Raw genomic sequence first — 57,242 nt, forward strand, 5'->3', positions numbered from 1 at the left:
GCTGGCCAACGACCCCAAGATGCTGCTGCTCGACGAGCCCTTCGGTGCGCTCGACAACCAGACCCGCGTGCTGATGCAGGAGCTGTTGCTCGGCATCTGGGAGTCGGCGCGCAAGACGGTGTTGTTCGTCACGCACGACATCGACGAGGCGATCTTCATGGCCAACCGCGTGGCGGTGTTCAGCGCGCGGCCGGGGCGCATCAAGACCGAGATCGCGGTCGATTTTCCGCATCCGCGCAGCTACACCATCAAGACCTCGCCGGAGTTCATGGACATCAAGGCGCGGCTGACGGAAGAGATTCGCGCGGAGTCGATGGCGGCTGCGGAGCATTGAGGATGGCGCCTTGCCTTCATTCCGTTGTGCTTGGCGTGCGCCGTTGTTCGGTGCGCGCCCACGCCGGCACGGCGGCCTTTGAGCGAAGCGGGGGACATTCGCGCAGGGGAGTACCCGGCGGCCTGTGCACGCGCCCCGAACAGCAGCGCTCAAAACAAGAGCTACAACAGCAAGCATGAAACGCGACCTCCCCACCCTCGCGCTCTACGCGCAAGTCAAGGATCACATCTCCCGCAAGATCCAGGACGGCACGTGGCCGCCCGGACACCGCCTGCCCTCGGAGCATGAACTGGTCGCGCAGTTCGGCATGGCGCGCATGACGGTGAACCGTGCGCTGCGCGAGCTGGTGGAACAGGGCCGCATCGTGCGCGTGGCCGGGGTCGGCAGCTTCGTCGCCGAAAACAAGCCGCAGTCCACGCTGCTGCAGATCGCCAATATCGCCAGCGAAATCCGCCAGCGCGGACACGACTATCGCTGCGACATGATCGAGGTCGAGCGCATCGCCGCCTCGCCCGACGTGGCCGCCTGGCTCGACATGCGCGCCGGCACCTCGGTGTTCCACAGCGTGTGCCTGCACCTCGAGAACGGCACGCCCGTGCAGCTCGAAGAGCGCTACGTCAATCCGCAGGTCGTGCCCGACTACCTCGAACAGGACTTCAGCGCCATGCCGCCCAGCGAGTACCTGGTGCGCAACGTGCCCTTCGACCAGATCGAACACGTGGTCGACGCCGTGCTGCCCAACCAGGAACAGGCCGACAGGCTCGCCATGGAACCCACAGCCCCCTGCCTCCTGCTCACGCGCCGCACCTGGTCACGCAACACACCCGTGACCTGGGTGCGCTGCCTGCACCCGGCCTCGCGCTACAGCCTGGGCAGCCGTTTCAAGGCAGACGGCAACCCTAGCTTCGGTTGATTTTTCCGTCCTCAGAGGCCTCAGTTTTCACTCGCAACTACTTGTATAGACAGGTTCACATGACAAGCAAACACACCGCTACTCCAGATGCCACCCTGATCCTCACGCCCGGCCAGGTCGATCTGGCGATGCTGCGACGCATCCAGGCCGGCGGCGTGCAGCTGTCGCTCGACCCGTCGGTGCGCGACGGCATGCTTCGCGCCGAAGCCGCCGTGCGCCACATCGTCGAGAACGACCAGGTCGTCTACGGCATCAACACCGGCTTCGGCAAGCTCGCGAGCACGCGCATCGGCAACGACCACCTGGCGGAACTGCAGCGCAACCTCGTGCTGTCGCACAGCGTGGGCACGGGCGAGCCATTGGCGGCACCGGTGGTGCGCATGGTGCTCGCGACCAAGGCGGTGAGCCTGGCGCGTGGCCATTCGGGCGTGCGCCCGGCGCTGGCCGATGCGCTGCTGGCGCTGTTCAACGCGGGCGTGATGCCGCGCATTCCGTGCAAGGGCTCGGTCGGCGCGTCAGGCGACCTCGCGCCGCTCGCGCACCTGGCCTGCGTGCTGATCGGCGAAGGCGAGGCCACGCTGGCCGACGGCACTGTGGTCAGCGGTGCGCAGGCGATGAAGCGCATCGGCCTCGCGCCCTTCGTGCTCGGCCCCAAGGAAGGCCTGGCGCTGCTCAACGGCACGCAGGTGTCGACCGCGCTCGCGCTGTTCGGCCTGTTCGGCGCGGAAGACGTGTTCGCGTCGTCGCTGATGTCGGGTGCGCTGTCGCTCGAGGCCATCCAGGGCTCGATCAAGCCCTTCGACGCACGCATTCATGCGGCGCGCGGCCAGCTGGGCCAGATCGCCGTCGCGGGCGCAGTGCGCACGCTGCTCGAAGGTAGCGAGATCGTTCCCTCGCATGCCGACTGTGGCCGCGTGCAGGACCCGTATTCGGTGCGCTGCATCCCGCAGGTGATGGGCGCCTGCCTCGACAACCTCGCGCACGCCGCGCGTGTGCTGGTGATCGAAGCGAATGCCGCGTCGGACAACCCGCTCGTGTTCTGCGACACCGGCGAAGTCATCTCGGGCGGCAACTTCCACGCCGAGCCCGTTGCCTTCGCGGCCGACATCATTGCGCTGGCCATCAGCGAAGTCGGCGCCATCGCCGAGCGCCGCATCGCGCTGCTGCTCGACACCGGCCTGTCGGGCCTGCCGCCGTTCCTGGTGCGCGACGGTGGCCTCAACTCCGGTTTCATGATCGCGCAAGTCACAGCCGCAGCATTGGCCTCGGAGAACAAGTCGCTCGCGCACCCCGCAAGCGTCGACAGCCTGCCGACCTCGGCCAACCAGGAAGACCACGTGTCGATGGCCACCTTCGCGGGCCGCCGCCTGGGCGACATGGTCAACAACACGGCGGTGGTCGTCGGCATCGAAGCGATGGCCGCCGCGCAAGGCATCGAACTCAAGCGCAAGCTCAAGAGTTCGCCGCTGGTGGAGGCCGAATTCGCCGCCATTCGCCAGAAGGTCGCCTTCCTCGAAACCGACCGCTACCTCGCGCCCGACATCGAAGCCATGCGCCAGTGGGCGCTGAAGGCCGAGCTGCCGGCCGCGCTGCTCGACATCCTGCCCAGTCACTCGTAAAACATCCCCCGACAAGGAGAACCACGCCATGAACGCACCCGACAAGATCGACCTGAACAAATCCACCGGTACCGACCCGCGCCATGACCCGACCCGCGTGATCCGCGCCCCGCGCGGCAGCGAGCTCAACTGCAAGAGCTGGCTCACCGAAGCCCCGTTCCGCATGCTGCAGAACAACCTCGACGCCGAGGTCGCCGAGCGCCCGCAAGACCTGGTGGTGTACGGCGGCATCGGCCGCGCCGCGCGCAACTGGGCCTGCTACGACCAGATCCTCGCGTCGCTGAAAGAGCTGAACGACGACGAGACCCTGCTCATCCAGTCGGGCAAGCCGGTCGGCGTGTTCAAGACGCACGAGAACGCACCGCGCGTGCTGCTCGCCAATTCGAACCTCGTGCCCAAGTGGGCCAACTGGGAGCACTTCAACGAGCTCGACCGCCAGGGCCTCTTCATGTACGGCCAGATGACGGCGGGCAGCTGGATCTACATCGGCAGCCAGGGCATCGTGCAGGGCACCTTCGAGACCTTCGTCGAAGCCGGCCGCCAGCACTACAACAACAGCCTCGCGGGCAAGTGGATCCTGACGGCGGGCCTCGGCGGCATGGGCGGCGCGCAGCCGCTGGCGGCCACGCTGGCCGGTGCGGTGTCGCTCAACATCGAATGCCAGCAGTCGAGCATCGACTTCCGCCTGCGCACCCGCTACGTCGACAAGCAGGCGCGCGACATCGACCATGCCTTCGAGCTGATCAAGCAGCACTGCGACGCGAAGGAAGCCGTGTCGATCGCGCTGCTGGGCAACGCGGCCGACATCCTGCCCGAGCTGGTCAAGCGCGCGAAGGCCGGCGGCCTCAAGCCTGATCTGGTGACTGACCAGACTTCGGCGCATGACCTGATCAACGGCTACCTGCCCTCGGGCTGGAGCGTGCCGCAATGGCAGGCAGCGATGAAGGACGTTTCGCAGCACGACGCGCTCAAGAAGGCGGCCGCGAAATCATGCGCCGTGCACGTGCAGGCCATGCTCGACTTCCAGGCCATGGGCATCCCCACGGTCGATTACGGCAACAACATCCGCCAGGTGGCGTTCGACGAGGGCGTGAAGAACGCCTTCGACTTCCCGGGCTTCGTGCCGGCCTACATCCGCCCGCTGTTCTGCGAAGGCAAGGGCCCGTTCCGCTGGGTGGCGCTCTCGGGCGACCCGGAAGACATCTACAAGACCGACGCCAAGATCAAGGAGCTGTTCCCCGAGAACAAGCACACCCACCGCTGGCTCGACATGGCGCGCGAGCGCATCGCCTTCCAGGGCCTGCCGGCGCGTATCTGCTGGCTGGGCCTGGGCGAGCGCCACATCGCGGGCCTGGCCTTCAACGAGATGGTGAAGAACGGCGAGCTGAAGGCGCCGATCGTCATCGGTCGCGACCACTTGGACACCGGCTCGGTCGCCAGCCCGAACCGCGAGACCGAAGCCATGAAGGACGGCACCGATGCCGTGAGCGACTGGCCGCTGCTCAACGCGCTGCTCAACACCGCGGGCGGCGCCACCTGGGTCAGCCTGCACCATGGCGGCGGCGTGGGCATGGGCTACTCGCAGCACTCGGGCGTGGTGATCGTGTGCGACGGCACCGACGCGGCCGCCAAGCGCATCGAGCGCGTGCTGTTCAACGACCCGGCCACCGGCGTGATGCGCCATGCCGACGCGGGTTACGACATCGCGGTCGCCACCGCGAAGAAGCAGGGGCTCAAGCTGCCGATGGTGAAGTGATGGCGGGCGTCGTTCTCCCCGACGCCCAGGAACTGCAGCGCCGCGTGCAGGCGCGCGTGGACGACGCGCTCGTCGCGCAGTTTCAGCGCGACGGCGCGGTGTGCATCCGTCAGTTGCTCACGGCCGACGAGCTGGCGCTGCTGCGCGATGGCATCGAGGCCAACCTCGCGGCACCCAGTCCGCGCGCCAAGATCGCGAGCCGGCCCGACGACCCGGGCCGCTTCTTCGAGGACTTCTGCAACTGGCAGGACATCGACGCCTTCCGCCGCTTCATCTTCGAGGCGCCGCTCGCGCAACTGGCGCAGCGGCTCATGGGCTCGAACACCGTGCGGCTCTATCACGACCACCTGCTGGTCAAGGAGCCTGGTACCCGGCAGCGCACGCCGTGGCACCAGGACCAGCCCTACTACAACATCGAGGGCGAGCAGAACGTCAGCATGTGGATACCGGTTGATCCGGTGTCGCGTGCGGCCACGCTCGAGTTCGTGGCCGGCTCCCACAAGGGGCCGTGGCTGATGCCGCGCACCTTCATGGACAACCACGCCAAGTGGTTCCCCGAAGGCAGCCTCGAAGACCTGCCCGACATCGAGGGCGCGCGCGAGCGCTTTCCCATCGTGGGCTGGAACATCGAGCCCGGCGACTTCGTCTGCTTCCACATGCTCACGCTGCATGCGGCCGCTGGCGTCGAGGGGCCGAACCGGCGCCGCGTGTTCTCGGTGCGTTTTTTGGGCGACGACATCCGCCATGCGCCGCGCAGCTGGAAGACCTCGCCCGATTTCCCCGGCCTCGCCGAGCGGCTGCCGGCCGGTGCGCCGATGGACGATCCGCTCTTTCCTCTGCTGGTGGATTGAGAAGGTAAGACGAAGGTAGAAAGAAAAAACGCGGCCATTCCCACTCCGTGGGAATCCACGCTTGGAAGTGAGAACGGCGAGCAAGATACTGCACGCCGCATCCACTTTCGACCTCCAGCGATTGCTTCCGATGACGCCCCCGATCGACGCCCCCGCCCACAACGACCGCGCCCTGTTCGTGCTGTCGGTGCTGGCGCAAAGCAAGGCGGCGATGACAGCGGCCGAGCTGGTGCAGGCCACCGGCCTGTCGCAGAGCACGCTGTACCGGCAGATCGCCACGCTGCGCCGCTGGGGCTTCGTGATGGAGTCCGATGGCCGCTACTCGCCGGGCCCGGTGAGCGTGCAGCTCGCCACCGGCTTCGACGGCAACTCCGACCTCGTGATGGCCGCGCGTGCCGACATGCGGGCGCTGGCCCAGCAGACGCACGAGAGCGTGGCGCTGGTCACGGCCGTGAACGAGCGCGTCGTGTGCCTGGAGATGATCGACAGCGAGCAGTCGCTGCGCTGCTCCTTCGACCGCGGCCGCAGCGTGCCCGCGCGTGACGGCGCCAGCGCCAAGTGCCTGCTGGCCCACATGCCGCTCGACCAGCGCGACGCCCTGCTCGACGGGCTCGGCGAAAGCCCCGAACGCCGCGCCGAACGCGCCGCCGAGCTCGACGCCATCCGCGAGGCCGGCCATGCCGTGACGCACGGCGAGGTCGATGCCGGCGTCTGGGGCGCGAGCGCGCCGGTGCTCGCCCCGGGACGGCACCTGCGCGGCGCGATCACGCTCATGGCGCCGCTCACGCGCGTCGAGGGCATGGAAGCTGCATTGCTCCACATGACCGTCGTCACGGCGGCGCGCATCTCGCGGGCGCTGCAGTAGCCGCGTCTCTCCTTTTCTTCCTCCTTCATCCTCACCACGAAAGCTCCTGCCATGAACACCCGCCGCTCTCTCGTCGCCGCCGCACTCTCCGGCCTTGCCATCCTCGGTTTCGCGGGTGCCGCGCATGCGCAGGGCGAGCCGCTGCGCGTGGCCACCGACGCCACCTTCCCGCCAATGGAATTCGTGGAGAACGGCAAACGCACCGGCTTCGACGTGGAGCTGGTCGAGGCCATCGGCCAGACACTGGGCCGCAAGATCGAGTGGATCGACATCGACTTCAAGGGCCTCGTGCCGGGCCTGATCTCGAAGCGCTTCGACATGGCCGTCTCGGCCATCTACATCACCGACGAGCGCAAGAAGGTCGTCGATTTCACCGCGCCGTACTACGCGGGCGGCCTCGTCGTGATGGTGAAGGACGGCAACACGGCGATCAAGGCGCCGGCCGACATCAACGGCAAGAAGGTCAGCGTGCAGGTGGGCACCAAGTCGGTGGCCTACACCAGGGAGAAATTCCCGCAGGTGCAGCTGATGGAGGTCGAGAAGAACCAGGAGATGTTCAACCTCGTCGACATCGGCCGCGCCGACGCCGCCGTGACCGGCAAGCCCGCCGCCTACCAGTACGTGCGCACGCGCGGCGGCCTCAAGGTGCTGCCCGAGCAGATCACCACCGAGGAATACGGCATGGCCATCCGCAAGGACACGCCCGAGCTCACCAAGGCCGTGAACGGCGCGATCGAAAAGCTCAAGGCCGACGGCACCTACGCAAAGATCGTGAGCAAGTGGTTCAGCGCGAGCGCCAAGTAAGCGAGCCATGGATTTCGATTTCTCGCCCGTCTGGCAGGGCTGGACCGACCTGCTGCGCGGCGCGCTCGTCACGGTGGAGATCACCGCGTGCGCGCTGGCGCTGGGCTGCGTGCTGGGCCTGCTGGTCGGCATCGGCCGGCTGAACCCGAAGCGGCGCTGGCTCTACGGCGCGTGCACCGCCTACGTGGCGGCCATCCGCGGCACGCCGCTGTTGGTGCAGCTGTTCATTTTGTTCTTCGGGCTGCCGCACTTCGGCATCCTGCTGCCGGCCTTCCTGTGCGGCGTGCTGGGGCTCGGTGTGTATTCGGGTGCATACGTATCGGAGATCGTGCGCGGCGCGATCCAGTCGATCGACAAGGGCCAGACCATGGCGGCGCAGTCGCTGGGTATGACGCCCGGCACGGCGATGCGCGAGATCGTGCTGCCGCAGGCGGTCGTGCGCATGATCCCGCCGCTGGGCAACGAGTTCATCGCGCTCATCAAGAACTCGGCGCTGGTGTCGCTGCTGACGATTCACGACGTGATGCACGAGGGGCAGAAGATCATCAGCGTGTCGTACCGCTCGCTCGAGGTGTACCTGGCCATCGCCGTCGTGTACTTCGTGCTCACGGGCACGATGACGCTGGTGCTGCGGCATTTCGAGCAGAAACTGCGGCAGGGCGGGTTGATGCGATGAGCGCGGGTTCCGTATTTGCATTTCTTCCTCCCCCTCTGGAGGTGGGCATGAGCGGCGTACAGCATTTCTCCCGCAGCACACTCCCGGTCACCCCCTGGAAAAACGGCGGCGGCACCACGCAGGAGATCGCCAGCTGGCCGCAGGGCGCGGCGTTCGACGGCTTCGGCTGGCGCGTGAGCATCGCGACCATCGCCGCGGCCGGACCGTTCTCGGTGTTCGAGGGCATCGACCGCAGCATCATGCTGCTGGAGGGCGATGGCGTTCGCCTGTTCACGCACGACGGGCGCATCAGCCACTGGCTCGACGCACCGCATCGGCCCTTCGCCTTCAGCGGCGACGACGCGATCGACTGCGCGCTGCTCGGCGGCGCATCGAACGACTTCAACGTGATGACGCGGCGCGGGCAGTGGCGTGCCGATGTGCAGGTGCTGGACCGCGCGTCGGCCGTCGATGCGGCGCCGCACGGCGTGCTGCTCGCCTTGCGCGGCGCCTGGCGCCTGAACGAAGAGGCCTGCCGCGAAGGCGAGGGCCTGTGCTGGACCGACGCGGCCCATGCATGGCGCGCGACACCCGAGAGCGACGGCGCGCGGCTGGTGGCGGTTCGAATCCTGCCGGCGTAACCCGCAGAAAGAAAGATGACGATGATGAAACCTGTCAGCGAATATCCCTCGGCCGACGGCCTCTGGACCGGCCTGCGCCTTGCGCCCGATGCCGCATCCGGCGTGGCGCTGGAAGACGGCGTCGAGGCCGCCATCGTGGTCATTCAGGGCGCGATCCGCTGGGCCGGCGCACGCGACGCGCTGCCGGCCGAATTTGCGGCACTGCCCACCCACGACGGCGGCGGAGCGCTCGTCACGCCCGGCCTCGTCGATTGCCACACGCACCTCGTCTACGGCGGCCAGCGCGCCAACGAATTCGCGATGCGGCTCGCAGGCGCCACGTACGAAGAAGTGGCCAAGGCCGGCGGCGGCATCGTGTCGTCGGTGCGCGCCACGCGCGAGGCCGACGAGGACACGCTCTTCGCACAGGCCGCGCCGCGGCTCGAACAGCTGCTGGCCGATGGCGTCTGCGCCATCGAGATCAAGTCGGGCTACGGCCTGTCGCTGGAACACGAGCGCAAGCAGCTGCGCGTGGCACGGCGGCTGGGCGAAGCCTATGGCGTGACGGTGCGCACTACCTTCCTCGGCGCGCATGCGTTGCCGCCCGAATACGCGAACCGCAGCGGCGACTACATCGACCTCGTCTGCCGCGAGATGCTGCCGGCGCTCGCGGCCGAGGGGCTGGTCGATGCGGTCGACGTGTTCTGCGAGCGCATCGCCTTTTCGCTCGCGGAAACCGAGCAGGTCTTCCAGGCCGCGCAGGCGTTGGGCCTGCCGGTGAAGCTGCATGCCGAGCAGCTGTCGGACATGGGCGGCGCGGCATTGGCCGCGCGCTACGGTGCGCTGTCGTGCGACCACATCGAACACCTGTCGGCCGACGGCATCGAGGCGATGCGCCGGTCGGGCACCGTGGCCGTGCTGCTGCCCGGCGCCTACTACACCCTGCGCGACACGCACCTGCCGCCGATCGACGCACTGCGCGCCGCCGGCGTGCCGATGGCCGTGTCCACCGACCACAACCCCGGCACCTCGCCGGCATTGAGCCTGCTGCTGATGGCGAACATGGCCTGCACGCTGTTTCGGCTGACGGTGCCCGAGGCACTGGCCGGCATCACGCGGCATGCGGCGCGTGCGCTGGGCCTGCAGGCCACGCACGGCGCGATCGCCGAAGGCATGCCCGCCAACTTCGTGTTGTGGAACGTGCGCGAGGCGGCCGAGCTGGCGTACTGGTTCGGCCAGCAACCCGTGCGCACCGTGGTGCGCCAAGGCCGCATCGCGGCAGGAGTCCAGGCATGACACAAACGCTTTTCGCAGCCGACGCGCTGCTGCCCGAAGGCTGGGCGAAGAACGTCCTGCTGGCATGGAACGACGCCGGCCGGCTCACGCAGGTGCAGGCCGGCGCGCAACGCCCCGCCGACGCGCAAACTGTCAAAGGCCCGCTGATCCCCGGCATGCCCAACCTGCATTCGCACGCCTTCCAGCGCGCCTTCGCGGGCCTGACCGAGCACCGCGCCGAGCAGCACGACAGCTTCTGGAGCTGGCGCACGCTGATGTACCGCTTTGCCGCACGCCTCGGCCCGCAGCACATGGAAGCCATCGCGACCTGGCTCTATGCCGAGATGCTCGAAGCCGGCTACACGAGCGTGTGCGAGTTCCAGTATGTGCATCACGACACCGACGGCCGCCCCTATGCCGACGACGCGACCCTGAGCCTTGCGCTGCTGCGTGCTGCGCGCAAGGCCGGCATCGGCTTCACGCTGCTGCCGGTGCTCTACCAGACCGGCGGCTTCGGCGACGTGCCGCCCACGGAAGGGCAGCGCCGCTTCATCAGGTCGACCGACTCGATGCTGCGCCTGCTCGACGCATTGAAGCCGGCGTGCGACGAACAGGGGGCTCGGCTCGGCATGGCGCCGCACTCGCTGCGCGCCGTGCCGCCCGAGGCGCTGCGCGATGCGATCGCGGGGCTCGAAGCCATCGACCGCACCGCCCCCATCCACATTCACATCGCCGAGCAGACGAAGGAAGTGGACGACTGCGTGGAATGGAGCGGGTTGCGCCCGGTCGAGTGGCTGCTCGACCATGCACCGGTCGATGCGCGCTGGTGCCTTGTCCATGCAACGCACATGAACGCCGCCGAGTACGAGTACGCCGCCAAGAGCGGCGCGGTCGCGGGCCTCTGCCCGACGACCGAGGCCAATCTGGGCGACGGCATCTTCGACTTTCCCCAGTGGCGCAGCCATGGCGGCGCGTGGGGCGTGGGCTCCGACAGCCACGCCAGCGTCAACGCGGCCGAAGAACTGCTGATGCTCGAATACGGCCAGCGCCTGTCGCGGCGGCAGCGCAACGTCGGCGCGAGCGCGGTGCAGCCGCATGTCGCGACCGCGTTCACGCTCGAGGCGGTGCAGGGCGGGGCGCAAGCCTCGGGCCGTGCCGTCGGCGGGCTGGCCGTGGGGCAGCAGGCCGACTTCGTCGTGCTCGATGCCGCGCACCTCGCGCTGCAGGGCTTGTCGGCGCCCGACATGCTCTCGGCCCACGTTTTCGCGAGCCACCGCACCTCCGCCATCGACAGCGTCTGGGCCGCGGGCCGCGCGCGTGTGGCGGCCGGACGCCACACGCTGCATGACGACGCCGCGGCCGCCTTCGTGGCCGCGCGCACTCAACTTCTCAAGGACTGAATTCCCATGGCCTTCACGACCACCGAACCCGCCTTCCGCTTCCGCCAGGGCACACGCCCGCTGCTGATCTCGATGCCGCACGTCGGCACCCACGTGCCGACCGCGCTCGCCGCCCGCTTCACCGACGAAGCGCGCCACGTGCCCGACACCGACTGGCACCTCGAACGGCTCTACGACTTCGCCGATGAACTGGGCGCCTCGGTGCTCGCGGCCACGCACTCGCGCTACGTGGTCGACCTGAACCGTCCGCCGGACGGCGCGAGCCTGTACCCGGGCCAGAGCGTCACCGGCCTGTGCCCCGTCGACACCTTCGACGACACGCCGGTCTACGCCAACCCTGCCGACGTGCCGGACGACGACGAAGTCGCCGCGCGCCGCGATGCGATCTGGGTGCCGTACCACCGGCAGCTGCGGGCCGAGCTCGACCGCCTGAAGGCCGCGCACGGCACCATCGCGCTGTGGGACGCGCACTCGATCCGCTCGGTGCTGCCGCGCTTCTTCGAGGGCAAGCTGCCCGACCTGAACCTCGGCACCGCCAACGGCGCGAGCTGTGACCCGGCGCTGGCCGAAACGCTGCTCGGCATCGCGAAATCGGCCACGGGCTACACCGGCGTGCTCAACGGCCGCTTCACGGGCGGCCACATCACGCGCCAGTACGGGAATCCGGCCGGCGGCGTGCACGCGGTGCAGCTGGAGATGACGCAGTCGAGCTACATGCAGGAGCAGTTGCCGTTCGACTACCTGCCCGAGGTGGCGGCGGGCGTGCAACCGCATGTGCGCAGGATGCTGGAGGCGGTGCTCGGTTTCGTCGAAGGCCGCCGCGGGTGAACGCACCGGACTTTCTCGCTGCGCCCGGCCAGGCACTCGATTTCCTTCACCCGCTCCATCCCGGCAAGGTATTCGACCTGTGAACACAACCACCATCCACGCCCTCGCACGCCCCGAAGTGCCGCCGCTGCCGCCCTACAACGCGGGCCTGTCCTCGGACGCCGTGCGCGCGCGCTACGGCGCCACCGAGATCGCGCGGCTCGCGAGCAACGAGAACCCGTACGGTGCCAGCCCCGCTGTGGCGCGCGCCCTGGTCGATCTGGCCGCGCGTGCTGGCACCTACCCCGACGCCAACTGCACCGCGCTGCGCGCCGCGATCGCCGGGCGCACGGGTGCGCAGCCCGCGCAGGTGGTGATCGGCAACGGCTCCGAGGACATCCTCCAGATGCTGTGCCAGGCGCTGCTCTCGCCAGGCGACCGCGTGCTCACGCAGCGCCCCGCCTTCGGGCTGCACGAGATCTACCCGCGCATGATGGGCGCGCAGGTCGAGCTGCTGGCGCTCACGCCGGCGCTCGGCTTCGACCTCGATGCCTGGTGCGCGGCGCTCGCGCGCGGACCCAAGATGGTGATGCTGGCCAATCCCTCGAACCCGGTCGGCTGCATGTTCGATGCCGGCGACTTCGCGCGCCTGCTCGCGGCGGTGCCGGCGGGCACGCTGCTGGTGGTGGACGAGGCGTACCACGAGTACGCGCGGCTGGCGCCCGGCTATCCCGACGTCCTTTCGATGCTGCGCGCGTGGGAGGGGGCCGACGCAGCCGCAGGCCGTCCGTGGATCGTGCTGCGCACCTTCTCGAAGGCCTGGGCGCTCGCGGGCCTGCGGGTGGGCTACGGCATCGCTTCCGACGAGGCGCTGGTGCAGCTGCTCGACCGGGTGCGCACGCCCTTCAACGTCAACCTCGCGGCACAGGCCGCGGCGCTGGCGGCCTGGGGCGACGAGCCTCATATGGCGCGGGCGGTGGAGCGCACCGTGCGGCAGCGCGAGGTGCTGGCGGCGCAGCTTCGCACGCTCGCGCAGTCGGTCCTTCCGGGCCTGCGCATCGCGCCCTCGGCGGCCAACTTCCTGTTCGTCGACCTCGCACGGCCGAACGGGCCGGTCAACGAGGCGCTGCTGGCGCGCGGGATCATCGTCAAGCCCTGGAAGGAGCCGGGCTTCGAGACCTTCATCCGGGTGTCGGTGGGCACCGACGAGGAGAACGCGCGCTTCGTGCAGGCGCTGACCGAGATTGCGGGCGGGTCGGACTAGCGCCCCTGCGGCCGGGCCCGCCAAGACCCGCCCGGGAGCCGGGCCAGGCCGGGGTTTTTACAATCGCGGGAATGACGAAGCCCCTCACCTACACCCGCGGCCAGGCACTGCCCGGCATCCTCGCGCAACGCATCGCGATCCTCGACGGCGCGATGGGCACGATGATCCAGCGCTTCAAGCTCACCGAGGCGCAGTACCGCGGGGAGCGCTTCAAGGACTTCGAGCGCGACGTGAAGGGCAACAACGAGCTGCTCTCGCTCACGCGCCCCGACGTGATCCGCGACATCCACGAGGGCTACCTCGCGGCCGGCGCCGACCTGATCGAGACCAACACCTTCGGTGCGACCACCATCGCACAGGAGGACTACAAGATGGCCCATCTCGCGCGCGAGATGAACCTCGAATCCGCCAGGCTGGCGCGCGCGGCCTGCGACAAGTTCAGCACGCCGGACAAGCCGCGCTTCGTGGCCGGCGCCCTCGGCCCGACCCCCAAGACGGCGAGCATCAGCCCCGACGTGAACGACCCGGGCGCGCGCAACGTCGATTTCGAAGCACTGCGCGCGGCCTACTACGAGCAGACCGAAGCGCTGGTCGAGGGCGGCGCCGACGTGATCCTGGTCGAGACCATCTTCGACACGCTCAACGCAAAGGCCGCGTTGTTCGCGGTCGACGAGTATTTCGACAACAGCGGCCAGCGCCTGCCGCTGATCATCAGCGGCACGGTGACCGATGCCTCCGGCCGCATCCTCAGCGGACAGACCGTCACCGCCTTCTGGCACAGCGTGCGCCACGCGCAGCCGCTGGCCATCGGCCTGAACTGCGCGCTGGGCGCGGCGCTGATGCGGCCCTACATCCAGGAACTGTCGAAGGTGGCGGGCGACACCTTCATCAGCTGCTATCCGAACGCGGGCCTGCCCAATCCGATGAGCGAAACCGGCTTCGACGAGACGCCCGACGTCACCTCGCGCCTGCTGCACGAGTTCGCGGCCGAAGGGCTGGTGAACATCGTGGGCGGCTGCTGCGGCACCACGCCGGACCACATCGCGGCCATCGGCAAGGCGGTTGCGCCGGTCGCGGGCCGCGCACTGGGCAGCCACAACGCGGGTTTCTACCGCGAGGCTGCCTGATCGCGCCTCCGGCCGATTGACAGGCGCTCCTGCCCCGGCCTAGGCTGGCTGGCACAAGAACAGGAGCCCGCCATGAACACACTCGCCCCACGCTGGATCGGCATCGGCGCGCTTGCCCTGATCCTGCCGCTTGCGGCCGCGGCGCAGCAGGCCTTCACCCGCGGCACGGTCAACCTGCGCGCCGGCCCCTCGGGCGACTATCCGCTGGTGGCGCGGCTCGGGCCCGGCCAGCCGCTCGACGTGATCGGCTGCACCAGCGGCTATGGCTGGTGCGACGTGGTGCTGCCCGACGGCGGGCGCGGCTGGGTGTGGTCGCGCAGCCTCGACTACGCCTACCAGGAGCGGCGCGTGCCGCTGGCGACCTACGGCGCGGTGATCGGCGTGCCGATCATCAGCTTCGCGATCGGCAGCTACTGGGCCAGCTACTACCGCGACCGGCCGTGGTACGGCGAGCGGCGCTGGTGGGGCGGCCGCCCACCGCCGCCCGTGGCGGGCTGGCGTCCGCCGCCGCCAGCCAGGCCGGCGTGGCAGCCGCGTCCCTGGCAGCCTGGCCCCGGGTTCCGGCCATCGGGCCCTGGATTCCGTCCGCCGCCGGACCCCGGCATCAGGCCGCCGCGGCCGCAGCCGAGCTTCCGTCCGGGGCCGGCGCCTGGCATGCCGCATTCGCATCCCGGTGGTGGCGGCGGACGACCGCACGGGGGTGGCGGTCATGGCGGGGGTGGCCATGGCGACGGGCACGGGGGTGGCCATGGCGGCGGCCGCGGCCACGACCGCTGAAGAGGCCGGCAGCTAGTTTCCGCCGGTCTTGGGGCTGCACTCGCCGGGGGCTACCCGGTCTTTCCCTATCAGTGCCACGAAGCGCTGGGCTCCCAGCCCAAGTGGGCGCTTACGTGACCACACGACGTCCACCCACAGGTCCAGCCCGTTGCTGAGGTTCTCGAACGGAATCTCGACCAGCGCCCCGGCCGCCACGTGCGGCCGCGCGAAATTGCGCGGCAGCCAGCCCCAGCCCAGCCCGGCGGTGATCAGGCTCAGCGCGGCCAGCGCGTTGTCGGTGCGCCAGACGTGGCGCGCGAACACGAAGCGCGGATCGCTGTTGGCGAGGTCGCGGCCGGCCACGACGATCTGCCGGGTGTTCGTCAGATGCTCCTCGCGCAGCCGGCCGCCCGGCGCCGCGAGCAGCACGGGGTGGTCGGGCGCCATCACAGCCACCATCAGGTCGCTGCCGACTTCCTGGAAGCCTTCGCGGCCGTCGAGGCTCGGGCGCTCGAACACCAGCGCCAGCTGCGCGCGACCGCTGTGCAGCAGCGCCAATGCATCCGCTTGCGGGGCCGCCAGCACCTCCACCTGCAGCAGCGGGTGTTCGCGTGCCAGTTCGGCCAGCGGGCCGCTCCAGGGCGCGGCCAGCAGTTCGGGCGCGATGGCCAGCGTGAGCCGGTCTTCCAGCCCCTGGGTCAGCGCCAGCGCCTGTACCTGGAGCTGCCCGAGTTGTGCCGCCAGCAGCCGCGCCTGAGGCTCCAGCGAACGTGCCGCGGCCGTGGGCTGGGGCTCGCGGCCGCTGCGGTCGAACAGCGGCAGGGCGAGTTCGGCCTCGAGGTTGGCGATGGCCATGCTGACCGCCGATGGCACCTTGCGCAGCGCCCGCGCCGCGGCAGAGAAAGAACCGTGGTCGATCACGGCCAGGAAGACTTCGATGTTGTCGCTGGAGAAGGCCATGGCGCCCGATCTTTCAATAAAACTGAAACAAGTTAACTTTTTATATCAGCGCGTGACACATAAAGTCCAGACATCGCAGCCACGAACCAGGAGAAAAGCGTCATGCAGGGCATTCAGCGTCGCATCGTCTACATCACCCTTTACGAAGGCATCGCCATCGTCGCCGCCAGCGCCGGGCTGGCCTTGATGACGGACGCCGGCCTGGGCCATTCCGGCGTGCTGGCGGTGGCCGCCTCGGTCATCGCGGTGATCTGGAACCTGGTCTTCAACGCGCTCTTCGAGCGCTGGGAGTCGCGCCAGGCCGTGCGCGGGCGCAGCGTGCGCCGCCGCGTCGCCCATGCCATCGGCTTCGAGGGCGGGCTGATAGCCTTCCTGGTGCCGATGTTCGCCTGGGGCCTGGGCGTGTCGCTCTGGCAGGCGCTGGTGATGGACCTGGGGCTGGTGGTGTTTTTCCTGGTCTACACCTTCGTCTTCAACTGGGCTTTCGATCGCGTGTTCGGCCTGCCGGCTTCGGCCATGGGCGAGGCGCAACCCGCCTGAGCCGGCGGGCGGGAGCGGAAACGGGGGCTTTTACCTTGGCCGGTTGAATCGACCTAAAATGCACCACTTCCCAAGGAGCGTTGCAGCGGCGGGCCTCGCAGGCCGGCCGTCAGGCTTGGGGCGACAACGACGCTCGCCTGTCCGACTCTTCCGCAGGTGAGGCCATGTCCCAGATTCCCGCTCCAGCTACCCCCGATTCCGCCCCCGTTGTTCCCCCGCCCATGAAGCTGTCCGGCCTCGAACCGGTCGCCATCGGAGCGGGCACGCTGTTCGTCAACATCGGCGAGCGCACCAACGTCACCGGCTCCAAGGCCTTCGCGCGGATGATCCTGAACGGCCAGTTCGAAGAAGCCCTGGCCGTGGCGCGCCAACAGGTCGAGAACGGCGCGCAGGTGATCGACATCAACATGGACGAGGCCATGCTCGACAGCAAGGCGGCGATGGTGCGCTTCCTCAACCTCATCGCCAGCGAGCCCGACATCGCGCGCGTGCCGGTGATGGTCGACAGCTCGAAGTGGGAGGTCATCGAGGCCGGCCTGCGCTGCATCCAGGGCAAGGGCATCGTCAACTCCATCTCCATGAAGGAGGGGGTCGACAAGTTCAAGCACGAGGCCAAGCTCGTGAAGCGCTACGGCGCCGCCGCCGTGGTCATGGCCTTCGACGAGAAGGGCCAGGCCGACACCTACGCGCGGAAGATCGAGATCTGCGAGCGCGCCTACCGCATCCTGGTGGACGAGGTGGGCTTCCCGCCCGAGGACATCATCTTCGACCCCAACATTTTCGCGATTGCCACCGGCATCGAGGAGCACGACAACTACGCGGTCGACTTCATCAACGCCGTGCGCTGGATCAAGCAGAACCTGCCGGGCGCCAAGGTCTCGGGCGGCGTGAGCAACGTGAGCTTCAGCTTCCGCGGCAACGACCCGGTGCGCGAGGCGATCCACACCGTGTTCCTGTACCACGCCATCCAGGCGGGCATGGACATGGGCATCGTCAACGCCGGCATGGTGGGCGTGTACGACGACCTCGAACCCGAGCTGCGCGAGCGCGTCGAGGACGTGGTGCTGAACCGCCGTCCCGACGCCGGCGAGCGCCTCGTCGAGGTGGCCGAGACCGCCAAGAGCGGCGCGAAAGACGACAGCAAGAAGCTCGAATGGCGCGGCACGCCGGAGAACCCGGTGCCGGTCAACCAGCGCCTGTCGCACGCCATGGTGCACGGCATCACCGACTTCATCGTCGAAGACACCGAGGAGGCCTATCAGGCCATTCTGGCCAAGGGCGGCCGCCCGCTGCACGTGATCGAAGGGCCGCTGATGGACGGCATGAACATCGTGGGCGACCTGTTCGGCCAGGGCAAGATGTTCCTGCCGCAGGTGGTGAAGTCCGCCCGCGTCATGAAGTCGGCCGTGGCCCACCTCATTCCCTACATCGAGGAAGAAAAGCGCCAGGACGAGGCCGCGGGCCGCGACGTGCGCACCAAGGGCAAGATCATCATCGCCACCGTGAAGGGCGACGTGCACGACATCGGCAAGAACATCGTGACCGTCGTGCTCCAGTGCAACAACTTCGAAGTGGTGAACATGGGCGTGATGGTCCCGTGCCACGAAATTCTTGCGAAGGCGAAAGTCGAGGGTGCGGACATCGTGGGCCTGTCGGGCCTGATCACGCCGAGCCTCGAAGAGATGCAGTACGTGGCCGGCGAGATGCAGAAGGACGACCACTTCCGCATCAAGAAGATTCCGCTTCTGATCGGCGGCGCCACCACCAGCCGCGTGCACACGGCCGTGAAGATCGCGCCGCACTACGAAGGCCCCGTGGTCTACGTGCCCGACGCCTCGCGCAGCGTGAGCGTGGCGCAGTCGCTCCTGAGCGATCAGGCCACCGCCTACATCGACGAGATCAACGCCGACTACGACAAGGTGCGCCAGCAGCACGCCAACAAGAAGCAGGTGCCCATGTGGCCCCTCGCGAAGGCGCGCGCCAACAAGACGCCCGTCGATTTCGCGAACTACCTGCCGCCGGTGCCCAAGTTCATCGGCCGGCGCGTGTTCAAGAACTTCGACCTCACCGAGCTGGCCAAGTACATCGACTGGGGCCCGTTCTTCCAGACCTGGGACCTGGCCGGCCCGTTCCCCGCCATCCTGAAGGACGAGATCGTCGGCACCGAGGCCGTGCGCGTGTACGCCGACGGCCAGCGCATGCTCAAGCGCCTGATCGAAGGCCGCTGGCTCAGCGCCAGCGGCGTGGTCGGTTTCTGGCCCGCCAACACGGTGAACGACGACGACATCGAGCTCTACACCGACGAGACGCGCAGCGAAGTCGCGCTCACCTGGTACGGCATGCGCCAGCAGACCGAGAAGCAGGTGATCGACGGCGTGATGCGCCCGAGCCGCTGCCTCGCCGACTTCGTGGCGCCGAAGGACAGCGGCGTGAAGGACTACGTCGGCATGTTCGCCGTCACGGCCGGCCTGGGCGTCGAGAAAAAAGAGAAGTACTTCGTCGATGATCTCGACGACTACTCCGCCATCATGCTCAAGGCTTTGGCCGACCGATTGGCCGAGGCCTTCGCCGAGTCGCTGCACCACCGGGTGCGCACCGACCTCTGGGGCTACGCGAGCGACGAGAGCCTGAGCAACGACGACATGATCGCGGAGAAATACCGCGGCATCCGCCCCGCGCCCGGCTACCCGGCCTGCCCGGACCACAGCGTGAAGGGCCCGATGTTCGACCTTCTGGGTTGCGCGGACATTGGCATGACCCTGACGGAAAGCCTCGCTATGATGCCCGCCGCCAGCGTGAGTGGTTTCTACCTGAGTCACCCCGATTCGACGTACTTCAACGTCGGCAAGATCGGTCACGACCAGCTGCAGGACCAGGCCGCGCGGCGCAAGGAGAGCGAGTCCTATCTCGAGCGTCTGCTGGCGCCCAATCTTTGAACCTGCCGGCCGGCGCGGCCGCCCGGCGCCGGGAGTTGTTATTCAGAAGCTGATGTTTGCAGCCGCGCATTACGCGGCCTTGTCGATTTTCGTGATCGGCTGCTGGGGCTTCGGCCGCGCGCTGCTGGGCCGCCTGGCCCCGCCGCCGCGCCGCGATGCGGGGCTCGAAGCGGCCATGGCCGTCGCACTCGGGGTCGGCCTGTACATCTGTGCCTTCCAGGCGCTGGCCATCTTCGGTGCTTTCAAGGCCGGCGCGACCGTGGCGCTCGTGGTGGCAGGCGTGGTGGCCGCCGCGCTCCAGCTTCCGTCGTGGCTGCGCGAGCGGCGCGCCTTGCGCGCAAACGAACCCGCCGCGCCGTGGACCTACGTCGAGCGCATCGCGCTGATTGCGCTGGCCCTGGTCGCGCTGCCCGCGCTGGTGGCGCCGCTCGTGCCGCCGATTGCCTTCGACGAACTGATGTACCACCTGCCGTACGCGCGCCAGGTCGCACAGCAGGGCTCGCTGGGCATCCACGACTGGCTGCGCTATCCCTGGTTCCCGTACAACTACAACCTGCTCTACGCCGCCGCGCTGCAGCTCGGCGACGACGTGCTGCCGCACTTCCTCAATGCGCTGGCGGGTGCGTTGTCGGTGGTGATGGTCTATCGCCTGGGCATCCTGCACGCCAACCGGCTCACCGCCTGCATCGGCGCGGCCATCTGGCTGGGGCTCGGCGATTACTCCAACGCGCTGATCGACATGGGCGTGGCGCTGTTCGTGCTGTCGGCCTGCGTGGCGCTGTGGTGGTGGCGCGAATCGGAGCCCGGCAAGCCCGCGCACGGCGGCATGCGCTGGCTCGGCGTGGCCGCGTTCTGCCTCGGCGTGGCCGCTGGCTCGAAGTACCAGGCGTTGATCTTCCTGCCGCTGGTGGCGGTGTTCGTCGTCCGGCACGAGCGCCGGCCCCGGGCCTGGGCGCTGGTATTCGCCTGCTTCCTGGTTCCGTGCGTGTACTGGTATGCGCGCAACGCCATCATGACGGGCGACCCGTTCAACCCCATCGGCGCGCGCGTGTTCGGCTTCACCGAGTGGACGCCGGCCGACTACGTGCAGCAGGTGGCCGACGTGCGCGTGCACGCCGAGCTGCCCAACGCGCTGATCTGGTCCGTGTTCTTCGCGCCGTTCAGCGTGTGGTGGAAGCGTTCGGCGGCGGTGCGTGCAGCCGGCTGGTTCTGCCTGTATTCGGTGGCCGTCTGGGTCGTGACCTCGCGCTATCCGCGCTACCTGACAGCCTCGTTCCCGCTGCTGGCCGCGATCGCGGCGATCGGCTGGCAGGTGCTGTTCGGCTGGATCGTCTCGGGCGTTCGCCGCATGTTCGGCGCCAGGAACACGGCGCAGGACGCGCCGCCTGCTGCCGTCACGCGGCGCACGCCGGCCCGCGTGGGCGACTGGGTGGCCGTGCTGCTGCTGGCCGTGCTGGCCGCCGTCTCGGTGCGCCAGACCGCCGCCAAGGTCGCGATGGTTTCGATCACGCCCGAGGCTCGCGAGGCCGTGCTGCGCCGGCACGTGCCGGGCTACGCCGTGATGGACTACCTGCGCCGCAACGCCACCGGCCGCGTCTACCAGATCGCGCTGAACGAGGCGATCTACTACGGCCCCAACCCCATCTGGGGCGACACGCTCGGGCCGTGGCGCTACACCGACTTCGGACGCCTGTCTGGCGGCGATCTCGCGCGCAAGCTCGGCGACATGGGCTTCACCGCGGTGGTCCTGCCGGACTCCGTGGTGCCCGTGTTCAGCGCGCGCATCGATTTCGACAAGTACTTCGCCGTGGAGTACGAGAAAGACGGCAGCCGGGTCTACCGTATCCTTCCCGCCGCACCATGACCGACACCGATTCCCTCGCCGTTCCAGGCAACACCGGCCTGCGCATTGCCGCGGTCATCCCCTGCTACAACGAGGCGCTGGCCATCGCCCAGGTGGTCGCGGGCTTTCGCGCCGCGCTGCCCGAGGCCGAGATCCACGTCTTCGACAACAACTCCAGCGACGACACGGCCGCCGTGGCGCGCGCGGCCGGCGCCGTCGTCACGCACGTGGCCCTGCGCGGCAAGGGCAACGTGGTGCGGCGCATGTTCGCCGACGTCGAGGCCGACGTGTACGTGATGGTCGACGGCGATGCCACCTACGACGCCGGCGCCGCGCGCCGGCTCATCGACCGGCTGGTGAACGACAACCTCGACATGGTGGTCGGCAGCCGCGTGGACGACGGCCAGGACGCGCACACCTACCGCACCGGCCACCGCCTCGGCAACCGCATGCTCACGGGCGCCGTGGCGCAGCTGTTCGGAGGTGGCCTCAGCGACATGCTCTCGGGCTACCGCGTGTTCTCGCGGCGCTATGCCAAGTCGTTCCCGGCGCTGTCGCGGGGCTTCGAGACCGAGACCGAGCTCACCGTGCACGCGCTCGAACTGCGCATGCCCTATGCAGAGGAAGGCACCGCCTACAGCACGCGCCCCGAAGGCTCCGTCAGCAAGCTCTCGACCTACCGCGACGGCTGGCGCATCCTGAAGACCATCTGCAAGCTGTTCGTGAGCGAGCGGCCGCTGCAGTTCTTCTCGATCATCGGGGGGCTGCTCGTGCTGATGTCGGTCGCGCTGGTCCTGCCGCTCGTCATGACCTACATGCACACCGGCCTGGTGCCCCGGCTCCCCACGGCGGTGCTGGCCACGGGCGCGATGCTGGCGGCCATGCTGTCCTTCGTGTGCGGCGTCGTCATGCAGGCCATCACGCTGGGGCGGCGGGAGGCCAAGCGGCTGCGCTATCTCGCGATTCCGGGCGTGCGCGAGCAGGCGACCCGCGCTTCACGCGCCTCGCGATGAAGATCGCACGCGAGTTCCTCTCGTTCGCCGCCGTCGGCGTGATCGGGCTCGTGGTCGACGTGGTCGTGCTGTACCTGCTGGCGCCGCTGCTGGGCTGGTATGCGGCGCGCGTGGTGTCGTTCCTCGCGGCGGCGACCACCACCTGGGCCTTCAACCGCCGCTACACCTTCGCGGCCAGCGCAGCGGCCGGCCGTTCCCTCTGGCGCGAATACCTGGGCTATCTGGCGACCATGGCCGCCGGCGCAGTGCTGAACTATGGCGCCTACGTGCTGACGCTGCACTGGGTCGAAGGGCGCTGGGCCGCGGCCCTGGGCGTGGCGCTGGGCAGCCTCGCCGGCATGAGCGCCAACTTCCTGTCGGCGCGCTACCTGGTCTTTCGCTCGCACCGCGGCGGCTGAAGCCGCCGGCACGGCGCGCTCAGTGCGCGCCGGAAACGACGACCGGAATTTCGGTCGCGGGCGGCGTGTTGCGGCTGCGGCCGCAGCGCACGATGCCGTCGATCATCACCATGCCCACGCCCGGAATGTCGCCGAGCTGCACGCTTTCGAGCAGGCCCGGTGCGGGCGAATGCTGCGCACGGTCCATGAACACGAAGTCGGCATCGCGGCCCACTTCGATCAGCCCGCAGTTGAGCTTGCGGATCTTCGCCGTGTTGCCGGTCGCGAAGCAGAACACCAGCTCGGCCGGGATGTTCGCGATGGACGACAGCATCGCCACCATGCGCAGGATGCCCAGCGGCTGCACGCCCGAGCCGGCCGGCCCGTCGGTGCCGAGGATCACGCGGTGCGGGCACTTCAGCTCCAGCGCCGCCCTGGCCGCCGCGATGGCCACCTTCTCGTTGCCGTTGTGCACGATCTCGATCGCGCGCGAGCTCTTCTCGCACAGCTCGCACACATGCGCCTCGGGCAGCGAGGTGTGGCCGCCGTTGATGTGGCCGATGATGTCGGCGTCGGCTTCGAGCACCACGTCCTTGTCGATCAGGCCCGAGCCCGGGATCGACGGGCCGCCCGTGTGGATCGTGCTCTGGATGCCGTACTTGCGCGCCCAGGCCACCATTTCCTTGGCCTCGTAGCCGGCCTTGACCGAGCCCAGCCCCACTTCGCCCAGCAGGCCCACGCCGGCCTCGGCGAGTTCCTTGAAGTCGCTCTCGACCATGCCCTTCTCGATGACGGGCGCACCGGCGAGCACCTTCACGCCGCCGGGGCGGAAGTTGTCGAAGGCGCGTTGCGCGGTGATGGCCAGCGCCTTCAGTCCGACGATGTCCTTGGGGCGGCCGGGCAGGTGCACTTCGCCGGCGGAAATCATCGTCGTCACGCCGCCGTGCATGGTCGAGTCGATCCAGCCGATCTGGCCCTGGCGCGGCGTCCAGTCGCCGAACACCGGATGCACGTGGCTGTCGATCAGGCCGGGTGCCACGCAGGTCTTGCGTGCGTCGATCACGGTCTGCGCGCCTTCGAGGTCGCAGTCTTTCTCTTTGCCGACCGCCGCGATCAGGCCGTCGTTCACCACGATGGTGTCGGCGTCGAGGATGGGCTTGTCGATGTCGCCCGAGAGCAGCAGCCCTATGTTCTTGATGACGACCTTGCCCGACTTGCCGCCGGCTGCGATTTCTGCCATTTCGATGTGTCCTCGTGGGGTGATGTGTTGTCTTGCGGCTCGTCCGCGCGCACCGTGCGCAGCAGCGTCTCGATCACGAAGTCTTCCCAGTGCGCGACGGCCTCCGGCGACTCCATCGGCTCGCCGAGGAAGGCGGTGAGCGTGTGCCGGTTGGAGGTGTAGAAATAGCCGGTGGACGCTATCAGCAGGTAGATGTCGCGCGCCACCAGGTCCTTGCGGAACAGGCCCTGCGCCGCGCCACTGGCGAGGATCTCCGCAATGATCGCCACCGCCCGCGACGAATACTCGCGCGCGCGCAGCGACTTCGAGATGTGCCGCCCCTTGTGCAGGTTCTCGGTGTTCAGCAGCGTGACGAACTCGGGGTTCTTGCGGTAGTAGCCCAGCACGAAGCGGATCACTTCGGTGAACGCCTCCACCGGCCGCGAGGCGTCGAGCGCAATGGCGGCCTCGGCGTCGTCCATGCGCTGGTAGATGCCCTCGAGCACCGCGATGAACAGGCCTTCCTTGCTGCCGAAGTAGTAGTAGATCATCCGGTCATACGACTTCGCGGCCTTGGAGATCTTCTCCACGCTGCCGCCGTCGTAGCCGTATCGGGCGAACACCTTGGTCGCCGATTTCAGGATGCTGTCGCGCGTGGCCTGCGCCGCGGCCTCGCGCACGCCGGTGCGGCGCTGGGGCTTGGCGGCGGTGCGGTTGTCGGCCATTGCGCGCGGCGCCCTGCTTATTTTTCGGCGAACGCGCGCTCTACGACGAAGTCGCCGGGCGTCGAGGTGTTGCCTTCCTTGAAGCCGCGCTTTTCGAGGATGTGCTTCAGGTCGACCAGCAGGCCGGGGCTGCCGCACAGCATGACGCGGTCTTCCTCGACGTTGAGCGGGGGCAGGCCGAGGTCGTCGGTGAGCTTGTTGCTCTCGATGAGGTCGGTGATGCGACCCTGATTGCGGAACTCCTCGCGCGTGACCGTCGGGTAGTAGAGCAGCTGCTTGGCAACCATCTCGCCCAGGAACTCGTGCTTGGGCAGGTGGTCGATCACGAGGTCGTGGTAGGCCAGCTCGTCGACCTGGCGCACGCCGTGCACCAGGATGACCTGCTCGAACTTCTCGTAGGTGTCCGGGTCGCGGATGATGCTCATGAACGGTGCCAGGCCGGTGCCGGTGCCGAACAGGTACAGGCGCTTGGCGGGCAGCGTGTAGTCGATCAGCAGCGTGCCGGTGGGCTTGCGGCCCACGATGACGGTGTCGCCCACCTGGATGTGCTGCAGCTTCGAGGTGAGCGGGCCTTCTTCCACCTTGATGCTCAGGAACTCGAGATGCTCCTCGTAGTTCGGGCTCACGATGCTGTAGGCGCGCAGCAGGGGCTTGTTGTTGACCTTCAGGCCGATCATCGTGAAATGACCGTTCGAGAAGCGCAGCGCCGGGTCGCGCGTGGTGGTGAAGGTGAACAGGCGGTCGGTCCAGTGGTGGACGCTCAGGACGCGTTCTTCGCTGAATGCACTCATACGGAACTCAAGAGTTGGTTGGAACAGTGGAAGGTGGCTGGGCCGGGATGCACGCCCTTGGGGCATGCGGCCGCCGGCCGGCTGCGAACCCTCCATTGTCGTTGGTCGGAAAAACCCCGACGGACAGCGCGAGAAAACACCATTGCAAGCATCGGGCCCGTTTGCTACATTGACTGCGAATGTAGTGAACGCAACATGAAAGTGTAGGGAATGCTACACAAACGGAAGTCGGTGCACAAGCGGGCTGACGGCACGTTTGTTGCAAACCCCGGCAGCCAGGATTTGCCCCCGCACATCACCGAAACGCCCACGAGATCGCCCCGATGACAGAACACACCAAGACAGATGGCCTCCCCGGCATGGACATGCCCGTGGTGGCCGAAGCCGGCAGCGGCGCCTTCGGCAAGGCGCCGCCGCGCAACGAGCGCATGAGCACTGCCAAGGTCGAGTGCAACGCCTGCCCGGTGCTGTGCCAGATCTCCGACGGCCGCACCGGCGCCTGCGACCGCTACGCCAACCGCGACGGCGTGCTGGTGCGCGTCGATCCGGTGGTGCTGCTGCGCCGAACGATCGAGAGCGAGGCGCCGGCGCTGGTGCCTTTCGATCGCCCGGGCGCCGAGCCCGCCACGGCGCAGGCCCCCGACTGGAACGGCGACCTGCTGCACGCCGACGAAGTCTTCGTCACCGGCGTGGGCTCGTCCACCACCTACCCCGACTACAAGCCGGCCCCCTTCATCGTGGCCTCGAAAGCCCGGGGCGTCGACATGGTCACCGTCGTCACCGAAGGCATCTTCAGCTACTGCAGCTTCAAGGTGAAGATCGATACCGACCGTTTCCTCGGCTCCGAGCAGGCCAACGTGCGCTACCGCGGCGAGGTCGTGGGCCACGTCACCACGGCCGAGTACGGCTCGCAGATGCTCTCGCTGGGCGGCGTGCACCACCTCACCGGCGGCAGCAAGAAAGAAGGCCGCATGACGGCCGAGCTGATGCAGCTGCTGGGCAACAAGAAGGCCGTGGAGTGCACCATCGACGGCGGCTCCACCCTCGTCATCCAGGCCGGCAGGGCGCCCATCGTCAACGGCGTGGAAGAGCAGCGCATGCGCGTGGGCTGCGGCTCGGCGGCGGTCGGCATCTTCGCGCGCCAGTTCGCGGGCGTGGCCGACGAGGTGGTGGTGGTCGACGACCACATCACCGGCGTGCTCACCGAGCACCAGGCCGGCCGCTGCCTCGACATGGCGCCCTCGGGCATCCAGATGCTGGGGCGCAAGTCGACGCCGGGGCGCTACTTCCAGGTGGCCAACCCGGGCAACGGCTGGGGCGGCACCGACATCGCCGATCCGCTGGCGATCATCGAGGGCTGGGAAGAGGGCGTGGCGCGGCCCGGCCTGCGCCTGCTGATGACCTCGACCACCGGCGAGCACGCGCAGTGGTACGTGCTCGACGATGCGCTCAAGCCCGTCGAACAGCCGATGCCGCCCGAAGTGAAGCGCATCGTCGATCGCATCGGCGAGAACTGCGAGCCTTCGCTGTGCACCGTGCTGTTCCTCGGCGGCGCCGGTGGCAGCCTGCGCGCGGGCGTCACCGAAAACCCGGTGCTGCTCACGCGGGCCATCAAGCGCGCGCTGGTCAACGTCACCTGCGGCGGCGCGCCGGCCTACGTGTGGCCTGGCGGCGGCATCACCGTGATGGCCGATGTCATGCGCATGCCCGACAACAGCTTCGGCACCGTGCCCACGCCGGCCATCGTCGCACCCATCGAGTTCAGCATGCGGCGCGACGACTATGCCGCGCTCGGCGGCCACATGGAGCACATCTTTTCGCTCGAGCTGGCGCTTGCGCGCGGTGCGTGGCAGGAAGACGGCGCACCGCTCGCGCGCCAATGGCTCGCGGTGGACGACGCCAACCCGTGGCCGCTCGGCCACGCACCCATGCTCGGCTGATCCATGCTCGCGTCGATGTTCGGCTTGCGTGTTGCTCCTTCCCCCTTTTGGGGAAGGCTGGGATGGGGGCAGGCAGAGCGCCCAATGGATACGCCGCGTGCCCCCACCCCAGCCCTCCCCCGGAAGGGGAGGGAGAAAGACGGGAGCGCGCAGCCATGAGCGCCCAACGCAGCGCCCTCGACAGCGGCCGCTGGCATTTCAACCACGGCCCGATCGACATCGTGGCCGAGGCGCACGGCGATCCCTACGCCGTGGCAGCCGCGCACGACGCTGCGTGGGCGCGCTTCGTCCATGTGCTCGACGAGCTCGTGCGCGAGCTGCCGCTGCTGCGCCTGCCCGTGAGCGACGACATGCGTCCGCGAGGCGTGGTCGCCAGGCGCATGTGGGACGCCTGCGCCGCGTTCTCGCCGATGTTCATCACGCCCATGGCGGCAGTCGCGGGCTCGGTCGCGCAGGAGCTGATCGCGTTCTACGACCGCCCCGGCATCGAGCGCGCGTGGATCAACAACGGCGGCGACATCGCACTGCACCTCGTGCCCGGCCAGTCGGCGCGCGTGGGTGTGTTCGCCGACCTCGCGCGCTTCGACTGGCGCGACCACGGCGGCGCCCTCACCACAGACGGCCAGTTCGAACTGCACGCGGACCAGCCCGTGCGCGGCGTCGCCACCAGCGGCTGGCGCGGGCGCAGCTTTTCGCTGGGCATCGCCGACAGCGTGACGGTCCTGGCCGCCACCGCAGCGCAGGCCGACGCCGCCGCGACAGTGATCGCCAACGCCGTCGATGTCGACGACGACGCCATCGCGCGCCGCCCCGCGAACGAATGCAAGGACGACAGCGACCTCGGCGACATGCTCGTCACCGTCGACGTGCCGACGCTCGCACCGTCGCAGGTCAAAAGCGCACTCGATACGGGCGCGATCTGCGCCAAGGTCCTGCAAAAAGGGGGGCTCGCCTGGGCCGTTCTACTCGTTTGCCAGGGGCAGTTTCGACTTGTCGAGCCCTTATGCTCGAAGTCGCTGCAGACAGTGCTGCCGAAAGCAGTTGGTTCAGTATTTGCTTAACGAAAAGCAAGGTCCTTTTTCATGATCGATATACGCCGCGTCTTCACCCATGTCGAGCACATCCACCACGAGTTCGGACCGCGTGCCGACACCCCGTTGGTGCGCGGTGCCATCGGCGCGGTGCTGACCAATCCTTTCGCCGGCCGCTACGAGCCCGACATCCTTCCGATGATGGCGCTGCTCGACCCCGTGGGCGTCGACATGGCGCACAGGCTGCACGCCGCCATGGACGTGCCGCTTGAGCAGATCGCCACCTACGGCAAGGGCGCCATCGTCGGCGCCGATGGCGAGCTGGAGCACGGCGCACTGTGGCATGTGCCCGGCGGCTACGCGATGCGCGAACTGCTCGGCTGGAAGGGCAGCCGCGCGGCCTACACCGCGGGCAAGGCCGAAGAGAAAACCGGCCAGCCAGGCAATGCGCTGTCCATCGTGCCCTCGACCAAGAAGGTCGGGCCGCCCGGTGCCGCACTCGACGTGCCGCTGACCAACATCAACGCGAGCTACGTGCGCGGCCAGTTCGATGCCATCGAAGTGCGCGTGCCCGGCGCGCCTGCGGCCGACGAGATCGTCTTCATCCTCGCGATGAGCACCGGCTACCGCGTGCACGCCCGCGTCGGCGGCCTGCTCGCCAAAGACATCAGCAAATGGGACGGCCTGCGCTGACCTGAACAAGAGACACGAAGGAACACAAGACATGACCGCCAACATCCGCAAGCTCGTCGTTCAGGTCGACGAAACCCGCAAGGAGATGGGCCAGGACGTCACGCCGCCCACGCGCCGCGCCGTCGCCATCGCCGTGATCGAGAACCCCTACGCGGGGCGCTACAGCGAGAACCTCGACGAACTCATCGCCATCGGCGAAGAACTCGGCGCGCTGCTGGGCCAGAAGGCCGTGAAGGCGCTCGGCATCGAGCCCGGCCAGGCGCAGAGCTACGGCAAGGCCGCCATCGTCGGCGAGCGCGGCGAGCTCGAACACGCCGCTGCCATCCTGCATCCCAAGCTCGGCGCGCCGCTGCGCGCGGCGGTCGAGAAGGGCGCGGCGCTCGTGCCTTCGGCCAAGAAGCTGGGCACCCTGGGCACTGCCATCGACGTGCCGCTCGGCCATAAGGACGCGGCCTTCGTTCGCAGTCACTTCGACGCCATCGAAGCCCGCGTGAGCGATGCGCCGCGCGCCAACGAGATCGTGGTGGCGGTCGCAGTCACCGACAGCGGCCGTCCACTGCCGCGCATTGGCGGCCTGCAGGTCAGCGAAATCAAGGGCGAAGACGGTCTGCGCTAACGCCGTCCCGCCCGCCCCCGCATCCACTCACGCCGTTTTCTTCTCTTTCGATCCCAAGGAGTTTTCCTCATGAACCCATTGCGTCACGTCTTCAGCGCCGCGGCCCTCGCCGCGCTGACCACTGCTCTCGTTCCCGCGCATGCGCAGGGCGTGATCAAGATCGGCGAGGTCAACAGCTACAAGGCCCAGCCCGCCTTCCTCGAGCCCTACAAGAAGGGGATGGAGCTGGCCGTCGAAGAAATCAACGCCAAGGGCGGCGTCAACGGCCGCAAGGTCGAACTCATCACGCGCGACGACAACGCCAACCCCGGCGACGCCGTGCGCGTGGCCGAGGAGCTGGTGGCGCGCGAGAAGATCGACGTGCTCACCGGCACCTTCCTGTCGAACACCGGCCTGGCCGTGGCCGACTTCGCCAAGCAGAAGAAGATCTTCTTCCTGGCCGGCGAACCGCTGACCGACAAGATGACCTGGCAGGGCGGCAACGAATACACCTACCGCCTGCGCCCCGGCACCTACATGCAGGCCGCGATGCTCGTGCCCGAGGCCGTCAAGCTCAAGAAGAAGCGCTGGGCCGTCGTGTACCCCAACTACGAATACGGCCAGTCGGCCGTGGCCGCGTTCAAGACGCTGCTGAAGGCCGCGCAGCCCGACGTCGAGTTCGTCGCCGAGCAGGCGCCGCCGCTCGGCAAGGTCGATGCGGGCGCGGTCGCGCAGGCGCTGGCCGATGCCAAGCCCGACGCGATCTTCAACGTGCTGTTCGGCGCCGACCTGTCGAAGTTCGTGCGCGAAGGCAACACGCGCGGCCTGTTCAAGGACCGCGCGGTCGTCAGCGTGCTGACCGGCGAGCCCGAATACCTCGACCCCCTCAAGGACGAAACGCCCAACGGCTGGATCGTGACCGGCTACCCCTGGTACGGCATCCAGACGCCCGAGCACAAGGCCTTCTTCCTCGCCTACCACGGCAAGTACAAGGACTATCCGCGCCTGGGTTCGGTGGTCGGCTACAGCATGATCAAGTCGGTCGCGGCCGGCATCGAGAAGGCCAAGAGCACCGAGACGCCGAAGCTCGTCGCCGCGTTCAAGGGCCTGCAGGTCGACACGCCGTTCGGCAAGATCAGCTACCGCGCCGAGGACCACCAGTCCACCATGGGCGCCTTCGTCGGCAAGACGAAGAACGAGAACGGCAAGGGCGTGATGGTCGACTACACGTATTTCGACGGCGCCAAGTTCCAGCCGAGCGCCGCCGACGTCAAGAAGTCCCGCGCTGCCGACTGACCTTTTTCTTCCCGGAATGCTTGCACCCATGAGCCTCTCGTCCCTGCTGCTTCAGTTCCTCACCGGGCTGTCGTCGGCTTCGTCGCTGTTCCTTGTGGGGGCCGGCCTTTCGCTGATCTTCGGCGTCACGCGCATCGTCAACTTTGCGCATGGCTCCTTCTTCATGGTCGGCATCTACCTCGCCTACACGCTGGTCGAGAAGCTCGGCGGCGGCATGGCCTTCTGGCCGGCCGTGGTGCTGTCCGCCGTCGCGGTCGGCATCCTCGGCGCGCTGATCGAGATGGTGCTGCTGCGCCGCATCTACAAGTCGCCCGAGCTGTTCCAGCTGCTGGCGACCTTCGCACTCGTGCTGGTCATCAAGGACGCGGTGCTCTATGTCTGGGGCCCCGACGAACTGCTCGGTCCGCGCGCACCGGGCCTGTCGGGCTCGGTCGAGATCCTGGGCCGGCAATTCCCCACGTATGACCTGTTCCTGATCGTCGTCGGCCCGGTCGTGCTCGGGCTCATGTGGCTGCTGCTCACGCGCACCCGCTGGGGCACGCTGGTGCGCGCCGCCACGCAGGACCGCGAGATGGTCAGCGCGCTGGGCGTGAACCAGGCCTGGCTGTTCACCGCGGTGTTCGGGCTCGGCGCGATGCTCGCGGGCCTGGGCGGCGCGCTGCAGCTGCCGCGCGAGCCGGCCACGCTCGCGCTGGACCTCAACACCATCGGCGCGGCCTTCGTGGTCGTGGTGGTGGGCGGCATGGGCTCCATTCCGGGCGCCTATGCGGCGGCGCTGCTGATCTCGGAGATCAAGGCGGTCTGCATCTGGATCGGCGTGGTGGAAATCTTCGGCTACAGCGTGTCGTTCTCCAAGCTCACGCTGGTGGTCGACTTCGTCGTGATGGCCGTGGTGCTGGTGTGGCGCCCGTGGGGCCTGTTCGGCCGGCCGCAGGCGCCGAGCCGCTACGTGGGCATGGCCGAGGAGCCGCTGCGCCGCGCGAGCAAGGGCTACCTGTGGCTGGTCGCCGCGCTGGGCGTGGTGTTGATGGCGATGCCGCTGCTCACGGCCGACTCTCCCTACACCACGGTGCTGCTGATCGACCTGCTGATCGCCGCGCTGTTCGCCGCGAGCCTGCACTTCATCATGGGCCCGGCCGGCATGCACTCGTTCGGGCATGCCGCCTACTTCGGGCTCGGGGCCTACGGTGCCGCGCTGCTGGTGCGCGCGAGCGGCCTGCCGATGGAAGCGGCGCTGGTCGTGGCGCCGCTGGTCGCGGCCATCGGCGCTTTCGTCTACGGCTGGTTCGCGGTGCGGCTGTCGGGTGTGTACCTCGCGATGCTCACGCTGGCCTTCGCGCAGATCACCTGGGCCATCGTCTACCAGTGGGACTCGTTCACCGGCGGCAGCAACGGCCTCACGGGCGTGTGGCCCTCGGAGTGGCTGTCGGACAAGCGCACCTACTACTGGCTCACGCTGGTGCTCGCGGCCGCAGGCATCCTGATGCTGCGCCGCGTGCTGTTCTCTCCCTTCGGCTACGCGCTGCGCGCGGGCCGCGACTCGCTGCTGCGCGCCGATGCCATCGGCATCGACGTCAAGCGCATGCAGTGGACGGCCTTCGTCATCGCCGGTGCAGCGGCTGGCCTCGCGGGTTCGCTGTATGCCTTCTCCAAGGGCAGCATCTCGCCCGAAAGCCTCAGCGTCGACAAGTCGGTCGACGGGCTGGTGATGGTGCTGCTGGGTGGCATCCAGACGCTGGCGGGGCCGGTGGTGGGCGCCGTCACCTTCAGCTGGCTGCACGACACCGTGGCGCGCAACACCGACTACTGGCGCGCGACGCTGGGCGCGATCATCCTGCTCCTCGTGCTGCTGTTCCCGCAGGGCATCGCGGGTTTCGCAAAGCAGCTGACCGACCGCGTGCTGCGCCGGGCCAAGCCCGATTCACCGACAGCGGCCGAGGTGAAGGAGGCCAAGGCATGACCACCTCCAGTGCACCCCTTCTCAAGGTCGAGAACCTCGGCAAGTCCTTCGGCGGCGTGAAGGCCGTCGATGGCATCAGCTTCGAGCTGCACGCCGGCGAACTGCTCGCGCTGATCGGCCCGAACGGCGCTGGCAAGTCCACCACCTTCAACATGGTGAACGGTCAGCTCAAGGCCGACCAGGGTTCGATCCTGTTCGACGGGCACGAGCTCGTGGGCCGCAAGCCGCGCGACATCTGGCGCCGCGGCGTGGGCCGCACCTTCCAGATCGCCGAGACCTTCGCCTCGCTCACCGTGGCCGAAAACGTGCAGATGGCGCTGCTGTCGCACGACGGCAAGCTGTTCTCGATGTGGCGCCGCGCGGCCGACCACAAGCGCGACGAAGCGCTGGCACTGCTCGACCAGGTCGGCATGAAATCGCAGGCCGACCGGCCCTGCAGCGTGCTGGCCTACGGCGACGTGAAGCGCGTCGAGCTCGCCATCGCGATGGCCAACTCGCCCAAGCTGCTGCTGATGGACGAGCCCACCGCCGGCATGGCGCCCAAAGAGCGCAACTCGCTGATGGCGCTGACCAAGGACCTCGTCATCCAGCGCGGCATGGCCGTGCTGTTCACCGAGCACAGCATGGACGTGGTGTTTGCGTATGCCGACCGCATGATCGTGCTGGCGCGCGGGCGCCTCATCGCGCAGGGCAAACCGCTCGAAATCCGAGATCACCCGAAGGTGCAGGAGGTGTACTTCGGCAGCGGCAAGACATTCGAGAAGATTGCAGAGAAAGCCGCAGCCCTTGGAGTCGCAGCATGAGCACGCAAGAACCTCTTCTGCAGGCCAAGGCCCTGTGCGCCTGGTACGGCGCCGCGCAGATCCTCTATGACGTCGACCTCGACGTGCGCCGCGGCGAAGTGGTTGCGCTCATGGGCCGCAACGGCGCGGGCAAGTCGACCACGCTCAAGGCGCTGATCGGCATGCTCGCCAAGCGCCGAGGCGCCGTGCGTTTCCTGGGCCACGACATCTCGAAGAGCGAGCCGCACCACGCCGCGCGACTGGGCCTGGGCTTCGTGCCCGAAGACCGCCGCGTATTCACCGACCTCACGGTGATGGAGAACCTCGAGGTCGGCAAGCAGCCCGCGCGCCGCTGGGCCGACGGCGCCGACGCGCCGCTGTGGACGCCCGAGCGGCTGTTCAAGCTGTTTCCCAACCTCGGCGAGATGCCCAGCCGACCGGGTGGGCGCATGAGCGGCGGCGAGCAGCAGATGCTCACGGTCGCGCGCACGCTCATGGGCAACCCCTACCTGGTGCTGCTCGACGAGCCGTCCGAAGGCGTGGCCCCGGTGATCGTCGAGCAGATGGCCAACATGATTCTCGAATTGAAGGCGCAGGGCGTGAGCATCCTGCTGTCGGAGCAGAACATGCACTTCGCCGAGCTGGTGTCCGACCGCGCCTATGTGCTCGAGAAGGGGCAGATCCGCTATCACGCGACGATGGCCGAGCTCGCGGCCAACGACGAAGTGCGCCGTGCTTATCTGAGCGTCTGAGTCTTTCGTTCTTCATCAACCCACCGGAGTCCACGCCATGCATCGCAGAACCCTCGTGAAATCCGCCGCCGCCCTCGGGATGGCCGGCGGCCTCGGCAGTTTCGGCTTCAACGCTTTCGCGGCCGGCAAGATCAAGCCGGGCGCCAAGGCCGCGTTGATCGTGGTCGACGTGCAGAACTGCTTTCTCGACGGCGGCACGCTCGCGGTCAAGGGTGGCAACGAGGTGATTCCGGTCATCAACGCACTCGCACCGGCGTTCGAGAACATCGTCGTCACGCAGGACTGGCACACGGCGGGCCATGCGTCGTTCGCAAGCACCTACAGCGGCAAGAAGCCCTTCGAGACCACCAAGCTCAGCTACGGCACGCAGGTGCTGTGGCCCGACCATTGCGTGCAGGGCACGGACGACGCGGCGCTCGGCAAGGACCTGAAGGTGCCGACCGCGCAACTCGTCATCCGCAAGGGCTTCCACAAGGACATGGACAGCTACTCGGCCTTCGAGGAGGCCGACCACAAGACGGCCACCGGCCTGGCCGGCTACCTGAAGGCGCGCGGCATCAAGACCGTGTTCGTCACCGGGCTGGCCACCGACTTCTGCGTGGCATGGACCGCGATGGACGCGCGCAAGGCCGGCTTCGAGGCCTATGTAATCGAGGACGCCACGCGCGGCATCGACCTCAACGGCTCGCTCGCCGCGGCCTGGAAACAGATGGCGGCCAAGGGCGTCAAGCGCATCCAGTCCGCCGATGTACAGGCCACCTGAACGAACGAATCGTTCCCTGACGACGACAACCTGAGAAAAAGACGCATGAAGCTTTCGATATCAAGGCGCGCCATGGTGGCGGGCGGCGCAATGCTGGCGCTCGGCCCCGGATTTCTTCGATCGGCACGCGCTGAAAACGGGGTGTCCGACACCACCATCCGCATCGGCCAGTCGGCCGTGCTCAGCGGGCCGGCGAAAGACTTCGGCATCGACTACCGCGCGGGCATCAAGCTGTACTTCGACCGCGTCAACAAGTCGGGTGGCGTCAATGGCCGCAAGATCGAACTCGTCACTTACGACGATGCCTACGACCCGGCGAAGACGGCCGCCAACACCGCGAAGCTGATCGATGAGGACAAGGTCTTCGCGCTCACCGGCTACGTGGCCACCGGCAACCTCGCGGCCGCGATGCCGCTCGCTGAGAAGGCCGGCGTGCCGATGTTCGCGCCGCTGGTGGGCACCAGCTCGTTCCGCGCCAAGGTCAACCGCTACCTGTTCCACGTGCGCGCGGGCTACGACCTGGAGCTGCGCAAGATCATCAGCCACCTCTCGACCATCGGCATTTCGTCGATTGCCGTGGTGTACCAGGACAGCCCCTTCGGCAAGTCGAACCTCGCCACCTGCGAGGAATTGGCGGCCGACTACAAGGTGCAGGTCGTGAAAACGCTGCCGCTCGCGATCACGGCGGAAGACGCGAAGCAGGTCGCCACCAGCCTCGCCGAAGCCAAGCCCGGCGCGGTCGTGATGATCATGGCCGGCCGCATGGTCGAGGTGTTCATGCGCGACTACCGCGCGAACGGCGTGGGCTCGCCGCTGTACACGCTGTCGGTCGGCATCACCGACGCGGCCGGCTCGGCCAAGCGGCTCGACGGCAAGCTCGCGGGGCTGGTCACGGCCAGCATCGTGCCGCCGCCGACGGCGCAGCGCGTGCCCATCGTGGCCGACTACCAGCGCGACCGCGCCGAGTTCGGCGAGAAGATCGACAGCTACACCGCGCTGGAGGGCTACATCGTCGCGCGCGTGATGGCCGAGGGCCTGCGCCGGGCGGGCAAGACGCTCACGCGCGACAGCTTCATCGCCGGGCTGGAGAGCATCGGCAGCACGCGCTTCGGCGACTTTCCCATCGAGTACAGCGCGAAGAACCACAACGGCTCGACCTTCGTGGACCTGGAGATGTACACCCGTGACGGACAGTTGCGGCGCTGAGCCGCTGCACCTGCTGGTCAACGGCCGGGCGCAATCGATCGAGGGCGTGCCGCGCGAGGCGACGCTGCTGCACCTGCTGCGCAACGACCTGGGGCTGAACGGCCCCAAGTACGGCTGCGGACTGGGGCAGTGCGGCGCGTGCACGGTGCATGTCGACGGCGTGGCGGCGCGCTCGTGTGTGATTCCCGCGCATGGCGTGGCGGGGCGTGCGATCACCACGCTCGAAGGGCTGGGCGCGCGCGGCGATTGGCATCCGGTGCAGGCCGCGTTCGAAGATGCGCAGGCCGCGCAGTGCGGCTACTGCCTCAACGGCATGGTGATGCAGGCGGCCGCCTTGCTCGCGCGCGATCCGGATGCGAGCGAGGCGCGCATCCGCAGCGAGCTGTCGGGCAATTTGTGCCGCTGCGGCACGCACATCGAAATACTCGATGCGGTGCAGCGCGCGGCTTTCCGCATGCGCGCGAAGGTGGCTCCATGAGCCGGTGGCCTTTTTCCCTCTTCCGGTGGGAGAGGGGGCAACAGCCATGACACGCCGCGCCGATCTGCCACGCACGCGCGCCGAATTCCTCGCTTCCAACGGCGTTCTGCTGGTGGTGCGCGAGACCCCGCCCGCGCCGCCGACCGCCAATGGCCAGCCAGCCTTCATCGCCGGCAACCCCATCGAGGGCGACGAGATCCTGCTCGCCGTATGGGACGACGGCAGCGCCTGCGCGCTCAACGGCCACGTCGACCTTGGCACTGGCATCCAGACCGCGCTCGGACAGATCGTGGCCGAGGAGCTCGACCTCGGCATGCCCTGCGTGCGCGTGATGCTCGGCGACACCGCGCGCGCGCCCAACCAGGGCGCGACCATCGCGAGCGCGTCGATCCAGATCCATGCGCAGCCGCTGCGCCTCGCCGCCGCGCAGGCGCGCGCGTGGCTGGTCGCACGCGCGGCCGAGCGGTTCGGCGTGGACGTCGATGCGCTGCAGGTGCGCAACGGCGTGGTGCGCGTTACCGAGGCGCCGGATCGCCACGTCGGCTACGCCGAGCTCGTGGCCGGCCAGCGCACCGTGCTGCGGCTCGATTCCCAGGCGCAGCCCAAGGACCCGGCGGACTACCGCGTCGTCGGCACGCGTCAGGCGCGCGTCGACATTCCGGCCAAGCTCGCGGGCGACCTCGTGTTCGTGCACGACATGCGCGTGCCCGGCATGCTGCATGGCCGCGTGGTGCGCCCGCCGTATGCGGGCGCGGACCATGGCGAGTTCATCGGCAACACGCTCGAGTCGGTGGACGAATCGTCCATCGCGCACATTCCCGGCATCCGCGCGGTGGTCGTCATCCGCGATTTCATCGGCATCGTGGCCGAGCGCGAGGAGCACGCCGAGCAGGCGCTGCGCGAACTGCGCGTCGCGTGGAAACCGTGGCCCGGCATGCCCGACCTCGGCGACCTTGCACGGGCGCTGCGCGACAACCCCTCGACGCAGCGCCTGCTGGTCGATGAAGGCGATGTGGATGGCGCCATCGCCGCGGCCGCGCAGCCGATGCACCGCACGTATGTGTGGCCGTACCAGATGCACGCGTCCATCGGGCCCTCGTGCGCGCTGGCCGAGTGGCAGCCGATCGATGGCGGCGGCATCGTCCTTCGCTGCTGGGCCGGCTCGCAGAACCCGCATGTGCTGCGCGCCGATCTGGCGAAGCTCATGGGCGTGGAAGACGTGCAGGTCGACGTCATCCGCATGGAAGCGGCAGGCTGCTACGGCCGAAACGGCGCCGACGGCGCGCCGGTGCGCGTGCAGCTCACGCGCGAGCAGGAGCACGCCTGGGAGCCCAAGGGCGCCGCGCAGCTCATGGAGATCGACGGCGGCCTGATGGCCGATGGCCGCGTGGCCGCCTACGACTTCGAAACCTCGTACCCGTCCAACGGCGCGCCCACGCTCGCGCTGCTGCTCACGCGCACCATCGAGCCGGTGGCGCAGGCCTACGAGATGGGCGACCGCACTGCGCGCCCGCCATACAGCTACGACAACCTGCGCGTGAAGGTCAACGACATGGCGCCGATCGTGCGCGCCTCGTGGCTGCGCGGCGTGTCGGCGCTGCCGAGTTCGTTCGCGCACGAGTCGTACATCGACGAGCTCGCCACGGCGGCGGGTGTCGATCCGGTGCAATTCCGGCTGCGGCACCTGGACGATCCGCGCGCGTTCGAGCTCGTGCAGGCGACCGCGCAGAAGGCCGGCTGGCGCATGCGCACCGGACCGCAGGAAAACGCCGACGGCGGGCTCGGGGAGGGCGGCGACATCCTCTTCGGGCAGGGCTTCGCGTATGCGCGCTACATCCACAGCAAGTGGCCGGGCTTCGGCGCGGCGTGGGCCGCGTGGGTGGCCGATGTGGAGGTCAACCGCAAGACCGGCGAGGTGCACGTGCGCCGCGTCGTGGTGGGGCACGACGCGGGTTTGCTGGTCAACCCAGCGGGTGTCGAACACCAAGTGCACGGCAACGTGATCCAGACCACGAGCCGGGCGCTGAAGGAGCAAGTGCAGTTCGCGCCGCAGGGCGGGTCTGGCGGCGCACAACTGCCTGGGGTGTTGCCTTCCGGTGTGGTCGCGAGCCGTGAGTGGGGCAGCTACCCGATCATCAATTTCCGCGAAGTGCCGGTGATCGAGGTGATGCACATGCCCCGGCCCGGCGAGCCTTCGCTGGGCGCGGGCGAATCGTCGTCGGTGCCGGGGACGGCGGCGATCGCGAATGCGATCTTCGATGCGACGGGAGTGCGGTTCAGATCGCCGCCGTTCACGCCGGAGACGGTGTTGGCGGAGTTGAATCGGGAATTTCTCCCGCCCCCTTTGGGGGAGGGCGGGGGTGAGCGGCGTACGAATGGTGACGCTGCCGTGCCCCCATCACAACCTTCCCCCAGAGGCGGAAGGAGCAATGCGGGAGCCATCTGGCCCAAGAGGAAGGGCCTGTGGGCCACTGGTGCCGCACTCTTCATCGGCGGCCTCGGCATCATCGCCGGCCTGCTCGGCTGGCGCTCCGCCATCGCGCCCGTATCGCTCACCGCACCCGTCTACAGCCAGTCCACCATCGACCGCGGCCGCGTGCTCGCCGCCGCCGGCGACTGCGCCGTGTGCCACACCGCGCCCGGCGGCACACCGAACGCAGGCGGCCGCGCGATGGAGACGCCCTTCGGCACGCTCTACACCACCAACCTCACGCCCGATGCGGACACGGGCCTCGGCCGCTGGTCTTTCAGCGCCTTCCAGCGCGCGATGCGCGAAGGCGTCTCGCGCGACGGCCACTACCTGTACCCCGCGTTCCCCTACACCGCGTTTGCGAAGACCAGCGACGACGACCTGCAGGCGCTCTATGCGTACTTCATGTCGATGCCTGCGGTGCGTGCGGAAACGCCGAAGTCCGAACTCAAGTTCCCGTTCAGCATGCGCCCGTTGATGGCCGGCTGGAACGCGCTCTTCCACGACCCCACGCCGGTGCGGCCCGTGGCCACGCAAAGCGCCGAGTGGAACCGCGGCGCGTACCTCGTCAACGGCCTGGGTCATTGCGGCGCATGCCACACGCCGCGCAACGCGCTCGGCGCGGAGCAGGGCGGCAGCGCGTTCCTCTCGGGTGCGATAGTCGACGGCTGGGAGGCGCCCGCACTCACGCAGTTGTCGAAGGCCGCCGTGCCGTGGGACACCGACGCGCTGTACCGCTACCTGCGTAACGGTCATTCGCCGCGCCACGGCATCGCGGGCGGGCCGATGGCCGAGGTGGTGCGCGAACTCGCGCAGGTGCCCGACGACGATGTGCGCGCGATGGCCGTGTACCTCGGCTCGCTCAATCCCGCACCGGTGGCGGAGCCGCAAGCGCTTGCGCAACAGGCCATCGACAACGCGGCGCGCACCCAGGGCCAGCTTCTCGGCCCCGCGCAGCGCATGTTCGACAGCGCCTGCGCCTCATGCCACCATGACGGCGACGGCCCCACGCTGCTCGGCGTGAACACGCCGCTGGCCCTCAACAGCGGCCTCACGAGCGCGCGGCCCGACAACCTGCTGCGCACCATCCTCGACGGCGTGCGCGAGCCCGCAAGCCGCGACATCGGCTTCATGCCTGCGTTCCGCGAGGCGCTCGACGACCGGCAGATCGCCGAACTCGCCGGCTACATGCGCGCGCGCTTCGCACCGCAGGAGCCCGCGTGGGCCAACCTGCCCGCCGAAGTGGCGCGCGTGCGAGCCGCGCGGCACTGACACAAAAGGAGCGGCCGGCCGCGTCGCCTCCCCGCTGCGCCGCTACGATGCAACGTAGCGCACACAACCTCACGGAGACACCACGCCATGCCGCTCGATCTTTCAACTTCTTCCAGCCTGCCCCGCGACGCCGAACGCGCCACCCTCGTCGGCCGCCTCTGGCAACCCGGCGTGGGCCCCGTGCTGGTGGCCGTGCACGAAGGCGGCCTGTACGACCTGTCGAGGCTCGCGCCGACCATGAGCGACCTGCTCGAAGGCAAGGAGGCGCCCGCCGAAGCCGTTCGCCGTGCATTGCGCAGCGCTCCGCGCATCGCCTCGCTCGACGAGGCCATCGCCAACAGCGACGAGAGCGCACGCGACGCCGGCAAGCCCTGGCTGCTCGCGCCCTGCGACCTGCAGGCCATCAAGGCCAGCGGCGTCACCTTCGTCGCGAGCCTGCTCGAACGCGTGATCGAGGAGCAGGCGCGCGGCGACGCCTCGAAGGCCGAGGCCACGCGCGCGGCCATCGGCGGCGTGCTCGGCGACAACCTCGCCGACATCGTGCCGGGATCGCCCGAGGCCATGAAGGTCAAGGACGTGCTGATCGCGCAAGGCGTGTGGTCGCAGTACCTCGAAGTCGGCATCGGCCCCGACGCCGAGATCTTCACCAAGGCCCCGGTGCTCGCCGCCGTGGGCACGGGTGCCGATGTCGGCATCCATTCGGGTTCAGTGTGGAACAACCCCGAGCCGGAGGTCGTGCTCGCCGTCAACAGCCGCGGCGAGACACTCGGCGCCGCGCTCGGCAACGACGTCAACCTGCGTGACTTCGAAGGCCGCAGCGCACTGCTGCTCGGCAAGGCCAAGGACAACAACGCCTCGTGCGCGATCGGCCCCTTCATCCGCTTGTTCGATGCGCACTTCGGCATCGAGGACGTGCGACGCATCACCGTCGCGCTGGAAGTCACCGGCCCTGAGGGTTTCACGCTCGAGGGTTCGAGTTCGCTGTCGAAGATCAGCCGCGATCCGCTCGATCTCGTGGCGCAGACCGTGGGCAAGCACCACGCCTACCCTGATGGCTTCATGCTGTTTCTGGGCACGATGTTCGCGCCGACACAGGACCGTCACGGGCCTGGGCAAGGATTCACCCATGTCGTGGGTGACCGCGTGCGCATTGCCGCGCCCGAACTCGGCGCCCTCGTCAATCGCGTGGTGCACGCCGATCAGGCGCCGATGTGGACTTTTGGCATCAGCGCATTGATGCGCAACTTGGGTGAACGCGGACTGCTGAGTGTGAACATGTAGACGTTCTGTTTGAGTTTTAAAAGGAGTTGTACTCCTTTGTGATTCATATGGTTCGCGTTGCAGTCTGTTGCTGTTGACCGCGCCTCTTGTTCCCCTCAAGATCGCTGCTGTTGAGAAACGGTTGAACAAGGGAGAAGAGGTTGTCGACGAGCGAGATCGATCTATTGCAGTTGCCTGTGGAAGGCCCGCTTTCCTGCGGGGAAGACCTGGAATACGACCCCGATTTCATGGCGTTGCACCAAGCAACAACAGGTAAGCGCGAGCAGCAATTCGGCTCGACGATCATCCCCGCGGAGCCGCCCGACTGGGCACGCGTGGAGCGCATCGCGAAGCAGCTGTGCACACGCACGCGGGACCTGCGCGTGCTGGTGCCCCTCACGCTGGCCTGGACCGAAAACCGTGGATTGCCGGGCTACGTCGATGGGCTGCAACTCGTCGATGCCGTGCTGCAGAAATTCTGGAACGACGTGCATCCGCGCGTCGTCGATGGCGACTTCGAAGATCCGCTGCCGCGCATGAATGCACTGGCCGCGCTGGCCGAAGCCGAGGGACTCGGGCGCAGCGTGCGCGATGCCCGGCTGCTCGAGGACGGCGGCGCATCGATGAGCCTGCGACAGGTCGAAGCCTTGCTCGATTCGAGCAAGACCGACCATCAGATCGATTACCCGGGCGGCATTGGCCGGCTGCGGGACGCGGCGCGGCGCGCGCACGAGAAAGCGGCGCCTCCGGTGGTGGCGTTGCGCGCGGCGCTCGACCTGCTGCGGCGCATTCGCGAGACCTGCGAGCGCGCGCTCGGCCAGAGCTGGGCGCCGGACTTTTCGCGGCTCGAGCGCTCGCTGCGCACCGTGGTCCAGCTGTTGCCCGAACAGGCGCAGGACGCGGCAGCCGTGGCCGGTGAAGCGCGCGTCGGCGCCGTCGCGCAAGGGGCGGGTGCTTCGGTGCCGATGGCGAACGGGGCCGCCGCGGCCACCGCCAATGGCGGCACCGGCCCGCGCACGGTGCTGGTTAAAGATATTGAAATATCGACTCGTGATGATGTGCAGGTGGTGTTGGAGAAGGCCTGCCAGTACCTGGAGCGCATGGAGCCCAGTCATCCGGCGCCCATGCTGATACGAAGAGCGCAGCGGCTGATGGACCTGAACTTCTTCCAGATCATCGAAGAGCTCGTGCCCGAGGGATTGCAAAAGATAGAGAGCCTTGCAGGACGTCCGCTGAACGCTGGGGGCAGCACGGAATAGCAAGGCGAAAGCCATCGGGAGCTCCGCGGGCCGGCAGGCCACCGGGATCGCACCCACACGCATTACAGATTCAAGAGGAAGCTTATGGCAGACAACCGTGTCAGAAACAGTGGTCAGAAGTTCATCGCGCGCAACCGCGCGCCGCGTGTGCAGATCGAATACGACGTCGAGATCTACGGCAGCGAACGCAAGATCCAGCTGCCCTTCGTGATGGGCGTCATCGCCGATCTCGCGGGCAAGCAGATCGACCCGATGCCCGACCTCGGCGAGCGCGAGTTCATGGCGGTGGACATCGACAACTTCGACGAACGCATGAAGTCCATCAAGCCGCGCGTTGCCTTCCAGGTGCCCAACACGCTCACCGGCGATGGCCAGATGAACGTCGACATCACCTTCGACAGCATGGACGACTTCTCGCCCGCGCGCATCGCCCGCCAGGTCGGTGCGCTGCAGCAGCTGCTCGAAGCGCGCACCGAGCTGTCGAACCTGCTCTCGTACATGGACGGCAAGAACGGCGCGGAGCAGCTGATCGCGCAGGCGCTGCAGAACCCCGGCCTCCTCAAGTCGCTGGCATCGGCGCCGAACCCGGCCGTGGCGAAGGCGGTCGAAGCCGCGAACGAAAAGGCCGGCGCCCCCGGCACATCTTCAGAGTAAGCGCGAGCAGCAAGGACCGCCATCATGAGCACCGCATCCAATCAGAGCGCCGCGCGCGCACCCGCCACCGTCGAAGCGCTCGAGCCGAACGAGTTCGCCGACCTGCTGCAGCGCGAGTTCAAGCCCAAGACCGACCAGGCCCGCGAGGCGGTGGAGAACGCCGTCAAGACGCTGGCCGTGCAGGCGCTGGAAAGCACCGTCACCGTCTCCAACGATGCCTACCGCACGGTGCAGGCCATCATCACCGAAATCGATCGCAAGCTCTCCGAGCAGATCAACCAGATCCTGCACCACGAGGAGTTCCAGCAGCTCGAAGGCGCTTGGCGCGGGCTGCACTACCTCGTGAACAACACCGAGACCGACGAGCAGCTCAAGATCCGCGTGATGTGCGCGTCCAAGCGCGAAGTGGCGCGCTCGCTCAAGCGCCACAAGGGCATCGGCTGGGACCAGAGCCCCCTGTTCAAGAAGATCTACGAGGCCGAGTACGGCCAGTTCGGCGGCGAGCCCTTCGGCGCGCTGATCGGCGACTTCCACTTCGACCACAGCCCGCCCGACGTCGAGATGCTCAGCGAAATGGCCAAGATCGCGGCCGCCGCGCATTGCCCGTTCATCGCGGGCGCCTCGCCCACGGTGATGCAGATGGACTCGTGGCAGGAGCTGTCGAACCCGCGCGACCTGACCAAGATCTTCCAGAACACCGAGCACACCGCATGGCGCTCGCTGCGCGACTCGGAAGACGCGCGCTACATCGGCCTGGCCATGCCGCGCTTCCTGGCGCGCCTGCCGTACGGCGCGCGCACCAACCCGGTCGACGAGTTCGAGTTCGAGGAAGAGACCGACTCGGCCGCGCATAACCGCTACACCTGGGCCAACTCGGCCTATGCGATGGGCGTGAACATCAACCGCTCGTTCAAGCAGTACGGCTGGTGCACGTCCATTCGCGGCGTGGAGTCGGGTGGTGCGGTGGAGAACCTGCCCACCCACACCTTCCCGACCGATGACGGCGGCGTGGACATGAAGTGCCCGACCGAGATCGCCATCAGCGACCGGCGCGAGGCCGAGCTCGCCAAGAACGGCTTCATGCCGCTGGTGCACCGCAAGAACTCCGACTTCGCAGCCTTCATCGGCGCGCAGTCGCTGCAGCTGCCGGCCGAGTACTACGACGCCGATGCCACGGCCAACGCGAACCTCGCGGCGCGCCTGCCCTACCTGTTCGCCTGCTGCCGCTTCGCGCACTACCTGAAGTGCATCGTGCGCGACAAGATCGGTTCGTTCCGCGAGCGCGAGGACATGGAGCGCTGGCTCAACGACTGGATCATGAACTACGTCGACGGCAGCCCCGGCACCTCGTCGCAGGACACGAAGGCAATGAAGCCGCTGGCGGCGGCGGAAGTCCAGGTGGAAGCCATCGAGGACAACCCGGGCTACTACGCCGCCAAGTTTTTTCTCCGGCCGCACTATCAGCTCGAAGGGCTGACGGTGTCGTTGCGGCTGGTTTCGAAGCTGCCATCCAACAAGAAGGACAGCAGCTAATTCAACGGTGTCCCGTAATCGGGCACATATAACTTTGGGGGTTAATCATGGCAGTAGACATGTTCATGCGCGTCGAAGGCGCAAACGGCGAATCGAAGGACTCGAACCACAAGGAGTGGACGGACATCAAGTCGTTTGCCTGGGGAGCGACGCAGCCTGGAAACATGGTCAGCGGCGGTGGCGGTGGCGTTGGCAAGGCCAGCTTCAATGACCTGCAGGTGCTCGCGCGCATCGACAAGGCGGCACCCTCCGTCCTGAAGAACTGCGCCAGCGGCAAGCACCTGAGCAAGGTCGAGGTTTCGGTGTGCAAGGCGGGGGGCTCGCAGATCGAATACACACGCGTCACGCTCGAGGAAGTGCTGGTCACCTCGGTGCAGTACACGGCAGAGCAAGGCTCCGACGCCGTGTTCGTGCAGTACGCCTTCCAGGCCGCGAAGGTGAAGCAGCAGTACTGGGAACAGACCGACAAGGGCGGCAAGGGCGCCGAGACGGTCCTGGGCTGGAACATCAAGGAAAACAGGGAATCCTGATTTCCCTTTTCCCGATGCGCGGCCCGCCCCGCGGGCCCGGCGACGTTTTCCCGACGGCCTTCGCGGCCGTCTTTTACACACTGGCCTTTCGCGCCGTGTGCCAGTCAGTCAGCGAGGAAGCTTCATGGGCGATGGGTTTGCAGTGCTGGGCGAACGCTCCGTGGCCGAGCACACCGAATGGGTACAGCGGCAGATCCGCGCCAGTCCCCAGAATGCCAGCCTGCGTCTTGCCCTGTGCCACTTTCTCGCCCTGCGCGGCGACTGGCAACGGGCCGAAGACCAGCTCAAGCTCGCCACCAAGCTCGATCCCACTTTCACGCCTGCCAGCGTCACGTGTTCGATGGCGCTTGCGGGTGAGCGCCATCGCAGCGACTTCTGGTCCGGCGGGCGCGCACCGGCCATCGTCTGCGGCAATGCGGACTGGGTCGAACAGCTGATCGCCGCCGCCGCATTGCCGGCCGACCGCGCCGATGAAGCCGCTGCTCTGCGCGAAACCGCGCGGCAGGCCGCGCCCGCATTGCACGGCGCGCTCACCAGCGTCGACCGTTCCGATTCGCGCGCTACCCAAGCGTTCGACGGCGAACCGGTGGAGCGCAGCGACTTCGCCTGGCTGTGCGACGGCGACGTGCGCATCGGCCCGGTGCTGGAGCTGCTCACGCCTTCGGGCTATGCATGGCTGCCCCTGCCCGAGGTGCGCCGCATCAAGTTCTCGCGCCCGCAGCACCTGGTCGACCTGCTGTGGGCCCCCGCCGAGCTCGAGCTGCACGACGGCCGCGCGCTCAACGGCCTGGTGCCGGTGCGCTACCCGGGCCCGCTCGAAGGGCTCGACGACGAGACCACGCTGGGCCGCCGCACCGACTGGCTGCCGCTGGCCGGCGAAGATCAGTACGCGGGCCTGGGGCAGCGCACGCTGATCAGCGAAGCCGGCGACCATTCGCTGCTCGACCTGCGGCTCATCGAGTTCGCACGGGAGGCCACCGACGCATGAGCGCCATGATGGACACCGACGGCGACCAGCAGGAAAGCGTTGCACGCGACCGCCTGCAGCCGGTGCTGCTCGATCGCCTCACCGACAAGACGCCGCAGACCCGGCAGGAGCGCGCGGGCGCCTTCCTCATGAGCGGCAGGCTGCTGCGCGACTCGGTGCTGCGCGACCTGCAGTGGCTGCTCAACACCACCAACTTCGGCGCGGACCACAACATCAACACCATGCCCCGCGCGCGCCGCTCGGTGCTGAACTTCGGCGTGCGCGGCTGGGCTGGCGGGCGCATGTCGGAGGTCGACTTCGCCGACGTCGAAGCGGCCATCCGATCGGCCATCATCGACTTCGAGCCGCGCATCATGAAGGACAGCATCGACGTGCGCTGCGTGACAGATGCCACCGACCTCGAACACCACAACCTGCTCGCGCTGGAGATTCGCGGCACGCTGTGGTCGGTGCCGTACCCGATCGAGTTCATCCTGCGCTCGGAGCTCGACCTTGAAAGCGGGCACATGGTGCTGCGGCCCACCGGAGGCCTCTGATGGATGCCAGGCTGCTTGACTACTACAACCGCGAACTCACCTACATGCACGAGCTCGGGGCCGAGTTCGCGCAGCGCTACCCGAAGATCGCGGGCCGTCTCGGCATGCGCGGCATCGAGGTCAGCGACCCGTACGTGGAGCGCCTGCTCGAAGGCTTCAGCTTCCTCACGGCGCGCATCCAGCTCAAGATGGACGCGGAATTTCCGCGCTTCTCGCAGCGGCTGCTCGAAGTGGTGTACCCCAACTTCCTTGCGCCGCTGCCCGCGATGGCCGTGGTGCAGATCGACGGCAACCTCAACGAAGGTTCGCTGAAGGCCGGCTACGAGCTGCCGCGCCACACCATCCTGCGCGGACGCATGATCAAGGGCGAACAGACGGCCTGCGAGTTCCGCACCGGCCATGCCGTCACGCTGTGGCCCATCAAGATCGCCGAGGCCGGCATCGGCCCCGTGCCGGCGGAGATCGCGCATGCCATGCCGATGGTCGCGCGGCAGGCGAAGAGCGCGATCACCATCAAGCTCGAAGCCGTGGGCGGCGCACGCTTTGCCGACATGCCGCTGGATCGGCTCGAATTCTTTCTCTCGGGCGCGGAGCTGCATGCGCTGCGCGTGCTCGAACTCGTGGCGCACCACAGCGTTGGCGTGGTTTGCCGCAGCGGGCCGGGCAGCACCGCGCGCATCGTGCCGCTCGGCGACGAGGCCGTCAGGCACGAGGGCTTCGACCCCGACCAGGCGCTGCTGCCCTACGACGCGCGCTCGTTCCAGGGCTACCGGCTGCTGCACGAGTACTTCGCGTTTCCCGACCGCTACCTGTTCTTCAGCGTGAACAAGCTGCGCGCGGCGGCCGCGGCCATGGGCGGCACCACGATGGAGATCGTGATCCTGCTCGATCGCGCCGACGCCGACCTCGAACGGTTGGTCGACGCCAAGCACTTCTCGCTGTTCTGCACGCCCGTCATCAACCTCGTGCCGCGCCGCAGCGACCGCATTCCGGTGGGACCGGGCCAGCATGAGCACCATGCGGTGATCGACCGCACACGCCCGCGCGACTTCGAGATATTCACCGTCGAACGTGTCACCGGCCACATGGCCAACGGCTCCGAAGAGCGCGAGTTCCGCCCCTTCCTCGGCTCGTTCGCGGCCGACGACGGCGACTTCGGCGCCTACTTCTCGCTGCGCCGCGAACCGCGACTGGTGTCCGACCGCGCACGCGCGCAGGGCACGCGCACCAGCTACACCGGCAGCGAGGTCTACGTGTCGCTCGTCGACCAGCACGACGCGCCCTTTCCGCACAGCCTGCGCCACATCACGCTCGACGCGCTGTGCACCAACCGCGACCTCCCGCTGCTGCTGCCGACCGGACTCGAATCGGACTTCACGCTGCGTGTGTCGGCGCCGGTGCGCGCCATCCGCATCCTGCGCGGGCCCTCGCGCCCGTACCCCGCATTGGCCGAGGGCGCGCTGACCTGGCGCCTCATCAGCCACCTGGGGCTCAACTACCTGAGCCTCACCGACGTGGATGCGGCGCAGGGCGCAGCCGCGCTGCGCGAGATGCTCGACCTATATGGCAACCTCGCCGACCCCTCTGTGCGCCGCCAGATCCAGGGCGTGCGCTCGATGGCGCTGGCGCCGGTGTTCCGCCGCCTGCCGGAGCCGGGCCCGATCGTGTTCGGGCGCGGCGTGGAGGTGGCACTCAAGATCGACGAGGTCGCCTTCTCCGGCGCGAGCCCTTATCTCTTCGGCGCCGTGCTGGAGCAGTTCTTCAGCCGGCACGTGTCGCTCAATGCCTTCACCGAGTTCGCGCTGTCCAGCCTGCAGCGCGGCGAGATCGCGCGCTGGACGCCGCGCGTGGGACGTCGGCCTGCCGTATGAGCGAAACCGGCTTCACTGAAGGAATGCAGCAGGACGCGCCGGCCGCCAGTGAAGGCGAGGTGGTGCTCGATACGGACGAGATTCGACAACACGACGTCGCGCCGCCCGTGCCCGGCACGGCGCCACGGCGCGGCGTGCCCGAGGTCGATCCGGTGCTCTGGGCCAGGCTGTTGGAGCAGCCCTTCGAGCACGACCTGTTCATGCTGCTGCGCCGCCTCGACGCGCAGGGCGACCATCCGCTGCTGGGCCGGGCACCGCGTCCGCTCGACGAGCCGCTGCGCCTCGGGCAGGAGCCCTCGATGGCGTTCGCGCCGTCGAACGTGTCGGGCGTCGATGTCGACAGCGATGGACCTCCGCGCATTTCGATCTACGGCTTCGGCCTGTTCGGTCCCAACGGCCCGCTGCCGCTGCACCTGACCGAGTACGCGCGCGAGCGCAAGCGGCATCACGCCGACGACACCCTCAGCGCGTTCGCCGACCTGTTCCATCACCGGCTGATCCTGCTGTTCTACCGGGCCTGGGCCGACGCGCAGTCGGTCAACAGCCTGGACCGTCCCGACGGCCATCGCTTCGTCGACTACGTGTCCAGCCTCATGAACATGGGGCAGCCCGGCCTGAAGGAGCGCGACCGCATCGCCGACCATGCGCGCACCTTCATGGCGGGGCACCTCGTGCGCCAGACGCGCAACCCCGAGGGCCTGATCCAGATCCTCAAGCTCTACTTCGACGTGCCCGTGCACGTCGAGGAATTCGTGAGCGACTGGGTGATGCTCGACGAGCACCAGGTCAGCCGGATCGGCCTTTCCGGCCGCAACCAGCGGCTCGGCGGCGGCGCCACCATCGGCCTGGCCGTGCGCGATGCTCAAGCCAAGTTCCGCCTCGAACTCGGGCCGCTCTCGCAGGAAGAGTTCCGCGAGTTCCTGCCGGGCAGCAAGCGGCTGCAGCAGGTGGTCGACTGGGTGCGGCAGTACGTCGGCATCGAGTTCGCGTGGGATCTGCGGCTCGTCCTGAAGAAGCAGGACGCGCACGGCATGCGGCTCAACAGCAGCCAGCGTCTCGGCTGGGGCAGCTGGCTCGGCACGCGCATGTCGGACACCGACGCGGGCGACATGGTGTTCCAGCCCGAAGCATTGTTTTCCCGTTCCGCTCCTTCTTCCATGGGTTTATGACCGACATCCGCCGCGTCTCTCTTTTCTCCAAGCTCAACCCGATGCTCTACAAGGCATTGGAGACCGCCACCGCCTTCGCCAAGCTGCGCGGCAACGCCTACGTCGAACTCGTGCACTGGCTGCACCAGATCCTGCAGCTGCAGGACAGCGACATGTTGCGCATCGTCAAGCGCGCGGGGCTGAACCTCGATGCGATCGAACAAGACCTGGTGCGCGCGCTCGACCGGCTGCCGCATGGCGCCACATCGATCAGCGACATCTCCGAACACGTCGACAACGCCGTCGAGCGCGCATGGGTCTATGCGAGCCTGCGCTTCGAGGCCACCTCCATCCGCGGTGCGTACCTGCTCGCGGGCATCATCAAGACGCCGGGGCTGCGGCAGGTGCTTTCGGGCATCTCGCGCGAGTTCGACAAGATCGTGCCCGACGTGCTGGTGGCGCAGCTCGCTGCGTGGACCGAGGGGTCGCCCGAAGACGACTTCGACGCCGCACCGAGCGCAGGCGCGGCAGGCGGCGCACCCGCGGTGGCGCACCACCAGGGCGATGGCCCCGCGGCAGGCGGCTCTGCACTCGCCAAGTATGCGAGCGACCTCACCGCCAAGGCACGCGCGGGTGAGCTCGATCCGGTCTACGGTCGCGACGACGAAATCCGCCAGATCATCGACATCCTGATGCGCCGCCGGCAGAACAATCCGCTGCTCACCGGCGAGGCCGGCGTTGGCAAGACGGCCGTGGTCGAAGGCCTGGCCTCGCGCCTCGCCGCGGGCGATGTGCCGCCTTCGCTCAAGGACGTGTCGCTGTGGGTGCTGGACCCCACGCTGCTGCAGGCCGGCGCGGGCGTGAAGGGCGAGTTCGAGCAGCGGCTGCGCCAGGTGATCGACGAGGTCGAGAAGAGCCCCAAGCCCATCGTGCTGTTCGTCGACGAGGTGCACACACTGGTCGGCGCCGGTGGCACGGCCGGCACCGGCGACGCGGCCAACCTGCTCAAGCCGGCGCTTGCGCGCGGCCGGCTGCGCACCATCGGCGCGACCACCTGGTCGGAGTACAAGAAGTACATCGAGAAAGATCCGGCGCTCACGCGGCGTTTCCAGACCATCCAGGTGCACGAGCCCACCGAGCCCAAGGCGGTGATCATGCTGCGCGGCATCTCGGCCGAACTGGAGAAGCACCACGGGGTGCTCATCCTCGATGCCGCGCTCGAGGCGGCCGTGAGCCTGTCGCACCGCTACATTCCCGCACGGCAATTGCCCGACAAGGCCGTGAGCCTGCTCGACACGGCCTGCGCGCGCGTGGCGCTGAGCCAGCATGCGCTGCCCGCCGCCATCGAAGACCTGCAGCGCCGCATCGAGGTGCTGGGCATCGAGTCGGGCATCGCGGGGCGCGAGGCCGCCATCGGCGTGGGCGAGCACCACCGCGTGGAAGACATCGCGGCGCAGGTCGCGCAGGCGCAGGCCGAACTCGAGGTGCTGGAGAAACGGCGCGTGGAAGAAAGCGCGCTGGTCGAGCGCATCGTGGCCTTGCGCAAGCAGCTCTCGCCGGCCGCGGTGCCGCAGGCGCGGGCCGAGGCATCGGACGCGCAGGAAGTGGAAGCTGCGAACGTCGATGCGGACCCCGACGCGCCACCCGCCGAACCCCAGCGCACGACCCAGGAGATTCGCGCCGAACTCAACGAAGCACAGGACAAGCTCGTGCAGCTGCAGGGCGAATCGCCGCTGATCCTCGCGGCCGTCGATGCGCAGGCCATCGCCACCGTGGTGGCCGACTGGACCGGCATCCCCATCGGCCGCATGGTGCGCGACGACGCGCAGTCGGTGCTCAGGCTCGGCGAGATCCTCTCGGCCCGCGTGGTCGCGCAGCCCGATGCGCTGGAGACCATCTCGCGCCGCATCCGCACCGCGCGCGCACGGCTCGACAACCCCAACAAGCCGGTCGGCGTGTTCCTGCTGTGCGGCCCCTCGGGCGTGGGCAAGACCGAGACCGCGCTGGCGCTGTCGGAGGCGCTGTACGGCGGCGAGCAGAACCTCGTCACCATCAACATGAGCGAGTTCCAGGAGTCGCACACCGTCTCCACGCTCAAGGGCGCCCCGCCCGGCTACGTGGGCTATGGCGAAGGCGGCGTGCTCACCGAGGCCGTGCGCCGCCGGCCTTACAGCGTGGTGCTGCTCGACGAGATCGAGAAGGCCCACCCCGACGTGCACGAGATCTTCTTCCAGGTGTTCGACAAGGGCTGGATGGAAGACGGCGAAGGCCGCCACATCGACTTCCGCAACACCGTGATCATCATGACCTCCAACGTCGGCACCGACCTGGTCATGCAGCTGTGCGAAGACCCGACCCTGCGCCCCGACCCCGAGCCGCTGGCCACCGCGCTGCGCGAGCCGCTGCTCAAGGTGTTCGCGCCGGCGCTGCTCGGCCGTCTCGTTGTAGTGCCTTATTACCCGTTGCACGCCGAGGCATTGCATCGCATCATCCGCCTCCAGCTCGATCGCATCGCGGCGCGCCTGCAGGCGAACCACGGCATTGCATTGGCTTACGACGACAGCGCCGTCGAACTCGTGGTGCGCCGCTGTACGGCCATAGAGTCGGGTGGACGGATGATCGACGCGATCCTCACGCACACGATCCTTCCGCGATTGAGCGAGGAAGTCATCGGCGCCACGGTCAGTGCGCGCAAGCTCGCCGGCGTGCAGTTGAGCGCGGCGGGCGACGATTTCCACTACGAATTTTCTGAGCACCAAGCGTAGAAAGGGAGAGCTCCATGGCCAGAGTCGTCAAAGCCCACACACCGCTCGCGGAGGACCAGTTGCTGTTCCGCTCGATGCACGGGACCGAGGGCCTCTCGCAGCTGTTCGAATTCGAGGTCGATCTGCTGAGCCCGACCGTGTCGCTCGACATGAAGTCGGTACTGGGCAAGCCGCTCACGCTCGAAATACTGACGGCAGGCCAGCCTCGTTTTCTGAATGGACAGATCGTCCGGTTCACGATGATCGGCAAGGAGGGCGGCGGTTCGCGCTATGTGGTGTACCGCGCCACCGTGCGACCCTGGCTCTGGTACCTGACGCGCACCAGCGACTGCAAGATATTCCAGAACAAATCGGTCGTCGACATCCTCGAGGAAGTTTTCGCCGACTACAACTTCGCGTTCGAGAAGAAGCTCAGCGGAACCTACCGCCAGTGGGAGTACTGCGTGCAGTACCAGGAGACCGACTTCGCCTTCGTGAGCCGGCTGATGGAGCATGAAGGCATCTACTACTACTTCAAGCACGAAAAGAATCAGCACACGCTGGTGCTGGCCGATGACATGGGCGCGCACGAGACCCTGCCGGCCTATCCGAAGATCAGCTACCTCGCGGCCGACCGCGACGCGGACCCGCTGCAGGAGGTGATCGACCAATGGCAGGTCACCGAGGAAATCCGCCCCGGCACCTACGTGGTGGACGACTACGACTTCAAGAAGTCGAGGGCCGATCTGCTGAGCATGCGCAGCCAGCCGCGCGGAAACGCACACGACACCTACGAGATCTACGAGTGGCTCGGGGGTTTCAGCGAGGCCGAGCAGGGCGAGCGCTACTCGCGCATCCGGCTCGAGGAGGCGCAATCGCAGGCCGAGCGCGACGTGGGCCACGCCAGCGTGCGCGGCATGGCGCCGGGCTACCGCTTCACCATGCAGAACTGTCCGCGGCAGGACGACAACCGGGAATACCTGATCGTGTCGGTGTCATATGCGCTGCGCGAAGGCGGCTACGACACCGGTGCGGCCGACAGCTCGTACAGCTTCGATTTCGCGGTGCAGCCGACCTCGTATGCGTTCCGCGCGCCGCGCGTGACGCCGATGCCCCGCACCAACGGACCGCAGACCGCCACCGTGGTGGGTAAGGCGGGGCAGGAGTATTGGGTCGACCAATACGGCCGCGTGAAGGTGCAGTTCCGCTGGGACCGCTACGGCAAGAGCGACGAGAACAGCTCCTGCTGGGTGCGCGTTTCCAGCGCCTGGGCCGGTTCGAACTACGGCGCGGTGAATCATCCGCGCAAGGGCCAGGAAGTGATCGTCGATTTCATCGGCGGGCACCCCGACCGGCCGATCATCATTGGCCGCGTCTACAACTCGGACCAGATGCCGCCGCTCGAGTTGCCTGCGAAGGTCACGGTGAGCGGCTTCGTGAGCCGCAGCCAGGACGGGACGCCGGCAAATGCCAACGAGTTCATCCTGGACGATGCGCCGGGTTCCGAGCTGGTGCGGATTCACGCCGAGAAGAATTTCGAGATCGATGTGGAGGCCGATGAAACCGATACGGTCGCAGGCAAGAGAACCACGACCATCGAAGGCGCGGACAACTACACCACCAACACCTCGCTGGACGAGACGATCAACGGGCCGCACACGCTGACGGTCAACAAGGGCGGGCCGCAGAAGATCACCGTCAACGGCGGCGACCAGTTCATCAAGGTGGATGGGGGCAACCAGCAGGTCGATGTCATCGGGAATCAGACCATCCATGTCACCGGCACGCGCACAGACACGGTCGACAAGGGCGAGACCAAGACCATCGGCGTGTCGTTGACGGAACAGATCAACGGCCCGCAGGGCACCACCGTCGACGGCAAGTACACGGAGAAGTCCAAGGGCAAGGACGTCACCGTGACCGGCCTCGAGACTTACCACGTCACATCGGACAGCAAACGCACCATTGGCGGCACGGAGCTGATCGACGTCACCGGCACGACGACGATCAACTCCAAGGGCAAGCTGACCATGCGCAGCACCGACGCCGATGTGGAGATCACCACCCCGACCGAGTTCAAGGTGAATGCCAACGTCATCAACCTGCATTCGGACCACAAGGACGTGAGCTACACGAACTCGCTGCACACACACGCAGGCAGCACGATCACGACGGAGGCCGAGATTTCGATCACCTCGAAGACGCCCTTCTCGTTTTCCATCGCCTACGCGAATTCCTTCACCTACGCCTCGCTGTCCGAAACCATCAATGCCGTCAGCACCAACATCGGGGGCGCCAGTTTCGACTTCAAGGTGTACAGGCTGTCGAACCGGGCACTCAACTTCGACAACGGTGCCAAGATCAAGGTCGGGGCGTTCAAGGTCATGCTCAAGGGCCTGTTCGTGTGCACATGACCGGCGCATCGCCGTCCCTGCGAATGAAGTGGCTGGGTGCGGTCCTGCTCGCGGTGGGCGCCGTTCCGATGGTGGTGCTCGCCGGCGGCCTGGGCCTGGGCCAGATGGGTGCGTGCATCGGCCTGATGCTGTTGGGGTCCTTCCTGCTGTGCGGTGGATGGGATCTCTTTCAGGTCTCGCGCCGCGAGGCGGCGAGCGAGACGCTCGACGGACGTGCGGACGGCGTGATCGTGGCGAGCGAGATGGGTGGAAGCTATAGCGATCTCAGCCCCCTGATCACGTTCACCGTGGCGTTCCGGGACGCGGCTGGCGTCCGGCACAGCGTGAGCTTGCAGAAGGTCATTCCACTTAGCGAGCTGACCCTGTACGGCATCGGTTGCGCGGTCGAGGTCCGCTATGCGCCGGATCATCCGGCACAGAGCGCCTTGATCTTTCCGGCGACCACCTCCCGTTCGCCCTCTTCTTCCTCTTCCTGAGCGACCCTCGCCGTTGAAAATCGTCAAGCCGTTCCGTCTCAGCCTGCTGACCCGTCCGTACCGGTGGAAGGGCAGCAACCACCTGGGCATTGCCTCGATCGCCCTGGCGAGCCTGAACGCAGACCCGCAGTTGCAGCCGGAGCAGGAGCTCTGGCAGATGGTGAGCGAAGTGCTCGACCCCGGGAGCGTGCTGGACCTCAGCGTGCCCAAGGCCGAGGCCGAGGTGTTGGCCAGCGGCTTCGCCTACACCTGCCATCAGACCGAGAAGTCGCAGTGCGCAGTGCGCCTGCGCGTGGACACGCTCGAGAAAACGCTTCTGGTGTCCGGTGACCGCTACTGGCTCGACGGGCGATCGACGGCTCCCTTGCCCTTCGAGCAGATGCCTCTGGATTGGCGCCACACCTACGGCGGGCCCGGGTTCGCACAGAACCCGCTGGGCATCGGTGCGCAGGATGAGGTTGTCAACGGAGTGCACACGCGTCGGCTCCCCCACATCGAACACGCTTCCCGTCGCCTCGCCGGCCGCGAGCAGCGTGGCACCCCGGCGGCGCTCTGTGCCTACCTGCCGGACTGGCCGCAGCGCATGGCGCACATGGGCCGCCAGTACGACAACGCGTGGCTGGAAAACGGCTACCCCGGTTTCGCCGACGACATGGACTGGCGCTTCTTCAACGCGGCGCCGGAGGATCAGCGCTGGCCCGGCCGCAGTTCGCTGCCGCCGGGCGCAGCGTACGAACTGTGGAACATGCATCCGCGGATTCCCGTCATGAAGGGGCACCTGCCCGACTGGAACGCGGTCTGCCACGTCAGCTTCTCGGACGACGCCGACATGCTGAGGGCGGTGCCGCTGCACCTGAGCACCGCATGGTTCTTCCCCGACCGCGAACGCGTGATCCTGATTTGGCACGGCTCGACGGTGGTGCGCGAGGACGATGCCGCCGACGTCAAGCACATCATGCCAGTGCTTGAACTGCGGGACGCGCCGCGGCCGCCGGCGCATTACCGCGAGGTTCTTCTCAAGCGGATCGATCCAGAAAAAGGCGCGGTGCATGTACTGCGCGACAGAGACCTCGTTCCCCAGTCGATCCTTGGTGACTGGCGGCAGATGCAGTTGTCCAACCCGATGGCCGAGCCGCTGCCG

49 protein-coding genes and 1 riboswitch (2 of these 50 only partly in view) are annotated in these 57,242 nt (G+C 67.9%); of the genes, 45 read left to right on the forward strand and 4 right to left on the reverse strand.

What is annotated here, in order from left to right:
- The 15 genes from ACEN9N_RS25385 to ACEN9N_RS25455 form a co-directional block, all read left to right on the forward strand.
- Window positions 1-334 carry the 3' portion of an ABC transporter ATP-binding protein gene (locus ACEN9N_RS25385; RefSeq protein WP_056588378.1) on the forward strand. It extends 446 nt beyond the left edge of the window, so the window shows 334 of its 780 coding nt (coding positions 447-780); the start codon falls outside the window, past its left edge; the stop codon is at window positions 332-334.
- A gap of 175 nt (window positions 335-509) precedes the next feature.
- On the forward strand, window positions 510-1,247 hold the full coding sequence (hutC, locus tag ACEN9N_RS25390) for a histidine utilization transcriptional repressor HutC (RefSeq protein WP_007831953.1): 738 nt from the start codon (window positions 510-512) through the stop codon (window positions 1,245-1,247).
- Window positions 1,248-1,306: 59 nt separating this feature from the next.
- A complete protein-coding gene (hutH, locus tag ACEN9N_RS25395) occupies window positions 1,307-2,866 on the forward strand; it encodes a histidine ammonia-lyase (protein WP_413314869.1) in 1,560 nt (519 codons plus the stop codon).
- 28 nt (window positions 2,867-2,894) lie between these two features.
- Entirely contained in the window at window positions 2,895-4,622 is a 1,728-nt protein-coding gene (hutU, locus tag ACEN9N_RS25400) for a urocanate hydratase (protein ID WP_413314871.1), read from the forward strand.
- Entirely contained in the window at window positions 4,622-5,473 is an 852-nt protein-coding gene (locus ACEN9N_RS25405; RefSeq protein ID WP_413314873.1) for a phytanoyl-CoA dioxygenase family protein, read from the forward strand. The genes hutU and ACEN9N_RS25405 overlap by 1 nt, the downstream gene beginning before the upstream one ends.
- A 130-nt stretch (window positions 5,474-5,603) precedes the next feature.
- Window positions 5,604-6,338 carry an IclR family transcriptional regulator gene (locus tag ACEN9N_RS25410; protein WP_007831941.1) on the forward strand — a complete coding sequence of 245 codons (735 nt, stop codon included), beginning with the start codon at window positions 5,604-5,606 and terminating at the stop codon, window positions 6,336-6,338.
- Window positions 6,339-6,389: 51 nt separating this feature from the next.
- Complete coding sequence (locus ACEN9N_RS25415) at window positions 6,390-7,142, forward strand: transporter substrate-binding domain-containing protein (protein ID WP_413314876.1); 753 nt, start codon at window positions 6,390-6,392, stop codon at window positions 7,140-7,142.
- A gap of 7 nt (window positions 7,143-7,149) precedes the next feature.
- Entirely contained in the window at window positions 7,150-7,818 is a 669-nt protein-coding gene (locus tag ACEN9N_RS25420; protein ID WP_413314877.1) for an amino acid ABC transporter permease, read from the forward strand.
- A 47-nt stretch (window positions 7,819-7,865) separates the two neighbouring features.
- Entirely contained in the window at window positions 7,866-8,438 is a 573-nt protein-coding gene (locus ACEN9N_RS25425) for a HutD/Ves family protein (RefSeq protein ID WP_495654795.1), read from the forward strand.
- Window positions 8,439-8,462: 24 nt separating this feature from the next.
- A complete protein-coding gene (gene hutI / locus ACEN9N_RS25430; RefSeq protein WP_495656423.1) occupies window positions 8,463-9,713 on the forward strand; it encodes an imidazolonepropionase in 1,251 nt (416 codons plus the stop codon).
- The gene (locus ACEN9N_RS25435; protein ID WP_413314879.1) at window positions 9,710-11,092 is read left to right on the forward strand and encodes a formimidoylglutamate deiminase; all 1,383 of its coding nucleotides are present in this window, start codon (window positions 9,710-9,712) and stop codon (window positions 11,090-11,092) included. The genes hutI and ACEN9N_RS25435 overlap by 4 nt, the downstream gene beginning before the upstream one ends.
- 6 nt (window positions 11,093-11,098) lie before the next feature.
- Window positions 11,099-11,920 (forward strand): N-formylglutamate deformylase, encoded by an 822-nt coding sequence (gene hutG, locus ACEN9N_RS25440; protein WP_413314881.1) that lies wholly within the window; start codon window positions 11,099-11,101, stop codon window positions 11,918-11,920.
- A gap of 79 nt (window positions 11,921-11,999) precedes the next feature.
- Window positions 12,000-13,163 carry a histidinol-phosphate transaminase gene (locus tag ACEN9N_RS25445; RefSeq protein WP_413314882.1) on the forward strand — a complete coding sequence of 388 codons (1,164 nt, stop codon included), beginning with the start codon at window positions 12,000-12,002 and terminating at the stop codon, window positions 13,161-13,163.
- Between the two features lie 71 nt (window positions 13,164-13,234).
- Window positions 13,235-14,290, forward strand: a complete 1,056-nt coding sequence (locus ACEN9N_RS25450; protein WP_007831925.1) for a homocysteine S-methyltransferase family protein — start codon at window positions 13,235-13,237, stop codon at window positions 14,288-14,290.
- Between the two features lie 72 nt (window positions 14,291-14,362).
- Entirely contained in the window at window positions 14,363-15,067 is a 705-nt protein-coding gene (locus ACEN9N_RS25455; RefSeq protein ID WP_495654796.1) for an SH3 domain-containing protein, read from the forward strand.
- Between the two features lie 12 nt (window positions 15,068-15,079).
- Here the strand turns inward: ACEN9N_RS25455 and ACEN9N_RS25460 are convergent, their stop codons facing one another.
- Complete coding sequence (locus tag ACEN9N_RS25460; protein ID WP_495654797.1) at window positions 15,080-16,006, reverse strand: LysR family transcriptional regulator; 927 nt, start codon at window positions 16,004-16,006, stop codon at window positions 15,080-15,082.
- Between the two features lie 102 nt (window positions 16,007-16,108).
- Here ACEN9N_RS25460 and ACEN9N_RS25465 point away from each other — a divergent pair, with 102 nt between their 5' ends.
- From ACEN9N_RS25465 to ACEN9N_RS25485, 5 genes are all read left to right on the forward strand, one after another.
- Complete coding sequence (locus ACEN9N_RS25465; RefSeq protein WP_007831914.1) at window positions 16,109-16,546, forward strand: PACE efflux transporter; 438 nt, start codon at window positions 16,109-16,111, stop codon at window positions 16,544-16,546.
- A 66-nt stretch (window positions 16,547-16,612) separates the two neighbouring features.
- Window positions 16,613-16,688, forward strand: a riboswitch (S-adenosyl-L-homocysteine riboswitch).
- A 79-nt stretch (window positions 16,689-16,767) separates the two neighbouring features.
- Window positions 16,768-19,482, forward strand: a complete 2,715-nt coding sequence (metH, locus tag ACEN9N_RS25470) for a methionine synthase (protein WP_495654798.1) — start codon at window positions 16,768-16,770, stop codon at window positions 19,480-19,482.
- 52 nt (window positions 19,483-19,534) lie between these two features.
- A complete protein-coding gene (locus tag ACEN9N_RS25475) occupies window positions 19,535-21,346 on the forward strand; it encodes an ArnT family glycosyltransferase (RefSeq protein WP_413314885.1) in 1,812 nt (603 codons plus the stop codon).
- The gene (locus ACEN9N_RS25480) at window positions 21,343-22,338 is read left to right on the forward strand and encodes a glycosyltransferase family 2 protein (protein ID WP_413314886.1); all 996 of its coding nucleotides are present in this window, start codon (window positions 21,343-21,345) and stop codon (window positions 22,336-22,338) included. Before ACEN9N_RS25475 ends, ACEN9N_RS25480 begins: the two co-directional genes overlap by 4 nt.
- Window positions 22,335-22,736 carry a GtrA family protein gene (locus tag ACEN9N_RS25485; protein ID WP_495654799.1) on the forward strand — a complete coding sequence of 134 codons (402 nt, stop codon included), beginning with the start codon at window positions 22,335-22,337 and terminating at the stop codon, window positions 22,734-22,736. The genes ACEN9N_RS25480 and ACEN9N_RS25485 overlap by 4 nt, the downstream gene beginning before the upstream one ends.
- Before the next feature lie 19 nt (window positions 22,737-22,755).
- Here the strand turns inward: ACEN9N_RS25485 and ACEN9N_RS25490 are convergent, their stop codons facing one another.
- From ACEN9N_RS25490 to ACEN9N_RS25500, 3 genes are read right to left on the reverse strand one after another with little or no spacing between them, the layout of a single operon-like run.
- Window positions 22,756-23,955 carry an amidohydrolase family protein gene (locus ACEN9N_RS25490; protein WP_413314887.1) on the reverse strand — a complete coding sequence of 400 codons (1,200 nt, stop codon included), beginning with the start codon at window positions 23,953-23,955 and terminating at the stop codon, window positions 22,756-22,758.
- Window positions 23,901-24,659, reverse strand: a complete 759-nt coding sequence (locus tag ACEN9N_RS25495; protein ID WP_007831892.1) for a TetR/AcrR family transcriptional regulator — start codon at window positions 24,657-24,659, stop codon at window positions 23,901-23,903. Before ACEN9N_RS25495 ends, ACEN9N_RS25490 begins: the two co-directional genes overlap by 55 nt.
- Window positions 24,660-24,676: 17 nt before the next feature.
- On the reverse strand, window positions 24,677-25,450 hold the full coding sequence (locus tag ACEN9N_RS25500; RefSeq protein WP_007831891.1) for a ferredoxin--NADP reductase: 774 nt from the start codon (window positions 25,448-25,450) through the stop codon (window positions 24,677-24,679).
- A 323-nt stretch (window positions 25,451-25,773) separates the two neighbouring features.
- Here ACEN9N_RS25500 and ACEN9N_RS25505 point away from each other — a divergent pair, with 323 nt between their 5' ends.
- The 25 genes from ACEN9N_RS25505 to ACEN9N_RS25625 form a co-directional block, all read left to right on the forward strand.
- The gene (locus tag ACEN9N_RS25505; RefSeq protein WP_495654800.1) at window positions 25,774-27,390 is read left to right on the forward strand and encodes a 6-hydroxynicotinate reductase; all 1,617 of its coding nucleotides are present in this window, start codon (window positions 25,774-25,776) and stop codon (window positions 27,388-27,390) included.
- 155 nt (window positions 27,391-27,545) lie between these two features.
- Entirely contained in the window at window positions 27,546-28,451 is a 906-nt protein-coding gene (locus tag ACEN9N_RS25510; protein ID WP_495654801.1) for a UPF0280 family protein, read from the forward strand.
- Window positions 28,452-28,472: 21 nt separating this feature from the next.
- Complete coding sequence (locus ACEN9N_RS25515) at window positions 28,473-29,114, forward strand: amino acid synthesis family protein (RefSeq protein ID WP_007831883.1); 642 nt, start codon at window positions 28,473-28,475, stop codon at window positions 29,112-29,114.
- 31 nt (window positions 29,115-29,145) lie between these two features.
- Window positions 29,146-29,730 (forward strand): amino acid synthesis family protein, encoded by a 585-nt coding sequence (locus tag ACEN9N_RS25520; RefSeq protein WP_495654802.1) that lies wholly within the window; start codon window positions 29,146-29,148, stop codon window positions 29,728-29,730.
- 69 nt (window positions 29,731-29,799) lie between these two features.
- A complete protein-coding gene (locus ACEN9N_RS25525; RefSeq protein WP_007831879.1) occupies window positions 29,800-31,005 on the forward strand; it encodes an ABC transporter substrate-binding protein in 1,206 nt (401 codons plus the stop codon).
- Window positions 31,006-31,033: 28 nt separating this feature from the next.
- Complete coding sequence (locus ACEN9N_RS25530) at window positions 31,034-32,965, forward strand: ABC transporter permease (RefSeq protein ID WP_413336094.1); 1,932 nt, start codon at window positions 31,034-31,036, stop codon at window positions 32,963-32,965.
- Window positions 32,962-33,768: an ABC transporter ATP-binding protein gene (locus ACEN9N_RS25535; RefSeq protein WP_413314893.1), complete on the forward strand. Its 807-nt coding sequence runs from the start codon at window positions 32,962-32,964 to the stop codon at window positions 33,766-33,768. The genes ACEN9N_RS25530 and ACEN9N_RS25535 overlap by 4 nt, the downstream gene beginning before the upstream one ends.
- Window positions 33,765-34,499, forward strand: coding sequence for an ABC transporter ATP-binding protein (locus tag ACEN9N_RS25540; protein ID WP_495654803.1), 735 nt, complete (start codon window positions 33,765-33,767; stop codon window positions 34,497-34,499). The genes ACEN9N_RS25535 and ACEN9N_RS25540 overlap by 4 nt, the downstream gene beginning before the upstream one ends.
- A gap of 37 nt (window positions 34,500-34,536) precedes the next feature.
- Window positions 34,537-35,262, forward strand: a complete 726-nt coding sequence (gene pncA, locus ACEN9N_RS25545; RefSeq protein WP_413314896.1) for a bifunctional nicotinamidase/pyrazinamidase — start codon at window positions 34,537-34,539, stop codon at window positions 35,260-35,262.
- A gap of 45 nt (window positions 35,263-35,307) precedes the next feature.
- Complete coding sequence (locus ACEN9N_RS25550) at window positions 35,308-36,468, forward strand: ABC transporter substrate-binding protein (protein ID WP_413314897.1); 1,161 nt, start codon at window positions 35,308-35,310, stop codon at window positions 36,466-36,468.
- The gene (locus ACEN9N_RS25555; protein ID WP_007831865.1) at window positions 36,446-36,946 is read left to right on the forward strand and encodes a (2Fe-2S)-binding protein; all 501 of its coding nucleotides are present in this window, start codon (window positions 36,446-36,448) and stop codon (window positions 36,944-36,946) included. Before ACEN9N_RS25550 ends, ACEN9N_RS25555 begins: the two co-directional genes overlap by 23 nt.
- A 46-nt stretch (window positions 36,947-36,992) precedes the next feature.
- Window positions 36,993-40,688, forward strand: a complete 3,696-nt coding sequence (locus ACEN9N_RS25560; protein ID WP_495654804.1) for a molybdopterin cofactor-binding domain-containing protein — start codon at window positions 36,993-36,995, stop codon at window positions 40,686-40,688.
- A gap of 87 nt (window positions 40,689-40,775) precedes the next feature.
- Entirely contained in the window at window positions 40,776-41,969 is a 1,194-nt protein-coding gene (locus ACEN9N_RS25565) for a fumarylacetoacetate hydrolase family protein (RefSeq protein WP_007831861.1), read from the forward strand.
- Between the two features lie 140 nt (window positions 41,970-42,109).
- Window positions 42,110-43,207: a type VI secretion system protein TssA gene (gene tssA / locus ACEN9N_RS25570; protein ID WP_495654805.1), complete on the forward strand. Its 1,098-nt coding sequence runs from the start codon at window positions 42,110-42,112 to the stop codon at window positions 43,205-43,207.
- An 84-nt stretch (window positions 43,208-43,291) separates the two neighbouring features.
- A complete protein-coding gene (tssB, locus tag ACEN9N_RS25575) occupies window positions 43,292-43,861 on the forward strand; it encodes a type VI secretion system contractile sheath small subunit (RefSeq protein WP_007831857.1) in 570 nt (189 codons plus the stop codon).
- A 24-nt stretch (window positions 43,862-43,885) separates the two neighbouring features.
- Window positions 43,886-45,394, forward strand: coding sequence for a type VI secretion system contractile sheath large subunit (tssC, locus tag ACEN9N_RS25580; RefSeq protein ID WP_007831855.1), 1,509 nt, complete (start codon window positions 43,886-43,888; stop codon window positions 45,392-45,394).
- 47 nt (window positions 45,395-45,441) lie between these two features.
- The gene (locus tag ACEN9N_RS25585) at window positions 45,442-45,924 is read left to right on the forward strand and encodes an Hcp family type VI secretion system effector (RefSeq protein WP_007831853.1); all 483 of its coding nucleotides are present in this window, start codon (window positions 45,442-45,444) and stop codon (window positions 45,922-45,924) included.
- A gap of 124 nt (window positions 45,925-46,048) precedes the next feature.
- Window positions 46,049-46,912, forward strand: coding sequence for a type VI secretion system accessory protein TagJ (locus tag ACEN9N_RS25590; protein ID WP_495654806.1), 864 nt, complete (start codon window positions 46,049-46,051; stop codon window positions 46,910-46,912).
- Window positions 46,913-46,920: 8 nt separating this feature from the next.
- Entirely contained in the window at window positions 46,921-47,448 is a 528-nt protein-coding gene (gene tssE / locus ACEN9N_RS25595; protein ID WP_042673168.1) for a type VI secretion system baseplate subunit TssE, read from the forward strand.
- Window positions 47,448-49,319, forward strand: a complete 1,872-nt coding sequence (gene tssF, locus ACEN9N_RS25600) for a type VI secretion system baseplate subunit TssF (protein ID WP_413314903.1) — start codon at window positions 47,448-47,450, stop codon at window positions 49,317-49,319. The genes tssE and tssF overlap by 1 nt, the downstream gene beginning before the upstream one ends.
- Window positions 49,316-50,488, forward strand: a complete 1,173-nt coding sequence (gene tssG, locus ACEN9N_RS25605) for a type VI secretion system baseplate subunit TssG (RefSeq protein ID WP_007831838.1) — start codon at window positions 49,316-49,318, stop codon at window positions 50,486-50,488. The genes tssF and tssG overlap by 4 nt, the downstream gene beginning before the upstream one ends.
- Window positions 50,485-53,232 carry a type VI secretion system ATPase TssH gene (gene tssH, locus ACEN9N_RS25610; RefSeq protein ID WP_495654807.1) on the forward strand — a complete coding sequence of 916 codons (2,748 nt, stop codon included), beginning with the start codon at window positions 50,485-50,487 and terminating at the stop codon, window positions 53,230-53,232. Before tssG ends, tssH begins: the two co-directional genes overlap by 4 nt.
- 14 nt (window positions 53,233-53,246) lie before the next feature.
- Entirely contained in the window at window positions 53,247-55,625 is a 2,379-nt protein-coding gene (locus tag ACEN9N_RS25615) for a type VI secretion system Vgr family protein (RefSeq protein WP_413333085.1), read from the forward strand.
- Window positions 55,622-56,101: a DUF3592 domain-containing protein gene (locus ACEN9N_RS25620; protein WP_413333083.1), complete on the forward strand. Its 480-nt coding sequence runs from the start codon at window positions 55,622-55,624 to the stop codon at window positions 56,099-56,101. The genes ACEN9N_RS25615 and ACEN9N_RS25620 overlap by 4 nt, the downstream gene beginning before the upstream one ends.
- 13 nt (window positions 56,102-56,114) lie before the next feature.
- A protein-coding gene (locus ACEN9N_RS25625) for a DUF2169 family type VI secretion system accessory protein (RefSeq protein ID WP_495654808.1) crosses the window boundary here: on the forward strand, window positions 56,115-57,242 show its beginning. It continues 1,488 nt past the right edge of the window; 1,128 of the gene's 2,616 nt are visible here — the first part of the coding sequence; it begins with the start codon at window positions 56,115-56,117; its stop codon lies off the right edge, out of view.

This window comes from Variovorax sp. Varisp46 (genome assembly GCF_059491885.1).

What these genes read in the sequence shown, in the direction of transcription:
- ACEN9N_RS25510 (WP_495654801.1), top strand. Translation starts at nt 27,546, where the DNA reads ATGAGCGCCCAACGCAGCGCCCTCGACAGCGGCCGCTGGCATTTCAAC.
- ACEN9N_RS25500 (WP_007831891.1), bottom strand. Translation starts at nt 25,450, where the DNA reads ATGAGTGCATTCAGCGAAGAACGCGTCCTGAGCGTCCACCACTGGACC.
- ACEN9N_RS25540 (WP_495654803.1), top strand. Translation starts at nt 33,765, where the DNA reads ATGAGCACGCAAGAACCTCTTCTGCAGGCCAAGGCCCTGTGCGCCTGG.
- tssH (WP_495654807.1), top strand. Translation starts at nt 50,485, where the DNA reads ATGACCGACATCCGCCGCGTCTCTCTTTTCTCCAAGCTCAACCCGATG.
- ACEN9N_RS25495 (WP_007831892.1), bottom strand. Translation starts at nt 24,659, where the DNA reads ATGGCCGACAACCGCACCGCCGCCAAGCCCCAGCGCCGCACCGGCGTG.
- hutH (WP_413314869.1), top strand. Translation starts at nt 1,307, where the DNA reads ATGACAAGCAAACACACCGCTACTCCAGATGCCACCCTGATCCTCACG.
- ACEN9N_RS25405 (WP_413314873.1), top strand. Translation starts at nt 4,622, where the DNA reads ATGGCGGGCGTCGTTCTCCCCGACGCCCAGGAACTGCAGCGCCGCGTG.
- tssE (WP_042673168.1), top strand. Translation starts at nt 46,921, where the DNA reads ATGGACACCGACGGCGACCAGCAGGAAAGCGTTGCACGCGACCGCCTG.
- ACEN9N_RS25520 (WP_495654802.1), top strand. Translation starts at nt 29,146, where the DNA reads ATGACCGCCAACATCCGCAAGCTCGTCGTTCAGGTCGACGAAACCCGC.
- ACEN9N_RS25550 (WP_413314897.1), top strand. Translation starts at nt 35,308, where the DNA reads ATGAAGCTTTCGATATCAAGGCGCGCCATGGTGGCGGGCGGCGCAATG.
- ACEN9N_RS25415 (WP_413314876.1), top strand. Translation starts at nt 6,390, where the DNA reads ATGAACACCCGCCGCTCTCTCGTCGCCGCCGCACTCTCCGGCCTTGCC.
- ACEN9N_RS25590 (WP_495654806.1), top strand. Translation starts at nt 46,049, where the DNA reads ATGGGCGATGGGTTTGCAGTGCTGGGCGAACGCTCCGTGGCCGAGCAC.
- tssB (WP_007831857.1), top strand. Translation starts at nt 43,292, where the DNA reads ATGGCAGACAACCGTGTCAGAAACAGTGGTCAGAAGTTCATCGCGCGC.
- ACEN9N_RS25410 (WP_007831941.1), top strand. Translation starts at nt 5,604, where the DNA reads ATGACGCCCCCGATCGACGCCCCCGCCCACAACGACCGCGCCCTGTTC.
- pncA (WP_413314896.1), top strand. Translation starts at nt 34,537, where the DNA reads ATGCATCGCAGAACCCTCGTGAAATCCGCCGCCGCCCTCGGGATGGCC.
- ACEN9N_RS25530 (WP_413336094.1), top strand. Translation starts at nt 31,034, where the DNA reads ATGAGCCTCTCGTCCCTGCTGCTTCAGTTCCTCACCGGGCTGTCGTCG.
- ACEN9N_RS25615 (WP_413333085.1), top strand. Translation starts at nt 53,247, where the DNA reads ATGGCCAGAGTCGTCAAAGCCCACACACCGCTCGCGGAGGACCAGTTG.
- tssF (WP_413314903.1), top strand. Translation starts at nt 47,448, where the DNA reads ATGGATGCCAGGCTGCTTGACTACTACAACCGCGAACTCACCTACATG.
- ACEN9N_RS25455 (WP_495654796.1), top strand. Translation starts at nt 14,363, where the DNA reads ATGAACACACTCGCCCCACGCTGGATCGGCATCGGCGCGCTTGCCCTG.
- ACEN9N_RS25505 (WP_495654800.1), top strand. Translation starts at nt 25,774, where the DNA reads ATGACAGAACACACCAAGACAGATGGCCTCCCCGGCATGGACATGCCC.
- ACEN9N_RS25465 (WP_007831914.1), top strand. Translation starts at nt 16,109, where the DNA reads ATGCAGGGCATTCAGCGTCGCATCGTCTACATCACCCTTTACGAAGGC.
- ACEN9N_RS25460 (WP_495654797.1), bottom strand. Translation starts at nt 16,006, where the DNA reads ATGGCCTTCTCCAGCGACAACATCGAAGTCTTCCTGGCCGTGATCGAC.
- ACEN9N_RS25420 (WP_413314877.1), top strand. Translation starts at nt 7,150, where the DNA reads ATGGATTTCGATTTCTCGCCCGTCTGGCAGGGCTGGACCGACCTGCTG.
- tssC (WP_007831855.1), top strand. Translation starts at nt 43,886, where the DNA reads ATGAGCACCGCATCCAATCAGAGCGCCGCGCGCGCACCCGCCACCGTC.
- metH (WP_495654798.1), top strand. Translation starts at nt 16,768, where the DNA reads ATGAAGCTGTCCGGCCTCGAACCGGTCGCCATCGGAGCGGGCACGCTG.
- ACEN9N_RS25565 (WP_007831861.1), top strand. Translation starts at nt 40,776, where the DNA reads ATGCCGCTCGATCTTTCAACTTCTTCCAGCCTGCCCCGCGACGCCGAA.
- ACEN9N_RS25485 (WP_495654799.1), top strand. Translation starts at nt 22,335, where the DNA reads ATGAAGATCGCACGCGAGTTCCTCTCGTTCGCCGCCGTCGGCGTGATC.
- ACEN9N_RS25535 (WP_413314893.1), top strand. Translation starts at nt 32,962, where the DNA reads ATGACCACCTCCAGTGCACCCCTTCTCAAGGTCGAGAACCTCGGCAAG.
- hutG (WP_413314881.1), top strand. Translation starts at nt 11,099, where the DNA reads ATGGCCTTCACGACCACCGAACCCGCCTTCCGCTTCCGCCAGGGCACA.
- hutU (WP_413314871.1), top strand. Translation starts at nt 2,895, where the DNA reads ATGAACGCACCCGACAAGATCGACCTGAACAAATCCACCGGTACCGAC.
- ACEN9N_RS25480 (WP_413314886.1), top strand. Translation starts at nt 21,343, where the DNA reads ATGACCGACACCGATTCCCTCGCCGTTCCAGGCAACACCGGCCTGCGC.
- ACEN9N_RS25585 (WP_007831853.1), top strand. Translation starts at nt 45,442, where the DNA reads ATGGCAGTAGACATGTTCATGCGCGTCGAAGGCGCAAACGGCGAATCG.
- hutI (WP_495656423.1), top strand. Translation starts at nt 8,463, where the DNA reads ATGAAACCTGTCAGCGAATATCCCTCGGCCGACGGCCTCTGGACCGGC.
- ACEN9N_RS25450 (WP_007831925.1), top strand. Translation starts at nt 13,235, where the DNA reads ATGACGAAGCCCCTCACCTACACCCGCGGCCAGGCACTGCCCGGCATC.
- ACEN9N_RS25525 (WP_007831879.1), top strand. Translation starts at nt 29,800, where the DNA reads ATGAACCCATTGCGTCACGTCTTCAGCGCCGCGGCCCTCGCCGCGCTG.
- hutC (WP_007831953.1), top strand. Translation starts at nt 510, where the DNA reads ATGAAACGCGACCTCCCCACCCTCGCGCTCTACGCGCAAGTCAAGGAT.
- ACEN9N_RS25560 (WP_495654804.1), top strand. Translation starts at nt 36,993, where the DNA reads ATGACACGCCGCGCCGATCTGCCACGCACGCGCGCCGAATTCCTCGCT.
- ACEN9N_RS25435 (WP_413314879.1), top strand. Translation starts at nt 9,710, where the DNA reads ATGACACAAACGCTTTTCGCAGCCGACGCGCTGCTGCCCGAAGGCTGG.
- ACEN9N_RS25425 (WP_495654795.1), top strand. Translation starts at nt 7,866, where the DNA reads ATGAGCGGCGTACAGCATTTCTCCCGCAGCACACTCCCGGTCACCCCC.
- ACEN9N_RS25475 (WP_413314885.1), top strand. Translation starts at nt 19,535, where the DNA reads ATGTTTGCAGCCGCGCATTACGCGGCCTTGTCGATTTTCGTGATCGGC.
- ACEN9N_RS25515 (WP_007831883.1), top strand. Translation starts at nt 28,473, where the DNA reads ATGATCGATATACGCCGCGTCTTCACCCATGTCGAGCACATCCACCAC.
- tssG (WP_007831838.1), top strand. Translation starts at nt 49,316, where the DNA reads ATGAGCGAAACCGGCTTCACTGAAGGAATGCAGCAGGACGCGCCGGCC.
- ACEN9N_RS25490 (WP_413314887.1), bottom strand. Translation starts at nt 23,955, where the DNA reads ATGGCAGAAATCGCAGCCGGCGGCAAGTCGGGCAAGGTCGTCATCAAG.
- ACEN9N_RS25620 (WP_413333083.1), top strand. Translation starts at nt 55,622, where the DNA reads ATGACCGGCGCATCGCCGTCCCTGCGAATGAAGTGGCTGGGTGCGGTC.